General features: G+C 69.5%; 41 protein-coding genes and 1 pseudogene. 14 read left to right on the forward strand and 28 right to left on the reverse strand.

Translation table 11 applies throughout. From position 1 onward, the window contains the following. Window positions 1–121: 121 nt before the first annotated feature. A complete protein-coding gene (locus tag ACV22V_RS29900; RefSeq protein WP_059815448.1) occupies window positions 122–289 on the reverse strand; it encodes a DUF1427 family protein in 168 nt (55 codons plus the stop codon). Window positions 290–401: 112 nt separating this feature from the next. On the opposite strand from ACV22V_RS29900, the gene ACV22V_RS29905 reads away from it, so the two are divergent. After that, window positions 402–1,325, forward strand: coding sequence for a LysR substrate-binding domain-containing protein (locus ACV22V_RS29905; protein WP_448016329.1), 924 nt, complete (start codon window positions 402–404; stop codon window positions 1,323–1,325). 18 nt (window positions 1,326–1,343) lie between these two features. Here the strand turns inward: ACV22V_RS29905 and ACV22V_RS29910 are convergent, their stop codons facing one another. Continuing rightward, on the reverse strand, window positions 1,344–2,030 hold the full coding sequence (locus ACV22V_RS29910; RefSeq protein WP_059700604.1) for a hydrolase: 687 nt from the start codon (window positions 2,028–2,030) through the stop codon (window positions 1,344–1,346). Between the two features lie 283 nt (window positions 2,031–2,313). On the opposite strand from ACV22V_RS29910, the gene ACV22V_RS29915 reads away from it, so the two are divergent. The 4 genes from ACV22V_RS29915 (at window position 2,314) to ACV22V_RS29930 (ending at window position 5,528) form a co-directional block, all read left to right on the forward strand. After that, window positions 2,314–2,574, forward strand: a complete 261-nt coding sequence (locus ACV22V_RS29915) for a DUF1427 family protein (RefSeq protein WP_059523312.1) — start codon at window positions 2,314–2,316, stop codon at window positions 2,572–2,574. A gap of 10 nt (window positions 2,575–2,584) precedes the next feature. Continuing rightward, the gene (locus tag ACV22V_RS29920) at window positions 2,585–4,165 is read left to right on the forward strand and encodes a cation:proton antiporter (protein WP_059523313.1); all 1,581 of its coding nucleotides are present in this window, start codon (window positions 2,585–2,587) and stop codon (window positions 4,163–4,165) included. 61 nt (window positions 4,166–4,226) lie between these two features. Continuing rightward, window positions 4,227–4,619: an OsmC family protein gene (locus tag ACV22V_RS29925; RefSeq protein ID WP_059691217.1), complete on the forward strand. Its 393-nt coding sequence runs from the start codon at window positions 4,227–4,229 to the stop codon at window positions 4,617–4,619. A 24-nt stretch (window positions 4,620–4,643) separates the two neighbouring features. Continuing rightward, window positions 4,644–5,528: a pirin family protein gene (locus tag ACV22V_RS29930; RefSeq protein ID WP_448016330.1), complete on the forward strand. Its 885-nt coding sequence runs from the start codon at window positions 4,644–4,646 to the stop codon at window positions 5,526–5,528. A gap of 61 nt (window positions 5,529–5,589) precedes the next feature. Here ACV22V_RS29930 and ACV22V_RS29935 read toward each other — a convergent pair whose 3' ends face one another. From ACV22V_RS29935 to bcsB, 9 genes are all read right to left on the reverse strand, one after another. Further along, complete coding sequence (locus tag ACV22V_RS29935) at window positions 5,590–5,784, reverse strand: hypothetical protein (protein ID WP_059691215.1); 195 nt, start codon at window positions 5,782–5,784, stop codon at window positions 5,590–5,592. Further along, window positions 5,766–7,319 carry a cellulose biosynthesis protein BcsG gene (gene bcsG / locus ACV22V_RS29940; protein WP_448016331.1) on the reverse strand — a complete coding sequence of 518 codons (1,554 nt, stop codon included), beginning with the start codon at window positions 7,317–7,319 and terminating at the stop codon, window positions 5,766–5,768. The genes ACV22V_RS29935 and bcsG overlap by 19 nt, the downstream gene beginning before the upstream one ends. Before the next feature lie 27 nt (window positions 7,320–7,346). Beyond that, window positions 7,347–9,884, reverse strand: coding sequence for a UDP-forming cellulose synthase catalytic subunit (gene bcsA, locus ACV22V_RS29945; RefSeq protein WP_448016332.1), 2,538 nt, complete (start codon window positions 9,882–9,884; stop codon window positions 7,347–7,349). Beyond that, window positions 9,881–10,669, reverse strand: coding sequence for a cellulose biosynthesis protein BcsQ (bcsQ, locus tag ACV22V_RS29950; protein WP_448016333.1), 789 nt, complete (start codon window positions 10,667–10,669; stop codon window positions 9,881–9,883). The genes bcsA and bcsQ overlap by 4 nt, the downstream gene beginning before the upstream one ends. Continuing rightward, complete coding sequence (locus tag ACV22V_RS29955; RefSeq protein ID WP_448016334.1) at window positions 10,666–10,875, reverse strand: hypothetical protein; 210 nt, start codon at window positions 10,873–10,875, stop codon at window positions 10,666–10,668. The genes bcsQ and ACV22V_RS29955 overlap by 4 nt, the downstream gene beginning before the upstream one ends. Then, window positions 10,872–12,842 carry a cellulose biosynthesis protein BcsE gene (bcsE, locus tag ACV22V_RS29960; RefSeq protein WP_448016335.1) on the reverse strand — a complete coding sequence of 657 codons (1,971 nt, stop codon included), beginning with the start codon at window positions 12,840–12,842 and terminating at the stop codon, window positions 10,872–10,874. The genes ACV22V_RS29955 and bcsE overlap by 4 nt, the downstream gene beginning before the upstream one ends. Window positions 12,843–13,136: 294 nt before the next feature. After that, entirely contained in the window at window positions 13,137–17,066 is a 3,930-nt protein-coding gene (locus tag ACV22V_RS29965) for a cellulose synthase subunit BcsC-related outer membrane protein (RefSeq protein WP_448016336.1), read from the reverse strand. Next, window positions 17,051–18,271 (reverse strand): cellulose synthase complex periplasmic endoglucanase BcsZ, encoded by a 1,221-nt coding sequence (gene bcsZ, locus ACV22V_RS29970; protein WP_448016337.1) that lies wholly within the window; start codon window positions 18,269–18,271, stop codon window positions 17,051–17,053. Before bcsZ ends, ACV22V_RS29965 begins: the two co-directional genes overlap by 16 nt. Window positions 18,272–18,274: 3 nt before the next feature. Next, on the reverse strand, window positions 18,275–20,569 hold the full coding sequence (gene bcsB, locus ACV22V_RS29975) for a cellulose biosynthesis cyclic di-GMP-binding regulatory protein BcsB (RefSeq protein WP_448016338.1): 2,295 nt from the start codon (window positions 20,567–20,569) through the stop codon (window positions 18,275–18,277). Between the two features lie 504 nt (window positions 20,570–21,073). Here bcsB and ACV22V_RS29980 point away from each other — a divergent pair. Further along, entirely contained in the window at window positions 21,074–22,096 is a 1,023-nt protein-coding gene (locus ACV22V_RS29980; protein ID WP_059700613.1) for a sensor domain-containing diguanylate cyclase, read from the forward strand. Between the two features lie 48 nt (window positions 22,097–22,144). On the opposite strand, the gene ACV22V_RS29985 is transcribed toward ACV22V_RS29980, so the two are convergent. The 4 genes from ACV22V_RS29985 to ACV22V_RS30000 all read right to left on the reverse strand — a co-directional run bounded on the left by ACV22V_RS29985 (window position 22,145) and on the right by ACV22V_RS30000 (window position 26,446). After that, the gene (locus tag ACV22V_RS29985) at window positions 22,145–22,597 is read right to left on the reverse strand and encodes a hypothetical protein (RefSeq protein WP_448016340.1); all 453 of its coding nucleotides are present in this window, start codon (window positions 22,595–22,597) and stop codon (window positions 22,145–22,147) included. Further along, window positions 22,597–24,006 carry a phosphatase PAP2/dual specificity phosphatase family protein gene (locus ACV22V_RS29990; protein WP_448016342.1) on the reverse strand — a complete coding sequence of 470 codons (1,410 nt, stop codon included), beginning with the start codon at window positions 24,004–24,006 and terminating at the stop codon, window positions 22,597–22,599. Before ACV22V_RS29990 ends, ACV22V_RS29985 begins: the two co-directional genes overlap by 1 nt. Continuing rightward, window positions 24,003–25,772, reverse strand: coding sequence for a bifunctional alpha/beta hydrolase/class I SAM-dependent methyltransferase (locus ACV22V_RS29995; protein ID WP_448016343.1), 1,770 nt, complete (start codon window positions 25,770–25,772; stop codon window positions 24,003–24,005). Before ACV22V_RS29995 ends, ACV22V_RS29990 begins: the two co-directional genes overlap by 4 nt. A 68-nt stretch (window positions 25,773–25,840) precedes the next feature. Then, window positions 25,841–26,446, reverse strand: a complete 606-nt coding sequence (locus ACV22V_RS30000; RefSeq protein ID WP_059691206.1) for a CDP-alcohol phosphatidyltransferase family protein — start codon at window positions 26,444–26,446, stop codon at window positions 25,841–25,843. An 83-nt stretch (window positions 26,447–26,529) separates the two neighbouring features. Between ACV22V_RS30000 and ACV22V_RS30005 the strand changes: the two genes are divergently transcribed. The 3 genes from ACV22V_RS30005 (at window position 26,530) to ACV22V_RS30015 (ending at window position 28,497) form a co-directional block, all read left to right on the forward strand. Beyond that, window positions 26,530–26,667: a hypothetical protein gene (locus ACV22V_RS30005; RefSeq protein ID WP_448016344.1), complete on the forward strand. Its 138-nt coding sequence runs from the start codon at window positions 26,530–26,532 to the stop codon at window positions 26,665–26,667. 231 nt (window positions 26,668–26,898) lie between these two features. Next, on the forward strand, window positions 26,899–27,531 hold the full coding sequence (locus ACV22V_RS30010) for a lysophospholipid acyltransferase family protein (RefSeq protein WP_448016345.1): 633 nt from the start codon (window positions 26,899–26,901) through the stop codon (window positions 27,529–27,531). Window positions 27,532–27,567: 36 nt separating this feature from the next. Then, on the forward strand, window positions 27,568–28,497 hold the full coding sequence (locus tag ACV22V_RS30015; RefSeq protein WP_059691205.1) for a phosphatidate cytidylyltransferase: 930 nt from the start codon (window positions 27,568–27,570) through the stop codon (window positions 28,495–28,497). Window positions 28,498–28,624: 127 nt separating this feature from the next. Here the strand turns inward: ACV22V_RS30015 and ACV22V_RS30020 are convergent, their stop codons facing one another. From ACV22V_RS30020 to ACV22V_RS30030, 3 genes are read right to left on the reverse strand one after another with little or no spacing between them, the layout of a single operon-like run. After that, window positions 28,625–28,936 carry an AtuA-related protein gene (locus ACV22V_RS30020; RefSeq protein WP_059691236.1) on the reverse strand — a complete coding sequence of 104 codons (312 nt, stop codon included), beginning with the start codon at window positions 28,934–28,936 and terminating at the stop codon, window positions 28,625–28,627. Then, window positions 28,936–30,297 carry an acyclic terpene utilization AtuA family protein gene (locus ACV22V_RS30025; RefSeq protein WP_448016348.1) on the reverse strand — a complete coding sequence of 454 codons (1,362 nt, stop codon included), beginning with the start codon at window positions 30,295–30,297 and terminating at the stop codon, window positions 28,936–28,938. Before ACV22V_RS30025 ends, ACV22V_RS30020 begins: the two co-directional genes overlap by 1 nt. Before the next feature lie 38 nt (window positions 30,298–30,335). After that, window positions 30,336–31,634 carry a CitMHS family transporter gene (locus ACV22V_RS30030; protein ID WP_059523350.1) on the reverse strand — a complete coding sequence of 433 codons (1,299 nt, stop codon included), beginning with the start codon at window positions 31,632–31,634 and terminating at the stop codon, window positions 30,336–30,338. A 97-nt stretch (window positions 31,635–31,731) separates the two neighbouring features. On the opposite strand from ACV22V_RS30030, the gene ACV22V_RS30035 reads away from it, so the two are divergent. Continuing rightward, entirely contained in the window at window positions 31,732–32,628 is an 897-nt protein-coding gene (locus ACV22V_RS30035) for a LysR family transcriptional regulator (RefSeq protein WP_448016350.1), read from the forward strand. Window positions 32,629–32,668: 40 nt separating this feature from the next. On the opposite strand, the gene ACV22V_RS30040 is transcribed toward ACV22V_RS30035, so the two are convergent. After that, complete coding sequence (locus ACV22V_RS30040; RefSeq protein WP_448016351.1) at window positions 32,669–33,262, reverse strand: flavin reductase family protein; 594 nt, start codon at window positions 33,260–33,262, stop codon at window positions 32,669–32,671. Window positions 33,263–33,680: 418 nt separating this feature from the next. Between ACV22V_RS30040 and ACV22V_RS30045 the strand changes: the two genes are divergently transcribed. Both ACV22V_RS30045 and ACV22V_RS30050 read left to right on the forward strand, forming a co-directional pair. Next, a complete protein-coding gene (locus ACV22V_RS30045) occupies window positions 33,681–34,841 on the forward strand; it encodes a porin (RefSeq protein ID WP_059523355.1) in 1,161 nt (386 codons plus the stop codon). A 420-nt stretch (window positions 34,842–35,261) separates the two neighbouring features. Next, on the forward strand, window positions 35,262–36,494 hold the full coding sequence (locus ACV22V_RS30050) for a transglycosylase SLT domain-containing protein (RefSeq protein WP_448016353.1): 1,233 nt from the start codon (window positions 35,262–35,264) through the stop codon (window positions 36,492–36,494). Between the two features lie 21 nt (window positions 36,495–36,515). Here ACV22V_RS30050 and ACV22V_RS30055 read toward each other — a convergent pair whose 3' ends face one another. Both ACV22V_RS30055 and ACV22V_RS30060 read right to left on the reverse strand, forming a co-directional pair. Then, entirely contained in the window at window positions 36,516–36,851 is a 336-nt protein-coding gene (locus ACV22V_RS30055; protein WP_059523359.1) for a hypothetical protein, read from the reverse strand. A gap of 278 nt (window positions 36,852–37,129) precedes the next feature. Then, window positions 37,130–37,876, reverse strand: a complete 747-nt coding sequence (locus ACV22V_RS30060; protein WP_059523361.1) for a MipA/OmpV family protein — start codon at window positions 37,874–37,876, stop codon at window positions 37,130–37,132. Window positions 37,877–38,121: 245 nt separating this feature from the next. Between ACV22V_RS30060 and ACV22V_RS30065 the strand changes: the two genes are divergently transcribed. Both ACV22V_RS30065 and ACV22V_RS30070 read left to right on the forward strand, forming a co-directional pair. Further along, complete coding sequence (locus ACV22V_RS30065; RefSeq protein ID WP_059523362.1) at window positions 38,122–38,850, forward strand: response regulator; 729 nt, start codon at window positions 38,122–38,124, stop codon at window positions 38,848–38,850. Then, on the forward strand, window positions 38,851–40,221 hold the full coding sequence (locus tag ACV22V_RS30070) for an ATP-binding protein (RefSeq protein WP_448016356.1): 1,371 nt from the start codon (window positions 38,851–38,853) through the stop codon (window positions 40,219–40,221). Window positions 40,222–40,247: 26 nt separating this feature from the next. On the opposite strand, the gene ACV22V_RS30075 is transcribed toward ACV22V_RS30070, so the two are convergent. The 7 genes and pseudogenes from ACV22V_RS30075 to ACV22V_RS30105 all read right to left on the reverse strand — a co-directional run bounded on the left by ACV22V_RS30075 (window position 40,248) and on the right by ACV22V_RS30105 (window position 47,177). After that, complete coding sequence (locus tag ACV22V_RS30075) at window positions 40,248–40,691, reverse strand: nuclear transport factor 2 family protein (protein WP_179949164.1); 444 nt, start codon at window positions 40,689–40,691, stop codon at window positions 40,248–40,250. Between the two features lie 85 nt (window positions 40,692–40,776). Beyond that, entirely contained in the window at window positions 40,777–41,757 is a 981-nt protein-coding gene (locus ACV22V_RS30080; RefSeq protein ID WP_059523827.1) for an NADPH:quinone oxidoreductase family protein, read from the reverse strand. Window positions 41,758–41,869: 112 nt separating this feature from the next. Then, window positions 41,870–42,034 (reverse strand): annotated as a pseudogene (locus ACV22V_RS30085) (acyl-CoA dehydrogenase N-terminal domain-containing protein); the annotation flags it as partial. A 207-nt stretch (window positions 42,035–42,241) separates the two neighbouring features. After that, the gene (locus ACV22V_RS30090) at window positions 42,242–42,976 is read right to left on the reverse strand and encodes a winged helix-turn-helix domain-containing protein (protein WP_448016357.1); all 735 of its coding nucleotides are present in this window, start codon (window positions 42,974–42,976) and stop codon (window positions 42,242–42,244) included. Between the two features lie 117 nt (window positions 42,977–43,093). Continuing rightward, window positions 43,094–43,831, reverse strand: a complete 738-nt coding sequence (locus ACV22V_RS30095) for a TenA family transcriptional regulator (RefSeq protein WP_448016358.1) — start codon at window positions 43,829–43,831, stop codon at window positions 43,094–43,096. A 19-nt stretch (window positions 43,832–43,850) separates the two neighbouring features. Further along, the gene (locus ACV22V_RS30100) at window positions 43,851–46,250 is read right to left on the reverse strand and encodes a putative bifunctional diguanylate cyclase/phosphodiesterase (RefSeq protein ID WP_448016359.1); all 2,400 of its coding nucleotides are present in this window, start codon (window positions 46,248–46,250) and stop codon (window positions 43,851–43,853) included. Window positions 46,251–46,412: 162 nt separating this feature from the next. Continuing rightward, window positions 46,413–47,177 (reverse strand): Crp/Fnr family transcriptional regulator, encoded by a 765-nt coding sequence (locus tag ACV22V_RS30105; RefSeq protein WP_448016360.1) that lies wholly within the window; start codon window positions 47,175–47,177, stop codon window positions 46,413–46,415. Window positions 47,178–47,544: the final 367 nt, after the last annotated feature.

Raw genomic sequence — 47,544 nt, forward strand, 5'->3', positions numbered from 1 at the left:
GTCCTTGATCGCGACGGAGGTCGCGACGGGGTTCGTGCGGTCGAGGGTCGTGAATCTTCCGTTATGGAGGATCAGATCCGGTTGGGTGTCGGTCGTGCTCATCAATATGTCCTCGATGCAATCAGAAACCGAGCCAGTGACGGACCGGTGCGACGGCCGCCACGCCGATCAGCATGCCGCCCAGCCCGACCAGCGCGATCAGCGGCGGTGCGGGCGAGCGCACCTTGATCACGCTGTACACGACGCCGATCAACACGCCGGCGCCCAATGAAGCCAGATACGATTCCATACGCCCATCCCGACTGAATTAGAATGTGCCGCATTGCCGCCCGGGCGCCGTGCGTCGGCAGCCCGAATCGTTTCCGCCCGTTCGCTTCACTTCGCCGCCACGCTCTCAAGCCATGCAACATCTTCCCGATCTCGAAGCCTGGGCCATCTTCGCGCGCGTCGCCGAGACCGGTTCGTTCGCCAAGGCGGCCGACCTGCTCGGCATCTCGCAACCGACCGTGTCGAAAGCGATCGCACGCCTCGAAAAGCGCCTCGGCGCGATGCTGCTGTACCGCACGTCGCGCAAGCTGTCGCTCACGCCGACCGGCGAACTGCTGCGCGATCGCGCGATCCGCCTGCTCGCCGACGCCGAGATGATCGAGGACGAGGCCTCCGCGCACGCGCTCGAACCGCACGGCCTCGTGCGCGTGAACGCGCCGATGTCGTTCGGGCTGCACCACCTGGCGCCGGTGCTGCCCGCGTTTCTCGAACGCTACCCGCGCGTCGACATCGATCTCGTGCTGTCCGACCAGTTCATCGACATCGTGTCGGGCGGCTTCGACGTCGCGATCCGGATCGCCGAGCTGAACGATTCCTCGCTGCGGGCGCGTCGTCTGTGCGCGGTGCGCCGGCCGCTCGTCGCATCGCCTGCGTATCTCGATCGGCATGGCCGGCCGACCCATCCGAGCGAACTCGACCGGCACGTGTGCCTGACCTACACGAACATCCCGACACCCGACTACTGGCGCTTTCGCCACACCGCGTCGAACGACGAAATCGGCATCCCCGTGCGCGGCCGCATCCGCACCAACAACGCCGACGTCATCGGCCCCGCGCTTCTTGCCGGCCACGGTCTCGCGCTGCAGCCGACGTTCCTGGTGTGGGACGCACTGCAAAGCGGCGAGCTCGAGGAAGTCATGCCCGACTGGAAAATCGCCGATATCAACGTCAATCTCGTCACGCCGCCCGGCATGCTGCGTGCCGCGCGCGTGACGGCGCTGCTCGAGTTCCTCGTCGAACATCTGTCGCACGCGCCGTGGGCACTGCCGCCCGTCTGAACGGGCGGCCCGTGCCCGTTACTTCGCCGGGACGGCCGGGATCGACTCGTGCGGCGTCGCGGTGCGCTGCGCGGCCTTGTGAACCATCGTGTACGCGTAGTCGACGCCCATGCCGTACGCGCCCGAATGTTCCTTCGCGACCGCCATCACGGCGTCGTAGGTGTCGCGGCGGGCCCAGTCGCGCTGCCACTCGAGCGCGACCTGCTGCCAGGTGACGGGCACGACGCCGGCCTGGATCATCCGCTGCATCGCGAAGTCGTGCGCGTCCTTCGACGTGCCGCCCGACGCGTCGGCCACCATGTAGATTTCGTAATCGCCTTCGAGCATCGCGCTGAGCGCGAACGTCGTATTGCAGACTTCCGTCCACAGGCCCGACACGATGACCTTCCTGCGACCGTTCGCGGCCAGCGCATCGCGGACCTTCTGGTCGTCCCACGAGTTCATCGACGTGCGTTCGAGCGTCTTCTGGTTCGGGAACACGTCGAGCAGCTCGGGATAGGTGTAGCCCGAGAAGCTGTCGCTTTCGACGGTGGTGATCGTGGTGGGGATGTTGAATGCCTTCGCGGCCTTGGCCAGCCCGACGACGTTGTTCTTCAACGTCTGGCGATCGATCGACTGCACGCCGAACGCCATCTGCGGCTGCTGGTCGATGAAGATCAACTGGCTGTTCTGGGGGGTGAGGACTTCAAGCTTCGGGTTGCTCATGGCGCGAATCATCCTTTGGACAGGAAACGTTTGAGGCTTGCCTCGACCGGAAACCGGGAGGAGCCGACTGTGCGTTACCCCGGAACGGCGTCTTCCGGTTGCAGCCATTTAATCGGAAAAGTCGCGGCTCGAACATCCAAGAAATGGAATCGATCGAATTCCGAAAGAGAGGGCTCGCGAAGGGCCATCCGCCCTTTTGTTCCACACGTAAACCCGATACGCTTCCAGCACGTTGAAGGCGCGCCCTTCGCCCCCGATCAGCCTATCACGAGAGGTTTTCACCATGAAGCCGTATTTTCTGTCGCTGTTCGCAGGCATCCTCGCCGGCGTCATCTACGGCGCGCTCGGCGTGAATTCGCCGGCACCGCCGATCATCGCGCTCCTCGGCCTGCTCGGCATGCTGGCCGGCGAACAGATCCTTCCGCTCGCGCGCCGGATGCTCTCCGGCTACCGGCTGAATACCGCGTGGCGCGACGCACAATGCAGCCAGCACATGTTCGGCACGCTGCCGGGCGGCGCCGCGAACGACCGCAAGCCGTCGTGATGCACGGCTCATGAACAACGTCGAACTGTTTCATTACCTGCTGCTGTTGATCTGCGGCGCGGGCGCGCTCACGTGGCTCGCGGAGCGGATCTCGATTCCACCGGCCGTCGTGCTGCTGCTCGGCGGCTGCGTGGTGGCCGTCGCCGGCAAGCGCGTGCCCGACATGGACCCGGCGCTGCTGCTTGCGGCCGTGCTGCCGCCGCTGCTGATGTCGAGCGGTTTCTATACGGCATGGAAGGAATTCCGGCACGAGCTCGGGTCGATCGCGTCGCTCGCGCTCGGCGCCGTGGCGTTCACCACGATTGCGGTCGCGCTTGCCGTGCATGCGGTCAATCCGGCGCTGCCGTGGGCCGCGTGCTTCACGCTCGGCGCGATCGTGTCGCCGCCCGACGCGGTCGCCGCGAAGGCGATCCTGCAGCGCCATCCGCTGCCCGCCCGGCTCGTCGCGGTGCTCGAAGGCGAAAGTCTCGTCAACGATGCGTCGGGCCTGCTGCTGTATCAGATGGCCGTGTCGGCCGCGCTCGCCGTCACGATCACGACCGCGAGCGCCACCGGCCTGTTCTTCTCGCTCACGCTGATCGGCATCGCAGTCGGTCTCGCATGCGGTCATGCGATGTGCTGGGTGTTGCAGCGCCTGCGCGAGCCGATGCTCGGCATCGTCGTGACCTTCGCGATGGCGTGGGGCAGCTACGGGATCGCGGAAGCCGTGCACGGCTCGGGCGTGCTGTCGGTCGTGACGTGCGGCCTCGTGCTCGGCGTGCGCCAGCATCGCGTGTTCGACGCCGACATGCGGATCAAGGCGAAGGCGACCTGGGAAGCGATCGTGTTCGTGCTCGACGCGCTCGTGTTCATCCTGATCGGCCTCGCGCTGCACGCGATCCTCGCGCGCGTGAACCACGAAGGCGCGGTGCTGATGGCCGGCCTGCGCGTCGCGCTGCCGGCGACGGCCGCCGCGATCGCCGCGCGCGTCGTGTGGGTGTTCGTCGCGATGTGGCTGCCGGGCCGCCTGCGCGCGCCGCGCGCGGGCCACGCTCCGTGGTCGTGGCGCGAGGCCGTCGTGCTCGGCTGGTCCGGCATGCGCGGCGTCGTGAGCCTCGCGGCCGCGATCGCGCTGCCGAACGACTTCCCCGGCCGCGACCTGATCCTGTTCAGCACGTTCCTGCTGATCATCGCGACGCTGGTCGTGCAAGGCGGCACGCTCGCGCCGCTGATCCGCGTGCTGAAGCTGCGCCCGGCCGCGCGGCACACGATGTCCGAGCATGCGGTGCGCGCCTACACGTTCGGTGCGGCGCTCGCCGAACTCGATGCTCGTGAACAGCGTGGCGCGGGCCTCGAACGCGCATCGCTCGACCGGCTGCTGACCGAATACCGCAGCCGCGTCGCGTTCAACGAACGCGCGCACCGCGACGGCGCCGAACCGGCCGACGTGCGCGCGCGGATGCTGCGCGTCGAGCTGGAACTGGTCGGCGTGTCGCGCGACGCGCTGCTCGGCCTGCATCGCGACGGCCGGGTCGACGATGCGGTGTTGCACCGCATAGAATCCGAGCTGGATTTCGAGGAACTGCGGCTGCAGCGCCTGCTCGAACCGTAACATCTCGCCTGCCCGGCCATGCCCGGCCGGCCTGTCTCCCCTCTCCCCACATGGAATTGCAATGAGCGAACTGTCCGTCGAAGCGAGCATCGGCTCCGTCGATTACCTGGTCCATTTCACCGACGGCGTACATCAATGGCGCGCCGACGAACCGGCGTCGCTCGGCGGCGGCGACACCGCACCGACGCCCGTCGCGCTATTGCTGTCGAGCCTCGGCGCCTGCACCGCGATCACGCTGAAGATGTACGCGCAACGCAAGGGCTGGTCGCTCGCCGAAGTCCACGTGAAGCTCGCGCACGAATCGGGCAGCGCGGGCAGCACGATCATGCGCCGCATCACGCTCGACGGCGACCTGACCGACGAGCAGCGCGAGCGTCTGCTGCAGATCGCGAACGCGTGTCCGGTGCACAAGATCCTCACGCACCCGATCGCGATCGATACGGCCATCGCCTGACTCACCGACACCGAGAAACCCACCATGTCCGCATCGATCAAGACCCTGCTCACGCCGCGCGAGAGCGACATCGGCAACCTCGTCGTGCGCCGCGTGCTGCCCGCGCGCGCCGCGCGCCTCGTCGGGCCGTTCATCTTCTTCGACGAAATGGGGCCGGCCGTGCTGCCGGCCGGCAGCGGGATCGACGTGTTGCCGCATCCGCACATCGGCCTCGCGACCGTCACCTACCTGTTCGACGGCACGCTGATGCATCACGACAGCCTCGGCTTCCGGCAGAAGATCGTGCCCGGCGACGTGAACTGGATGACGGCCGGGCGCGGCATCGTCCATTCGGAGCGCTCGCCCGACGAGGACCGCCCGCATGAACAGCCCGTGCACGGGATCCAGACCTGGGTCGCGCTGCCGGTCGAGCACGAGGACACCGCGCCCGCGTTCGCGCATCACGCGGCCGACACGCTGCCGTCGTTCACGCGCGACGGCGCGAGCGTGCGCGTGATCGCGGGCACCGCATTCGGGCTCACGTCGCCGGTCGCCGTGTTCTCTCCGACGCTCTACGCGTATGCGGAATTCGCCGCGGGCGCGCAACTCGCGCTCGATGCGGAACACGACGAGCGCGGCGTGTATCTCGTCGACGGCGACCTCACGGTCGACGGCACGCCGCTCGCACCGGCGACGATGGCCGTGCTCGAACCCGGCGCGAACGTCGCGCTCGCCAGCGGGAACGGCGCGCGCGTGATGCTGCTCGGCGGTGCGCACCTGCCGGGCGAGCGGTTCATCGAATGGAATTTCGTGTCGAGCGAGCGCGCAAAGATCGAGGCGGCCCGCGACGCGTGGGCCGCGCAGACCTTCGGCAAGGTGCCGGGCGAGGAAAACGAGTGGACGCGCCAGCCGGCGCGCCGCGCGCAGTAAGCCGGCAGCAGTCGGCATCATCGATGGAGCGCGGCCGGCATTCACGCCGGCCGCGTTGCGTTTACCGCTTCAATCCCATCAGCTTCGCGAGCACCGGCCAGCGGTCCAGCGATTCGACGAACGCGCGCCGCGCCTGCTCGTCGACGTAGCGTGCCGGATCCAGCGCGGGCAAGTGCCGCGCGAGGCCGAGCACGTCGTTCGGTTGCGACAGGCGATCGTCGTCGCCTTCGCCGATGTTTACTGTTCGTCGATCCATACGCCGTCCGGAGTCTTGACCGCATAGCCGGCGCTCGTCTGCACCGTCACCGTGCCTTCGTTCTCGCCGACCATCCGCGTGCGCGGCAGGTCGGCCGCATATTGTGCAAGCGTCACGCCCGGCTTGAACGGGCTGTTCGACACGAGGTTCGACAGCAGCTGCGCGAGCGCGAGAAAGCTCGTCGGCTGGTCGATCACCGTCGTCGTGCCGTGATTGCCTGTGAAGCCGACGAGCCGCACGCCGACCGGCCCGTGAACGATGCGCGGCGTCGGAATCTCGCGCAGGCCCGCGACCTGGTTCTTGTCGCCGCGCAACGCGGCGCCGTGCTCGGGCACGAACACGATCACCGCGCGCCGGCCCGACTGCGCGATCAGGTCGGCGAGCCGGTCGAAGTCGTTCATCAGCTTGGTCGCGCGCTGCGGATACGAATCGATGCTGGTCAGCCCACTCCCCACCACGCGGTTGCCGTCGTGCAGGCTGATCGTGTTGTAGTACAGCGCGACCGGGCCCGGCACCGACGCGCGCTGCGCGTACCAGCTCGCGAGCGTGCCGTAATCGTCCTTGATCGCCGAGCCGTCGAACGCATGCATCGCGACCGGGGCGGCGGCGTTCGAGATCATCGGCGCGTCGGGCACGCCGATATTGTCGTGAATGACCTGGAGGAAGTTGTCGAAGTGGCCGTCGTGGTTCAGCAGCGACTGCACCGTGTAGCCGGCGGACGCGAGTTGCGAGAACAGGTGGCACTGCTGCGGCGCCGGTTTGTACAGGTCCGCATGCGCTTCCTGCCCGCAGCTCGCGCGCAGCACGCGGATCGCGGCCGGGCCGCTGTAGCTCGCGGCCGTGCTGAAGTTGTTGAACAGGTAGTCGAAGTGATTCAGCATCGGGTGGTTGCGCACCTTCGCGGCATCGAGGTCGTCCCACGACAGCGAGCAGACGTGCAGCACGATCACGTCGAACTGCGCGGCCGGGTCGTTGCCGAGATGACCGAACGCGACCTGGCGCTGCGATTCCTGCGCGCGGAACGTCGCGAGCGCCGCGTTGTGATCCTCGGGCTGGCCGGCGCGCGCGCCCGTCGCGTCGGCCTGCTGCGGCAGCGGCGCGACGACGCGCGCCATCAGCCCGTTGCCGGCCTGCCACAGCGGCATCACGATCAGCACGGCGAGCACGAAGGTCGCGACACGCACCCAGCGATTGACGACGAAATAGACGATCAGCACGCCCACGACCGTCAGCACCAGCACGGGCGGCAACAGGCGCGGCAGCAACTCCATCCAGTAATCGAGGCGGAATGTGCCGACCTCGCGCGCGGCTTCGGCGAGGCGCGCGAGCGGCGGCGCATGCATTTCGCGCGCGAGCAGCGGCACCGCGATCGCGATCGCGACGAGCTGCCGCACGATGCGCCACGCGCGGCGCCGGATCGGCGCGCTCGCCGCGAGCGCCAGCGCGAACGCGAGGTTCGCGAGCCACAGCGGCTGCAGGTGGCCGGTCGCGAACAGCGCGAACTTCAGGATGAAATACAGATTCCAGAACGTCATTTGAACCACTCCGTGATGGGCGCCGCGTCAGTCGCGCGCCCGATCGAGCTTCGGCGCCAGCATCGACTGCACGCCGCGCGCCGCGCCCTTCCACATTCGTACGTAACCGTCCAGGCCCACGCGCAGCACTTCCTTCAGCCCGCGCAGCGGCGTGTCCGCGCGCGCGCTGGCGTGCCAGTCGAGCCACGCGTCCGCGCGGCCGAACGTGCACTGCACGAGCTGGCGCTCCTGCTCGAGCGTCAGCGCGTCGAAGCTCACGCCGACGTGCGTCGGCGTCACGCGGCTCACGCGCACCGGGAACGGGAACGGCCGGTCGCCACGCGTCACGCACACCGTCAGCGTGTCGCCGACCGCGAGCGGCAGCCCCGGCACCGCTTCGAGGCCGAGGCCACCGGTCGAGTAGTCGCTGGTGAAGCAAGCGGCCGTCGACCCGTCGGCGAGCAGCAGCGTCGCCGGCACGCGCATCGCGATCCGGTGCGTGACGCGCACCTGTTTGGTCTCGCGCGCGACGGCCAGCGCGGCGCCGAGCATCGCGAGGTTGTAGACGGTCCAGCCGAGCGTGATCAGGATCGTCGACGCCTCGTCGCCCTGATCGGCCGCGAGCCGCCACACGCCGGCCGCGATCGCGAGCACGTTCAGCGCGAACAGCACGAGGTACGGCTTCGACGTCGACCAGTCGACGTAGCCTTCGTCGATCTTGCCGCCCTTGTCGGTCACGTTGAACTTGCCGTGCTTCGGGCTGAAGAACGCGACGGTGGTCGGCAGCGCGATGTACCACGCGAGCACCGATTCATAGACCTCGGCCCAGAACGAATGGCGATAACGCCCCTGCATCCGCGAGTTCGCGACGTTCGCGAGCACCAGGTACGGGATCACGTAGCTCGCGAGCGCGATCGACGACGCATTGATGAAGTACAGGTGGAAGAACAGGTAGGCGAGCGGGATCGTCAGGAACACGAGCCGCGGGATCCCGTAGAAGAAATGCAGCATCGCATTGCCGTAGCAGATCCGCTGAATGAAGCCGAGCCCGCGCCCGAGGAACGGATTGTCGATGCGGAAGATCTGCGCCATCCCGCGCGCCCAGCGCGTGCGCTGCTTCACGTGGCCCGCGAGGCTCTCGGTCGCGAGGCCGGCCGCCTGCACGGTCGGCAGATAGGCCGACGTGTAGCCGCGGCGATGCAGCTTGAGCGCGGTGTGCGCGTCCTCGGTCACGGTCTCGACGGCGACGCCGCCCACCTCCTCCAGCGCGCTGCGCTTGAGCACCGCGCACGATCCGCAGAAGAACGTCGCGTTCCACAGGTCGTTGCCCGACTGCACGAGTCCGTAGAACAGGTTGCCCTCGTTCGGGATCTCGCGGAACGTGCCGAGGTTGCGCTCGAACGGATCGGGCGAGAAGAAATGGTGCGGCGTCTGCACCAGCGCGCATTTCGGGTCGCGCAGGAACACGCCCATCGTCGTCTGCAGGAACGAGCGCGTCGGCACGTGATCGCAGTCGAAGATCGCGATGTATTCGCCGTGCGTCTTCGGCAGCGCGCGGTTGATGTTGCCGGCCTTCGCGTGGCGATTGTCGTCGCGCGTCAGGTAGCCGATCCCCGCTTCCCGCGCGAACGCCTCGAACTCGGGGCGGCGGCCGTCGTCGAGCAGATACACGCGCAGCTTGGCCGTCGGCCAGTCGATGCTCTGCGACGCGAACACGGTCGGCTTCACGACCGACAGCGGCTCGTTGTAGGTCGGGATATAGATGTCGACGCTCGGCCAGCTGTCGGGATCGTCGGGCAACGGCACGATCGGCCGGTCGAGCGGCCATGCGGTCTGTATGAAACCGAGCAGCAGGATCATCCACGTGTAGGCTTCGGCACCGTACAGCAGGTAGCCGGCGAACGCCTCGACGGGGCTGCGGAAATCGAGCGTCTGGGTCGTGCGCCACCACACGTAGCGGACCGTGGCGAGCAGCGCGAGCGACGCGAGCGCGAGCGTCGGCAGATGGCCCGGCAGGCGGCGCAGCGCCAGCGCCAGCACCGCGACGATCGCGAAGAACGCGAACTGCGCGCCGGGCATCAGCGGCGACATCCCGGCCGCGGCCCACATCAGCGCACCGGCGATCAGCAGCAGCGGAGCGAGCCAGCGGTGCCGGCCGACGCCGTGCGCACGCGCGTCGAGCCAGCCGCCCCAGCGCGCCCACGGCAGGCGCCCGAGCAGCGCGTCGAGGCGGGCGCCGAGCGCGCGCGCCGTGACGTAGACCGGCACGACGAACGTGTCGAACCATGCGAGCGGATCGCGCGCGGGCCGCTCGTCGGCCGCGCGCGGCGCGCGCACGATCGCGCGCCACAACCATTCGCGCGGGCTCAGCGGCTGCAGCACGCCCCACTCCTTCGCGAGCCACAGGAAGGCAACGCGCGCCCGGCGGCTCATGGGATCGGGCCGGCCGGGCGGCGGTGCATGGAAGAACAGCCGCACGAGCCAGTCGAGCAGCGTGCGCTGGGCCGGCAGCCCGATCCCGCGCGCGCACCAGTCGGTCGCGCGTCGGGCCGCGGCGCGCCAGCGCGACGCGAACGCGGCCTTCATCGCCGCGCTCCCGTGCGGCCGGCCGCGGCCGCCGCGAGCCACGCGTCGACCCAGTTCGCGACGCCGTTCAGGTCGTGCGACGCCTGCGAATACGGCGCGTCGTCGAAGATCCAGGTGCCGCGCGCGAGCGTCTCGGGCACGGCCGCATCGACGTGAATCCGCTGTTCGAGCATCGACGCCGGCCCCGCGACCGCGCGCAGCATCGCGAGCGCATCGCGCTGCATGTCGCGCGCCGGGTTCAGCCGGTTCACGACGATCTGCAGGTCGCCGCCGCCGGCCCGCAGCGCGTCGAGGCGCGCGGCGACCGTCGCGCACGCGGCCGGTTCGGGCGGCACGACGACGAGCGTCAGGTCGGCGCGGCGAATCGCCTGCTCGGCCTGCGGCGACGGGTAGCGCGCGGTGTCGACCAGCACGACGCCGTCCGCCGGCAGCGCGATCTCGTCGAGCGCGCGCGACAGCCAGGCCGGATCGGCCGCGAGCCGCGCATCGCAGGCGGCGGCGCCCGCTGCGTCGACCTGGCCATACGGCACGAACAGCACGCCGTCGGCATTGCGCCACGTATGCGCGTGCCATGGCGCGGCGTCGCCGGCGTCATCGAGCAGGCTGTGCGCGAGCCCGTGCTCGGCCAGCGTGTCGAGACCGAGCGTCGCGCCCATCAGGTTCTGCGCGTCGAACTCGACCGCGACGACCGGCCGGCCGCGGCGCGCGAGCAGCACCGCGAGCGCACCGGCGAGCGTCGTGCGGCCCGCGCCGCCGGTGGTCGACGTGACGGCGATCGTCTTCATGGCGTGGCCTCGTCGGTACGGCCGGCCTCGGGCAGCAGGCGCCCGCGCAGCGCGACCGGCACGAGTTCGCACGGCACCGCGTCGCGCCGGTGCAGCCCGCGCGGCGCATGAAAACCGCGGCCGAGGCCCAGGTGCTGCGCGACGATCCACACCGGCACCGCGATCGCGATGCCGACGACGAATCCGATGACGAGTTCGGCGATCATGCGCCCTCCGGCTTGCGCAGCGGCATCGCGCTGCGGATGGCGCCGCGCGTGCGCGCGACGGGAAATTCGGCGGATGGTGGCGGCGTATCTGCGGCCGGCGTATCTGCGGCCGGCGTGGCGTCGCCGGCGTGCGGCGCCGCATCGGCATGCGCGTCGACCGTCCCGGCCGTGACGACGTCGGCGTCCGGTTCGGCGCGCGGCGCGACATCCTCCGCGCGTTCGATCGGCGCGCGCGCCGCGCCGGCCGGCTTCGCCGTCGCGAACAGGTCGCTGTAGTCGGCGATCGGCGCGCGCCGGTTCTCGGTCTTCAGCGCATCGAGCTCGGTGTCGATGCTGCCCTGTCCGAGACACACGACGCGATCGGACAGCGTGTCGACCGGCACGTCGAAGATCCGCGTCAGCGCGTCGTCGGCATCGGCCGGCTCGCACGCGAACAGGAACACGTACAGGTGTCCGGCATCGGCGGTCACGACGTCGCCCGCGCGGCGCGGCCGGCAGTGCCGCAGCGCATCGACGTGCGACACGCCGGGCAGCAGCGCGATCTTCGCGAGCGTATGCGGCAACGCGAGCACGGCGCCGCGATCGAGCACCGCGCGAATCCGCAGGCAGAAGGCGCCGACCGGCAGATAGCCCAGCACCGAATCGCCGAGCGCGGCCGCGAGCGCCGCACGATAGTCGGCCGCGACGGGCCGCGCATAGAGCTGCCCGCGCAGTGCGTTCACGGCCGCGTGCACCCGCGACACCGGCAGGTCGCGCGCGACGACGCGATTCGCGCCGACGCTCAGCACCAGCATCTCGAACTGCTGGCGCAGCACCTCGCCGCGCTCGACGACGGCGATCTTCAGTGCGCCGCCGGATTGCCGGCGCAGCGTGTGAACGGCCGCGCACAGCGCCTCGAGCTGCGCGTGCGTGCGGAACGCCAGAACCGCGGTCGCGGCCTGCGCATGCGCACAGGCGGCGACGACCGCCGCGTTGTCGTCGACGATTTCCCAGCCGGCGGGTACGCGGCTCGTTTCGTCGAGCACCGCGCGGCTGACGACGACGCGATCCTCATCGGTCGCGAGCTTCATCCGGCGCGACGGCTCGGCGGCGGCGCCGTCGACGATCGCGGCGAGCCGGCCGCTCGGCGCGAACCGCAGCGGCCGCACTTCACCGGCCGCGAGCGTGTCGCCGGCACGCCAGAAATCGACGACCCACAGCAGCTCGCCGTGCGTGCGCTGCAATTGCGCGACGCCCGAGCACACCCCGTGAAAGCCGCTGCGCGGCGCGCGATTCGCGTCGCGCACGAGCGGCGGGTCGTCGGTATCGAGGTCGGCGCCGGTGCGCACGATCTCCGGATCGACCAGCAGCACCAGCGCGATCCGGTGCGTGCGGCACCAGTCGGCGAGCGCGTGTGCCTCTTCCGCGAGTGCCGCCGGATCGCCCCAGCTGAACCAGCGCTGCGCGCCTTCGATGAAATACAGCGAGCGTGCGCGAAAGCCGTAGCGCTTCATCGCGCGCAAGCCACCCGTGAGCCGTGCGAACGGACCGGGCGCCGCACGGCGCGGCGCAGCGGGTTCGCGCGCGGCATCGCCGTCGGCCGGCTCGTGCGCGGGCGGCATCGCCAGCACGTTCAGGTTGCGCGGCCAGCCGGCCGGCTGCGCGCCGCCCGCGAAACCGCGCGACGCCATCTGCGCGGCGACGCGCGCCGCGTCGCGCGCCAGCACGACCGTCACGTCGCGCGTGCGCGACTGCCGCGCGCTTTCCCACACCAGCGCGTCGCACGCCGGCGTGCCGGCAGCGGCATAGACCGCGTACAGGCCGCCCGCTTCCAGCTGCGTCCACGTATCGGGCAGGCCGTCGATCGCGAGCCGGCTCAGCGGGCCGGCGCGGCCACCGGCCGGCCCGGTGCGCAGCAGCGCGCGCAGGCGGCCCAGCAGGCCGGCGGCGCCGAGCGCGGGACGGGTTGCATCGATTTCCGTATTCACGCGCTTCCCCCAGGGTCTGCTTGCATATGGAACGCACACGCGTTGCCACGAGAACGGCCGCTCGCGAGGCGTGGGACGCCGCGAATACTGGCCGTATTCGCAAGGAGCGCAACGCGGCGAGCGGCCGTTCTCGTGGCAACCCCAAACCAAAAAGTCGTTCCAGGGGAACGCCCGAAATCGCCCGCATGGCGGCGTCGCTCGTCGCTTGTTTGGCTCGGCCAAACGGCGCTCCTCACTTCTTGCCCTGCAGGCGATTTCGGGCATTCGCATGTACGTTCCATATGCAAGCAGCCCCTAGTAATCCGAATAAAGCCGCACCGGCGTCGGCGTGACGAGCCAGCTGCGCTCCGCGCGTGCGTCGAACGCATAGCGCAGGTACACGAGCGCCGAACTCGGCGCATAGTCGTGCGACCGGTCGACGTGCAGTTGCGCGCCGACGCTCAGGTGCGGATTCACGCGATATTCGACGATGCCGTTCACGCCGTACGAGAACGACACGCCGCGCGTCGAACTGCCGGCGTAGACGAGCCCCGCCGCCTCCTGCGCGGCGCGCTGGTTCGCGAAGGTCGGGTAGAACAGCGAATCCTTTTCGTAGCTGTTCGAGATCCCGGCCGTGACGGTCAGGTCCCACGACAGCGCGTCGCGCCGCCCGGCCCACTCGATCGGCACGCCGAGCGACAGGTAGCGCTGCGGGCTGTAGTAACCGCCCTGCCCGTACGTGTAGTAACGCAGGTTCTGCGCGTAGTGCCACGCGTTGCCGACGAGCCCCGTGCTCACCTTCATCGTCGCGCGTTCGTACACGGGCACCGTGAAGCCGGAGCGCAGCGTGACTTCCGCGTTGCGCTCGACGTTGCGGCCGGACAGCACGCCCGCGCCGAGTTCGGCGAACAGGTTCACGCGCCCGACGTCGACCGCCGCGCGCAGGTTCACGCCATCGCGACGCACACCGCCCCATACGGCCCCGGTCCACGGATCGCGCATCCCCGCATACGACAGCACGCTGCTCGTCTCCGGCCGGCGCGACGCGTTCACGGTGAAGCTCGCCGGCCCCGCGTCGAAGCGGTAGCGTACGCCGCCGACCAGGTAATGCACCGGGAAGCCGAGCGGCGACGTGCCGAGGTCGACGCGCCATGCGTCCGTGCGATAGCCGGCGCCGAGCGCGACGCCCGTCATCGGCTGATGCAGGTCGCCGGGCGGATGCGCGATCGACGCGGCGGCCGACGGATTCGCGGCGAACGGCGCGGGCAGCCCGATCGGCGTGTTGAGCGCCGCGTAGGTCCCGAACGTCTTCAGCGAATACGCGTTCGGGTCGCTCGTATCGAGCGTGCCGGCGTCCAGATGCACGGTGTCGAGCTGCAGGAACGCATGCCCGTCGTAGCGCACCGGCATCTGCACGTAGATCGGCACCTGCTGCGCGCGGTACGCGGAAATCCCTTCGTCGCCGGACTTGTACGCGGGCAGCCAGCCGATCTCGATCTCGGGATCGCGCCGCTGCGCGAGATCCGCGAACGCGGCCTGCGCGGGCGTGCGACCGTCGCGGCCGGGGCTCACGCCGCTCGTGCGCTCCTGCGACAGCGACAGCCGGTACAGCGATGCGGCATCGTCGTAGCGGCCCTGCGCCTCGGCCACGCGCCCCGCCGCGACCGTCACGTCGGCACGCGCCGGGTACGCGGCCTGCAGCGGGTCGATCACCTGCGCGGCTTCGTCGGGGCGGCGCAGCGCGTTCAGCCGGCGCACGACCGACAGCCGCGTATCGACGTCGTCGTCCGGCGTGCGCGCGAGCACGGCCTGCACGCGTGCGAGCGCGGCCGCGCGGTGGCCGCTGTCCTCGTCGATGCGCGCGAGCGCGAGCTGCGTATCGGCATCGTCCGGCGTGCGCGCGACGACCGGCGCGAGCGCGTCGCGTGCCGCGTCGTAACGGCCCTGCGCGCGTTCGAGGTCGGCCAGTTCGAGTGCGTAGCGCTTGTCCGCGCGGCCGGCCGGGCTCGCCCGGTCGAGCAGCGTGCGGGCGCGCGCATAGTCCCGTTGCGCGATCGCGTCGTCCGTCTGCCGCAGCACGAGCCGCAGCGACTGGTCCTCGATCCGCGCGGTCTGTGCCGGCGTCAGCGCCGGCTCGCGGCGCAGCGCGTCGAGCCACGCGGCGAGCGCGTCGTCGCGCCCCGCGCTGCCGAGCAGGTCGCCGTAGCGCAGCCGCACGTCGGGATCGGCCTCGCGCGGATGCGCGGCGATCCAGTCGCGCAACGGCGCAAGGCCGCGCTCGGGCTCGCCCGCGTCGATCCACTGCGCGCCGATCGCGGCCAGCATGTCGGGATCGTCCGGCGCGCTCGCCTGCGCATGGGCGAGCGACGCGGCGAAGGCCGCACGATCGCCACGGCCGAGCGCGCCGCGCGCGCCGGCCAGCGAACCTTCCGCGTCGAGCTTGCGTGCGAGCGCACGCATGCCGTCCGAACGTTGCGCATCGTCGACGCCCGCGAGCGCGGCCTGCGCGCCCGCGATGTCGTCGAGCGAGTTGCGATACAGCGCGGTCGCATAGCGCATCTCGGGCGTGTCGCTTTGCGCAAGCCCGTCGTCCATCACCGTGCGGCCGAGCTGCGGCAGCCCCATGTCGCGATACAGCCGCGCAAGCGCGAAGCGCGTCCACGGCGCATCGGGCGCGGCGCGCACCGCCGCTTCGTAGCGTTGTGCGGCCGGCCCGCGTTCGCCCTTGTCCGCCAGCGCGCGCGCCTCGCTCGCGAGCAGGTCGGCGCGCAGCCCGTCGAGCGCGTGGCGATCGTCGCGGCCCGTCACGCGGCTCTGCAGCGCGTCGAGCAGCGGGCCGATGCGATCCGCGCGGCCGGTGTTCTCGTACAGCGTCGCCGTGCCGCGCACCGCCGACAGGTTCGGCGAACGTGCGGCCAGCAGTTCGCGCAGCAACGGCTCCGCGCGCGCCCAGTCGCGCTGCGCGAGCAGCGCATCGGCAAGCTGAAGCTTCGCGTCCGGGCTGTCGGGCTGCATCGCGAGCGCGGCGCGCGCCGCGCGCTCGGCATCCTGCGGCCGTCCGGCCGACGCCGCCGCGCGCCCTTGCGCGATCAGCCCCCAGAACTGCGCGGTGCGCGCGAGGCTCTGCCACTTGCCGCGCTGGTCGGTCGACAGCGCCGCGGCGCGCGTGAACAGCGCGCGCGCTTCGTCGTGCCGGCCTTCGCGCAGGCGCAGCAGGCCGAGCCCGCCGACCGCATCGGCATCACCCGCGCGCGCCTGCGCGGCGCGCGCAAGCAGCGGATCGGCGCCGCTCAGATCGCCGCGCGCGAGCGCCTGCAAGCCACGCTGCTGCGCGATGTAGCCCGGATCGCGCTCGAGCAGCCGCTGCGCGTCGCGCTGCCGCTCGAGTGCGGCGGCGCGATCACGGAATTCGGTGTCGTCCGGCACGAGCGCGAGATAGGCACGCAACGCGTCGAGATAGGCGGGATCGGTGCCGGCGGACTGCAGCACGCGCCGCCACACGGCCATCGCTTCCGTATGGTCGGCGTCGGGCCGCTTCGCGAGCGACCACGCGATGCGGTTCGCCTCCGCACGCGTGTCGTCGCGCTGGTTCAGGAGCCGCGCGAGCGCCAGCGCCGCGTTCGAATCCTGCGGGTCGGCCGCGACCGCGCGGCGCAGCGCGGCGACCGCCGGTTCGCGGCCGCCCGGCGCGTTCGCGACGATCTGGTAATACTCGGCGCCCAGCGCACCGGACGGCGCGCCGTTCGGAAACAGCGCGACGATCCGGCGGGCCGCCTCGTCGGCGCGGCCGCTGCGCGCGAGCAGCCGGATCTGCGCCATCTCGCCGCGGCCGCTCGTCGCGACGCGGTATTCGTCGGCCGCGCGGCGCGTGTCGGGCGCCGCGGGCGTGCGTGCCTGCAGGCGCGCCAGCGTGGCCTGCGCGCCTTGCGCGTCGCCGAGCCGCAGCAGCACGCGCACCTGCTCCGCGAGCAGTTCGGAATCGTCCGGCGCGATCAGGAGCCCCTTGCGCAGTGCGTCGCGCGCGAGGTCGTCGCGATGCTTGGCGCCCCACATGCGGGCGGTCGCGAGCTGACGCCGCGCGTCGGGCGACGTGGCCGAGGCCGAGGCCGGCGCCGACACGGCATTCGGCGCGACGGGTTTCGTCGCCGCGACGGCGACGGTGGCCGGCGCCGCCGCGGAGACCGACGACGCGAGCCACGCAAGCCCCGCGACACGCCGCGCGCTTTGCTTCATCGGGCCGCGCATGAACGGCCCTCCCAGCGCGCATCGAGCGACCCGTCCGCGCCGAACCGGTAACGGCCCTCGCGCCAGCCGAGGCCGAACAGCGTCAGCACGCTCGTGTAATAGCCGGGCGCCGACTGGCGCGCGAGCGCGTCGACACGGGCCGCCTGCGCATCGGCGAGCGCATGCTGGCCGCGCGCGTCGAGGAACGGCACGGCCGCCGCCGAGAAGCCGCCGTTGCCGTCGTTCGGCCCCGCGACGCCGGTCGTCGTATCGACCTTCTCCGGCGGCGCGCCATGCGCGGCGATGTAATCGGCGAACGGCGCGAAGCGCGCGAGCAGCGGCGCGGCGAGCGGATCGGCGCGATCGAGCATGCCGGCCCACAAATACACGCGTATCGCGTTGTACGCGCTTTCCGCGTGGGTCTGCGGATCGGGCGCGAAGCCGGCGCCGGCGCGATACAACGCCCAGTCCGGCGCAAACCCCTTGGGCGCGGTGTCGAGCAGCACGCGGCCGGTGCTGGCCGCGAGCGCGGCCCAGCGGCGATCGTCCGGCAGCCGCGCGGCGAGCCCGCGGATCACCTGCGGCGGCGAATAGCTCGGGTTCACGCGCCATCGACCGTCGGCCAGCTTGAATCCGGTCGGTCCGGGCAGCAGCGTGAGGCCGAGGCCCGGCACGCTGGCCGTCTCGTCGTCGAGCACGCGCTTCGCGAGCAGCGCGCCGCGCGCCGTATAGCTGCGCTCGCGCCACAGCCGTCCGGCTTCGACGAGCGTGTACGCGATCCACAAGTCGGCATCGGACGCCGCGTTCGCGTCGAGCACGCGCCACGCGCCGTCCGGCGCGCGGCCCCACAGCCACGCCGGCAGACGGGCGCTCAGGTCGCCCTGCGCGAGGTTGTTCTCGGTCCATGCGAGGATCGTGTCGAACGTGCGCCGGTCGTTCGCGACGAGCGCGAAGAACAGTCCATACGCCTGCCCCTCCGATACCGTGCGCGAATCCGTCGAGCCGACGTCGATCACCCGGCCGTCGGCCGACACGAAATCGCGCTTGAACGCGTCCCAGCGCGGCCACGCCGCGCCGCACCGCGCGTCGGCCGCGCCGCCTTGCGCGGCCTGCGCGCGCCCGGCGGCGCCGGCCGCCGCGCACACGGCCGCGACGGCCAGCACGAGCGTCGTGCCGACCCGCCGCGCCGGCTGCGCTGCCCGTCGCCTTGCGAATGCCCACGCCATCCGTTACATCCCCCGTCGGCGCGCGGCGATTCTCTGCAGCACGCTGAACACGCCGAGCGCGAGCAGCAGCCCCGCGACGACGCCGACCACGCCGAGCACCACCGGGTGCCGCGCCGCTTGCGTCCAGACGCGCGCGTACCACGGCACGAAGCCGACCACGTACGGCTCGCCGACGCGCAGGCTGTCGACCTGCCCCGGCCGCACCAGCGCGAGGTCGCCCTGCAGCTGCGACACGAGGCCCGGCTTCTCGAACACGTCGAGCAGATCGGCCAGACGCGCCTGGTCGGTCGCCGTCAGCGCCACGACGCTGCGGCCATGGCTGCCCGGCAGCTCGAACCCGGCCAGCGCCGCGAGCGAGCCCGTCTGTTCGATATGCGCGCCGCCGTCGGCCATGCCGACGCCGTTGCGCCAACGCTCCTTCACCGAGAACGCGACACGCGTCGCGCCCGTGCCGGCCTGCTGGTCGATCGACAGCGGCAACGCCGCGCGCCAGTGCGACAGCAGCGGCGACGCGGGCGAGCCGTCGATCACGAGCAGGTCCTTGCGGCCCGCGAGCCCGGCGACGTCGCCGGGCCGCGCGACCTGCACGCGCAGCGCCGGGAAGCCGGTCCACTGCCCCATGTGGCCGAGCATCGTCAGGTAGGCTTCCAGCTCCTGCGGCGACGGCCGGTCCGGCATCACGACCGCCGTCTGCGACAGGTCGGCGAAGCGCGTGAACGGGAAACCGCTGTTCGCGAAGAACGCGAGGTTCGGCAATTGCGCGTAATGGACGAAGTGCGAGAAGTCGATCGTCGAATCCGGATCGATCGCCGCGCGCTGCGGCTCGGTCGCGGTGCTCGAGCAGAGCCCCGTCTTCTGCGAATCGAGCGTGAAGCGGAACTGCAGCTGGTTGCCGCTGCCGACGCGGAACGCCGGAATGTCGACATCGCTCGTCACGCGCCCTTCCGGCACCGACAGCAGCGGCAGCTGCATGCGCCCGCGCGCGTCTTCCGCATGGGTCGGCCCGAGCCGGTACGACTTCACGAGCTGTTCGTTGATCTCGACGGCGAGCGTCGAGTTGTCCTGCACGGTCGGCGCGGTGTAGCGATAGCGCAGCGTGATCGGCACGCCCGAGCCGTTCCACGAATGCAGATCGGCCGGCACGCGCAGGTTCAGCCGGATCGCGTCGGGCGACGTGCCGCGCACTTCGAGTTCGCGCGGATCCGACACCAATTCGCGGAACGTGATCGGCCGGTTCACCGGCAGCCAGCGCGGTGCGTCGTACGGCTTGCGCGGCGCGCCGAGATCCACGTGCGCGACCGTCGCGGCCGGGCCCGACAGCGCCGCGCGGCCGAGCACGAGCGCCGCGACCGCGTCGTCGACCTCGGCAGCCGTGCGGCCCGTCACGACCAGCAGCTTGCGGCCCGGCGCGGCCGGGTTGTCGGCGACGGCGAGCAGCGGGCCATTGACCGACGGCAGCGCGAGGCCGGCCGGCAAGGTCGCGGCCGTGCCGACCACCACCGCCTGGTCGTCGGCCGGGAGCGTCGCCGCCACCGGGAAGCGCGCCTGCCGGTAGTCGGCCAGCGCGCCGAACCACGACGCGAGCACGCCGGCGCTGCGCAGCGTCGCCGAGTCGGGCGACGCCGGCAGCACGAACGGCAGCCGCAGGAGCCCGTTGTCGCGCCGGTCGAAGAACGGCGCGGGCAGCAGCGCGAGATCGTTCGGCAGGCGCACCGGCGACTCGTCGAGGATCAGTTCGCTCGTCGGGCTCACGTCGGCCCACAGCGCCGAGCTCGACGGGTCCTCGCAGTGGTCGAGCGTGTAATGCGCGATCAGGCGCAGGCCGATCTGGTTGAAATCGGAGAAGTAGCGCGGATCGATCGGGATGTCCTGCGTGACCGTGCGGCCCGCGCGCGTCGCGTCGAACGGGACGGTCGCGACCACCTCGCCGTTCATCGAGACCTTCAGGTGCGACATCGGGAAGACCAGCGCCGGCGAATACGCGTAGGTCAGGCGCAGCCGCGCGCCGGTGACCACGCGGTCGAGCCGCACGCCCGCATTGATCGTGCGCGCGTCGTCGGCGCCGCGCAGGTGGACCGGATCGAACGCGCCGAGCGACGCGAACGGCAGGTGCACGGTCGTCGCGGGCTGGCCGGCGGCGCTCGGCACGGCCGCGCCGCTGGCGGACGCCGTCACGGCCGGGCTGCCGGCGGACGCCGAAGCGGCCGCGGCCGGCATCGGCGCGGCCGACAACGCGGCCGCGTGGAACGCGCCGAACGTGGCGAGCGACAGGACGAACAGCGACGCGGCCGGCTTCATGCGCGGCCCCGCTTCGTCAAGATCGTCCGGTCATCAAGCGCGCCACAACCGACGCGCGCAAAGCAGCTATGCCCGTGAGTGCACATCCCCACTGCTTCCCCTCAAAGTCTGGCCTGAATGCATTTATCGAAACGACGCGGCGAATCATTTTGCTGCCGATTCGTCGGACAGCGCGCACCGGGCACCGGCGCTCGCACATTCGTCACACTATCTCAAAATCAAGACAAAACTCGCCCTGATTCGTGCTGACGAAGCGAAAAACAACTCAATCCGGTCGGAAATGCTGCGCGTCGCGATGGAATGGCAAGAGTTACACCGTTGCTGCCGGCCGGACCGCCCGGCATACTGCCGGCGCTGCCGAACCGGCGGTCCGGCGCCCCGGGAAACCGGCCGGATGCCGGCGGCGGCCCGTTGCGGGCCGCCCGGAACGCGCTGCCGCGTGAGCGGCGCGTATGCTACCGCAAGCCCGGGCCGCGTGCTTGGCTTTCTTCATGAAAAACTGACTTGGATCAAATCGTCGACACCGCTACCCCGTCCTCCGACACGCTGCTGCGCATCATCGCCGCGCAGACCGAGATCGCGAAACTCGGCCTCGACCTCGGCAGCGTGATGGCTTACGTGACCGAGCAGGTGCCGCAGCTCACGGGCGCGAGCGGCGCGGCGGTCGAATTCGCAGAAGGCGACGACATGGTGTACCGCGCCGCGTCGGGCTCCGCCGCCGGGATGCTCGGGCTGCGGCTGCGCCGCTCGGGCAGCCTGTCCGGCCTGTGCGTGACGCGCGGCGAGCTGCTGCACTGCAAGGATTCGGAATCCGACCCGCGCGTCGACCGAGATGCGTGCCGCCGGGTCGGGCTGCGCTCGATGCTGGTGATGCCGCTCACCCACGCGGACACGACGGTCGGCGTGCTGAAGGTGATGTCGCCGGACATCGACGGTTTTTCAGCCGCCGATGCCGGGACGCTGCGGCTCACGGCCGACCTGATCGCCGCCGCGATGTTCCACGCGGCGCGCAACGAGGCCAACGAGTTGTACCTGCGCGCGACGCACGACGCGCTCACCGGCCTGCCGAACCGCGCGCTGTTCTACGACCGCCTGCGCCAGTCGATGCATACGGCGCTGCGCGCGAACGGCCGGCTCGGCATCCTCAACATCGACATGGACGGGCTCAAGCCGATCAACGACGGCTACGGCCACCGCGCGGGCGACGCCGCGCTGCGCGAGATCGCCGCGCGGATGCAGCGCGCCGTGCGGCGCTCGGATACGGTCGCGCGCGTGGGCGGCGACGAGTTCGCAGTGATCCTGCCGAACATCGGCAGCCGCGACGACGTCGATGCGCAACGCGCACGGCTCGCCCGGCAGGTCGGCGAGCCGTTCGAATTCGAAGGACATCCGCTGCGGCTCGGCGTCAGTGTCGGCGTCGCGATGCTGCCTGACGACGGCACCGACATGAACGCGCTGATCGAACGTGCGGACCAGGCGATGTACGCGGTGAAGCGCACGCGGACGCAGCGGGCGGCGCACGCGTAACCCGCTTGACCGGCCAGGGCCCCGGCCGTCCGGGCCGGTTACGGATGGTTAGCCGATCCGCGCCACCGCGATTGCAAAACCGACCACGATCCACTGCACGATCGCGACCAGCATACCGGCACGGCACAACCCGACCGCACCGCGCACACGCGCGTCGAGCGCGCGTCCGGCCTTGCCTGCGTCGATCCAGCCGAGGTCGGCAAGCGCGCGATCGAGTGCGGCCAGCCCGTCGTCGGCCGACGCCTCGCCCGATGCCGCGCGCGCGAGCGCGGCGAACAGCCGCCGGTCGATCTCGATGCGCACCGCGTACCACAGCGCGGCAATCCCCGACCCGGTGCTGATCACGGCCAGCAACACACGCGCGATCGTCGCCGGCGGCCAGCCCGCCGCGATCCACCAGCCCGCGCCGGCCGCAGCCAGCGCGGCCGCGATCGCCCACGCGCCGGCGTCGAGCGCCCCGCGCGCGGCGGCGATCCGGAACGGTGCGGACGGGTCGCGCATCACGCCGCTCCCGTCACGCGGCGACGGTCGATCCAGTCCTGCAGCACGGCCGCGCCGTCGTCCGACCATACCGCGCGCGGCCGCATCGCCCGTACCGCGGCAAGCGCGTCGCGCGCGTCGCCGAGCCCCCGCCGCGCGGCGAGCCAGGCAGCCGCGCACAGCACGCTGCGCCCGTAGCCGAGCGCACAGCAGATCAGCACGTCGCGCCCGTCGGCGTGCAGGCGTTCGAGCGCCGCAACGGCCGCCGCGAGCTGCGCCGCGGTGGGCGCGACGAGGTCGAGCTGCGGCACCGACGCATACGCGAGCGACGCGTCGGCCGCGGCCCAGCGCGGCATCTCGGCCGTCAGGTCGACGAGCGCGGTGAAGCCGTGGCGTCGCAGCTCGCGCGTGGTCGGTGTGCGGCCGATCGACACGCGCTCGTCGATCCGCGCCGGCGCCGGATGCCGGAACGTCCACACCCGCGAGTTGACGAACGCGCCGGCGATCGTCGGTGCGAGCAGCCAGCGGATGAACACCGGGAAACGGCCCGCGTCGTCCTTCTGGAACGCACCGGGCGCGCCGCGCCGGTAGATCCACGCGACGCACGCCAGCGCCAACGCGGCCCACCCGGCCGCCAACGCCCAGCCCGGTGCGCGCGACACGCAGCCAAGCGCCACCAGCGCGACCAGCGCCGCGCCGAGCGCATAGCGGCGGGCGAGCACGCGGCCGCCGGCGGACGGCGAGCCGGTCGCGCCCGGCAGTCGCCCCGCGGCGTCACGCAATGGAAACAGGAACAGCGCCAGGCAGCCGACGGCCGCACCGGTCGGCACGTCGATCGCGTGATGCTGGTAGGTCGTCAACACCGATACGCCGATCGCTGCGAACCATGGATGCAGCACGAGCCGAGCGACCGTGCCGCGCAACTGCTTCGCATAGACGGCCCACAGCACGACGAGCAGGCCGATGTGCAGCGACGGCGCCTGGTTGAACGGCTTGTCGAACCCCATCAGCAGCGTGAACAGCGCGCCGGCCACGCCGCCCGCGTCGGGCCGCTCGAAGCCGAAGCGCAGCGGCCACGCGACGAAGCACGCGACCGACACCAGTTGCACGGTCAACAGCCGCCTCACGTGATCGAGCAGATCGTCGCGGCGGGTCCAGAAGAAGAACGACAGCGCGTACAGCAGGTCGATCGACCAGTACGGCACGATGGTCCATGGCACGAACGGAATCGCATGTTCCCAGCCGAACGCGAAGGTCGGCACCACGGCCCGGCGCGCGGCGAGCCAGTTCGCGAAGCCGTACGAGGAAAAGAACACCGCGCCCATCGCCGCGAGCCAGCCGACGCGCAGCGCGAACGACGCGTCGTGCGCGCCGGCCGCCGACTCGGCGAGACCGTCTCCCGCGCCCGCGCCGCCGCCGAGCGCGCTCATGACGCGTCGACCCGCTGCGCGAGGCTGACCGTGAAGATGCCCATCTCGTCGATGCGCTGGTCGAGCTTGCGAAAGCCCGCGCGCGCGACGAGCTCGTCCATCTCGGCCTGCGAGCGGCGGCGCATCACCCAGGTCGCGTCGCCGCGATGATTGTTCAGCGCGCGTGCGATGAATTCGAGCTGCGGATGCCACGGTTGCCCGGTATAGACGAGATAGCCGCCCGGCGGCACCGCCTGCGCGAGCCCGCGCAGCGAGCGTTCGATCAGCGCGTTCTCGCCGAACAGTTCATACAGCCCCGACACGATCGCCAGCGTCGGACGCGGCTCGAGCGTCGCGAGCGACGCCTCGTCGAACGCGTCGCCGCGCTCGAAGCGCGCGATCGGCTCGAGACCGCGCTGCGCGATCAGCACGCGCCCGGCCTCGACGTTCGGCGGACTGTAGTCGCGCAGCGTGATGTCGTCGGGCGCCGCGCCGTCGCGTTCGGCGGCCGTTGCAATCGCGTCGAGCACGTAGCGGCCGTGCCCGGCCGCGATGTCGACGATCCGCACCGGTTCGCCGTGGCCGCGCAGCCGGCCGATCGCCGCACCGATCAGTTCCTGCAGATGCACCTTGCGCTGACGGATGCCGACCCAACCCGGCGAATCGAGATAGGTGCGGTCGATCAGCGCGCCGACGCCGAGCCGGCCCTGCGCGCGGTTGCGGTACACATAGTCGAGCGTCGAACCCGAATCGAAGCCGAGCCGCAGCCCGAGCGCGATGCCGTCCGACAGCGCGCCGCCGGCCTTCAGACCCGCCCGCGTGATCGCCCAGTACGCCCGTGCGAACGGGTTCGCGGGCGGGCGGCCGAGCGCCGCGTATTCGTCGTGGAATGCGCCGCGCCGGTCGGCGTCGGCCAGCGACACGCGCGGGCTCGGCGTATCGAACTCGCGCAGCACGAACGCGCGCAGCGGTGCGAGCGCCTGCGCGCGGTCGCGCTCGCCGAGCGTGTCGTGATAGAAGCCGGGCAGCACGATGCGCTCCTTGCGCGCGGCGCCGAGCCGCTCGAAGAAGCGGTCCTGCGGGCCGCGATGCACGACCCAGTCGGCGCCCGAGATCAGCAGCTGCGTCGGCACGGTGATCGCGGCCGCATCGGCGACGATCCGCTTCGCGGTGTCGTGCAGGTCGAGCAGCATGTTCACGGCGATCGGCCGCGTGATCAGCGGATCGGCCGCATAGCTGGCGATCCGTTCGGGATCGTGCGTGAGGAATTTCGGTTTCACGTAGCTGTTCACGTAGAACAGCCCGCGCAGCTTGTGCATCAGCCGCAGCCCCGGCCGTGCGAACGGTACGTAAAGCTTGATGTGGAACGCCGGCGACGCGACCACGAGGCAGCGGATCGACGGCGCGTAGTCGTGTACCCAGGTGGCGGCGAGCACCGCGCCAACGCTCTGGCCGACCACGGCCATGTCCTCGATCGCGATGCCGTGCATGTCGCGGATATGCTCGACGAAGGTCTGCAAGTCGCGCACCGACGCGGCCGCGCTCGGGCTGTAGCCGCGCGCGCCGGGTGAGCGGCCGTGGCCGCGCGCATCCCATGCGAAGAACGCGAAGTCCGGCAGGTCGAGCTCGTCGACGAGGTGCGCGACACGCGCCGAATGTTCGTGGCCGCGATGCAGCAGCACGATCGCGCCGCGGCAGCGCGGGCCCGTCGCGGGCCAGTGGCGATAGAACAGCGTTTCGCCGTCGTGCGTGATGAAGTCGGCCTCGCGGGCCGTGCGTGCGTTCATGCGATCTCTCTCGTTTCGTTATTCGAATCATGCGGCACCGCCCTCCGGCGCCGGTCCCACTACCGCCGTCAGCCGCCCGCTTCGGCGATCCCGGCCTGCACGCGCCGCACCACCGTCACGATCGACAGCACGATCAGCACGCGCCACAGCCATGCGGCGACGCTGCCGACCGGCAGACCGAAGCCGATCCACAGCGCGAACGCACCGAGCGCGAGCGCGCGGTCGCTCTTGCCGAACGGGCCGTCGTAGCGGCGCGTCGCGCCGGCGAGCGGGCCGATCAGCCCCGCGCATTCGACGATGACCGCCGTCAGCGCGAACAGCCAGACGTCCGCCGCGGCGAACGCCGAAATCGCGAGGAACGGCAGCACGAGCGCGACGTCGGACACGACGTCGCCAAGCTCGTTCAGGTACGCGCCGAGCGTGCTCTTCTGCCCGTGCTCGCGGGCGAGCATGCCGTCGATCGCGTTGAGCGCCATCCGCACGAACAGCCAGATCGGAATCAGCAGGAACAGCACGCGGGCGAACACGCCAAGCCCCGCGAGCGCGCCGACGACGATCGAACCGCCGGCCGCGAACAGCGTGACCTGGTTGGCGGTGACGCCGCGTTCGGCAAGCGAATCCGCGAACGGACGCAGACGATTCTGGAATTTCGGTTTGAGTGCGTAGAGGCTCATCGTTTTATTGATTCTTCACGTTCGGACACGTTTGCCGCTGCCCTGCCCCGGGCAGCACGCCCGTCGGCGTCGGCTTTCGACAGGTGGTCGTCATCGTCGCCGAGCGGCCCCGACGCGTCAAGCCGCGCGCCGCACCGGCCGCGCCGGGCAATCTGGTGTTTTCGACGGAAACTCGCGATAATCCGCTGGCCCACGAGCGCAGCAATTCATTCGAACTGTGACCGGGCGCTCGTGCAACAGCCGATTATCACGCCGTCGAACGGCGAATTCGCCGCGACGCAACACCCGCCGGCGCATCGTCCGATTATCGCGGCCCTGCGACAGGCAGCCACGAATTTGAAAAAACTTGAACAATGGCCGTCCGGCGCGCATCCTGCCGCGCCGGCATTCCGGGATTCCGCCCGCCGCCCATGCGCGGCCGCGCGGGCATGCATGCAGGAGGCGCCGCGCCGATGAACATCCTGAACATCTGGCAGCGCGATTTCCTGCTGTCGATCGTGCGGCTCGTCGCCGGTGCGTATCCGGTCTGGCATCAGGCGCCGCCTTCCCCGACGCAGAAGATCTACTTCTCGAACCATACGAGCCACATCGACACGCTCGCGATCCTCGCCGCGCTGCCGCGCGACGTGCGCGCGGTCGTGCGGCCCGTCGCCGCGCGCGACTACTGGGACAGCAGCAACGTGAAGCGTCACATCGCGCAGAAGCTGCTGAACGTCGTGCTGATCGACCGCCACCGCGAAAGCGGCGGCGACCCGTTGGACCCGGTGCGCGATGCACTGCGGCAAGGCCACTCGATCATCATCTTTCCGGAAGGCACGCGCGGCGCCGAAGTCTTGCCGCAGCCGTTCAGGAGCGGCCTGTTCCACCTCGCGACCGAGTTTCCGGAGGTCGCGCTCGCGCCAGTCTATCTCGAGAACCTGCAGCGCATCATGCCGAAGGGCGCGATCTGGCCCGTGCCGCTGATCTGCAAGGTGCACTTCGGCGCGAACGATGCGCTCGGTGCCGGCGAAGACAAACCGACCTTCCTCGCCCGCATGCGCGACGCGATCGTCGCGCTCGCGCCGCCGCAGCGGCCGGCCGGCTGAACGCGGCGCCCTCCTCTTCCTTTTCCGGACTTCTCCATGCGAACTCTCTTCTGGGAACTGGTCGCCGGCGTCACCGGCGTGCTGGTGCTCGCGACCGTGATCGGCGCGATCCTCGGCGCGCGCAGCGGCGGCACCAGCGCGACCATCGTCAACCTGAACCAGCGCATCCGCGCGTGGTGGGCGATGATCGCGATCATGGTCATCGCGATCGGCCTCGGCAACAACGTCACGTATCTGGTGTTCGCGCTGCTGTCGTACCTGACGCTGCGCGAATTCATCACGCTCACGCCGACGACCCCAAGCGACCACACGACGCTCTTCATCGCGTTCTTCGTCGCGATTCCGGTGCAGTACCTGCTGCTCGGGATCAACTGGTACGGGATGTATTCGATCTTCGTGCCGGTGCACCTGTTCTTCGCGATGTCGCTGGTGTCGGCGCTCACGCAGGACACGCGCGAATTCCTGAGCCGCAACGCGAAGATCAACTGGGCGCTGATGGTCTGCGTGTACGGGTTGAGCCATGCGCCGGCCGTGCTGATCCTCGACATCCCGCGCTACGCCGGGCAGAACGCGCTGCTGCTGTTCTTCTTCCTGTTCGTCGTGCAGATCAGCGACGTGCTGCAGTACGTGGTCGGCAAGCTGTGCGGGCGCCGCAAGATCGCGCCGCGCCTGTCGCCGTCGAAGACGGTCGAGGGCTTCGTCGGCGGCGGTCTGCTCGCGACGCTGTGCGGCGCATCGCTGTATCGCGTGACGCCGTTCAGCTTCGGCGCGGCGTTCGGGATCTCGCTCGCGATCGTGATCGCGGGCTTCGTCGGCGGCCTGGTGCTGTCGGCCGTGAAGCGCTCGCTCGGCACCAAGGACTGGGGCTCGATGATCGCGGGCCACGGCGGGATGCTCGATCGCGTCGACTCGATCTGCTTCGCGGCGCCGGTGTTCTTTCACCTCGTGCGCTACGTGTACGTGTGATACCGGGACGGCGGGACAGCGCGACGCCGTCCGGTCCCGATTACCGCACGCTCGATCTCACGCACAGCGCCGTCGACGACGGCGGCTCGACAGATCCAGGTTGTCGATTCGCCGAACCCGCGAATCGTCACGCCGGGTCGGGCAAGTCGATCGCCAGCAACGCCGAGCTGACCGACTTGCCGTGCGCGTCGAGCGCGAGCGAGCGCGTGACGCCCCCGCCGAGCGCATCGCGCAGCACGAAGTTGAACGCAGAAAGCGCCGGCAGTTCGTAGCGCACCACATCGCCGTGCACGATGCCTGCGAGCCATGCCTTCACCGCCGGCGCATCGAGATGCGCGCGCAGGTGTTCGTAGTGACGCGGATCGCGGCAGATGACCGACACGTTCAGCGTATTGCCCTTGTCGCCGGTGCGCGCATGCGCCAGTTCACGCAGTTGCATCATGCCTCCACGAATGAAAACGACGGCGTTACGTCCGTGCGCGGCAGCAGCACCGACTGCACCGCGATCACCTCGCGCGTCGACTTGAACGCGCCACCGCCGCCGGCCGGGCCGTTCGTATAAAGCGTCTCGACTTCGTTGCCGATCCGCGCGGCCTCGGCGGCGCTCGCCGCACGGCCGGCCACCCGCACGCGGACTTCGGCCGGCTCGCCGCGCACGGCAGGCGTCGCGTCGCCGTACAGCGAATCCACGCCGATCAGGTCGAAGCGCAGTTCGGTCGCGGCCACGCCGGTCAGCGCGAGCCGCTCGCGGACGATGTCGAGCGCGAGCCGCGCGCGCGCCAGCGCGCCCGGCCCACCGTACGAGATCTGCCCTTCGCCGATATGGCCGTCGACGTACGCGACCGACACCTTCAGCGTGTCGGTGCGCGCGCTGCCGCGCCCGCCCGTCACGCGCACGCGGTCCGGCGCCTCCTCCGCGACGGCCACGCGCGTGAAATCCGCGACGACGTCGGGCTGCAGGTAGCGCGCCGGATCGTGAATCTCGTACAGCAGCTGTTCCTTGCAGGTCGCCACGCTCACGCGGCCACCCGCGTGCGGCACCTTGGTGATCACGACCGAGCCGTCGGCCGCGACCTCGCCGATCGGGAATCCGAGCCGCGCGAGATTCGGCACGTCCTTGTAGCCGGGGTCGGCGAAATAGCCGCCCGTCACCTGCCCCGCGCATTCAAGCAGATGGCCGACGACCGTCGCGGCCCCGAGCGTGTCCCAGTCGTCCATTCGCCAGCCGAACGCGTGGATCAGCGGCGCGGCGAACAGCGACGGATCGGCGACGCGCCCGGTCAGCACGACGTCCGCGCCGGCCGCGAGCGCGTCGACGATCGGCGCGGCGCCGAGATACGCGTTCGCGGACACGATGCGATCGCGATACGCGGCGACCTCGTCGCCCGACTCCTCGAAACGGAACGCGCCGCGCAGCACGACGTCGAGCACGTCGTCGCCTTCGACCGCCGCGACCTTCAGCCCCGCGAGGCCGAGCGACTGCGCGATCCGCGCGGTGCGCCGCGCGGCCGCGCGCGGGTTCGCCGCGCCCATGTTCGACACGATCCGCACGCCCCTGGCCGCGGCCACCGGCAGCACGGCATGCATGCGCGCGTCGAGCAGCGGATCGTAGCCGAGCGACGGATCCTTGCGCCGCGCCTGCTGCGCGATCGCGATCGTGCGCTCGGCCAGGCATTCGAAGACGAAATAGTCGAGCTGCCCGTGCTCGGCCAGTTCGATCGCGGGTTCGATCCGGTCGCCCGAATAGCCGGCGCCCGCGCCGATGCGTACGCGCCGTTCGTGTGATGGCTTTGCTGTCATGTCGATACCGTGGTCCGGCGCTCGCGCGCCGGGAAAAATCAGAAAACGCCCAGCACGACGCACGCGATCGTCATCACGATCGAGGCGCCGAACAGCAGCGGGAACGTGAATTTCTGGTGCTCGGCCAGCTCGATCCCGCACAGGCCGACGACGAGGAACGTCGCGGGCGTCAGGGGGCTGACCGGAAACCCGGTCGTCATCTGGCCGAGCAGCGCGGCCTGCCCCACGTGCACGGCCGGCACGCCGAGCTGGCCGGCCACTTCCGCGATCACCGGCAGCACGCCGAAGTAGAACGAATCGGGATCGAACAGCATGCTGAGCGGCATCGACGCGAGGCCGAGCGCGACCGGGATGTGGCCGGCCATCGACGGCGGCACGAAGCCGACCGCCGCCTGCGCCATCGCCTTCAGCATCCCGCTGCCCTGCATGATGCCGGTGAACACGCCGGCCGCGAGCAGGATGCCGGCCATCATCAGCGCCGCGCGCGCATGCGCGTCGATGCGCTTTCTCTGCATGTCCACGTCCGGGTAGTTCACCATCAGCGCGACGCACAGGCCCACCATGAACATGATCGCCGGCGGGATCTTCTCGCCCATCACGACCATCGTGCCGAGCACGACGAGCGTCAGCACCAGGTTGAACCAGAACAGATGCGGCCGGCGCAGCGCCTGCTCGTCGGGCGTCAGCTCGCGTGTCGGCAGCGGAATCGACGCATCGTCGCGCGACAGGCCGAGCCGCTTCTCCTCGCGCCGCCCGAGCCAGTACGCGACGCCGAACACGAACACCAGCCCGATCGCCTGCACCGGAATCAGCGGATTGAACAGCGCCGACACCGGCAGGTGCAGCGACGCCGACGCGCGGATCATCGGCCCCGTCCACGGCAGGAAATTGATCCCCGCCGCCATCGACACGGCGGCGGCCAGCACGCGCCGGTCCATCTTCAGGCGGTCGTACAGCGGCAGCACCGCGGGAATCGTCACGAGAAAGCAGACCGCGCCCGAGCCGTCGAGATGGATCAGCAGCGCGAGCAGCGTCGTGCCCATCACGATCCGCGTGGGCCGCGTGCCGACCGCGCGCAGGATGCGGTCGATGATCGGGTCGAGCATGCCGGCATCGGTGATCGTCCCGAAATAGAGGATCGCGAACACGAACATCCCGACCACGGGCGCGAGGCCCTTCAGCCCGTCGATCACGAATTTGCTGGTATGCAGCCCGAAGCCGCCGATGAGCGACGCCGCGATCGGCACGATGATCAGCGCCACGAGCGGCGACATGCGTCTGGACAGAATCGCGGCCAGCAGCACGACGATCGTGCCCAGCCCGAGTAACGGCAGCATCGGTGTCTCCTACCTTGTCTTTTGTTGGAGACGAGCGTAAGGTCGGCGCAGCGATAGCACAATTGAAATGATCTGATCGCAGCAATCACGAACCGTTATGGATCTGAACCTTCGCGACATTCGCGCGTTCGTCACCGTCGCGCACGCCGGCAACTTCACGCGCGCCGCCGCGCGGCTGCATCTGTCGCAGCCGGCGCTGACCGTGCAGATCCGGCGGCTCGAGGAAATCGTCGGCGCGCGGCTGTTCGACCGCAACAGCCGCAGCGTCGCGCTCACGCAGACCGGGCGCGAACTGCTGCCGCTGCTGCAGCGCTCGCTCGACGACATGGAGCGCGTGCTGCGCGATGCGCGTGCGCTCGGCGAAGGCGCGAGCGGCACGGTGCGGCTCGCGTGCCTGCCGACGTTTGCGTCGAGCATGCTGCCGGAGCTGATTCAGTCGTTCCGGCGCGACGTGCCGCGCGCGGCCTTCGACATTCGCGACGGCGTCGCGAGCCTCGTCACCGCGCTGGTGCGCAACGGGGAAGCCGATCTCGGGCTGACCGGCGGCGATGCGTTCGACGCGTCGCTGGACGTGCTGTACGCGGGCGCCGACCGGCTCGTCGCCGTGTGCCCGAAGGATCATCCGCTCGCGCGCAAGCGGCGTGTGCGCACCGCGGATGTCGCCGCCGTGCCGCTCGTGCTGACCGCGCAGGGCACGAGCGTGCGCAGCGTCGTCGATGCCGCGCTGGAGGCAGCCGGCTGCACGCCCGACATCGCGTGCGAACCGACCTACATGATGACGGCCGTCGCGATGGTGCGCGGCGGCCTCGGCGTGACGATCCTGCCGGCGACCGCGCGCGAGGTGCGCGCCGAACCCGACCTCGTCGCGAAGCCGATCGACGACCCCGCGTTCGTGCGGCCGATCGCGCTCGTCGCGAAGCGCGGGCGCACGCTGTCGCGCGTTGCGCAGGCGTTCGCCGACGCGATGCTGGCGGAATTGAAAAAGCGCGCGTGAGCCGCGCGCCCTCGACGACGGCCGGCCGCCGGCCGAACGCTTATTGCGGGTCCGGCTGGCCCGGATCGACGTGCAGTGATTCGCCGATCGCATAGAAGTTGCCGCCCGCGATGTAGTGCAGGCTGCGCAGCGCCGGATCGGCCGATTCGAAATACCAGTGGCCGTCGCGGAACACGCGCGTGTCGGACCACGCGCCGACCACCTCGCCGATGAACAGGTCGTAGGTCTGCTGGTTGTGCGGCTCGGGAATCAGCCTGCATGCGAGCCAGCCCGAACAGCCGGCGACGAACGGCAGGTCGTGGCCTTCGACGTCGAACAGCGCGACGCCCGCCTCGCGCAGCTTGTCCGGCCGCTCCGCGAGACTGTGGCTGCCGACCGCATGCGTGAGCTGCAACTGCGCGGCGGTCGGCACCTGGATGACGAAGGTGCCGCTGCGCTCGACGAGCTCGCGCGTCTTGGCCGACTTGTCGAGCACGACCGTCAGCTTCGGCGGCAGGAAGTCGAGCGCGCAGGCCCACGCGGCGGCCATCACGTTGTCGACGCCGTCGTGACGGGCCGACACGAGCACGGTCGGGCCGTGGTTGAGAAGACGGTAGGCTTTCTTCAGCTCCACCGGAGCGATGTGACTGTCCATGCGGGTTCCCTGATGAGCGGCACGGCGCGTGCCGGCCGAAGGCCGCATTCTCGCACCCTGAGCCAATCGCCGCAGACGGCGAACGCGAGCGTCCGATAACACACCGTGCCCGCATCGCGCGCTTCAATTCATTAAATAATCAATTGATGAATCGACGACGAATGCGTCGCCATCGAAATTCGCCTGGAAATCGTGCGGAATTATCACGAATCCGGCAATACGCCGATTGCTCCATCCTGAAATTCAAATCGATTGATGCACGATTCTCAATAATGCGAATCTCTCAATGGACCTTGCCGCAGCATGCACCTGTCTGCTTTAGGTCACATCGGAGAATTTCGTTTTTGCCGTTCGTCGGCGGCTCGGTAGTCTCCTGCCAATCCGCTTCAAGAAAGCAAGTCAATCGCCAGGAGATGAAATGAAACGCACGACCCTCTCGCTGATTTCGCTCGCATCGTTCGCGGCAATGCCCGCCGCGCATGCGCAGTCGAGCGTCACGCTGTATGGCGTGATCGACACGTCGATCACGTACGTGAATCACGCGCAGGGCAAGGACAATGCCTGGATGCTCGGCAACAGCAGCGCGGGCAATCTCGCCGGCAGCCGCTGGGGCGTGAAGGGCACCGAGGATCTCGGCGGCGGGCTGAAGGCGCTGTTCCAGCTCGAGAACGGCTTCGACCCGAGCAGCGGCCGGCAGGGCCAGGGTGGCCGCCTGTTCGGCCGGCAGGCGTTCGTCGGCCTGACGAGCGACCGCTACGGCACGCTCACGTTCGGCCGCCAGTACGATCCGCTCGTCGACCTCGTGCAGGGCATCACCGCCGACAACTATCTCGGCAGCGTGTTCGCGACGCCGGGCGACGTCGACAACTACGACAACAGCTTCCGCGTCGACAACGCGGTGAAGTACACGTCGGCCGTGTATTCGGGCCTGCAGTTCTCGGCGATGTACTCGTTCGGCGGCATCGCCGGCAGCACCGGCGCCGCGCAGTCGTATTCGGCCGCCGTGTCGTACAACAACGGGCCGTTCAGCGTCGCGGGCGGCTATTTCCACGCGACCAACAGCCCCGCGTCGAACGGGCTGCGCAACGGCTGGACCAGCTCGTCGGACGGCACCTTCGACGGCCCGATCAACACCGGCTATGCGAGCGCGCACTCGATCGGCATCGCCCGCATCGCGGGCCAGTACGTCGCCGGCCCGTTCACGTTCGGCCTCGGCTACAGCAACGCGCAGTACCGCCGCGACGCAAGCTCGGTGTTCAACTCGAACGAGCACTACAACACCGGTCAGGGCTTCGTGAACTACCAGGCGACCAATGCGCTGCTCGTCGGCGTCGGCTACAGCTATACGCGCTCGGGCGGCGATACGTCGGCGACCTATCACCAGGTGTCGGCCGGCGCGGACTACAACCTGTCGAAGCGCACCGACGTGTACCTGACCGCCGCGTATCAGCACGCGAGCGGCCGGACGGGCGACGGCAACGGCGGGTCGATGGCCGCGCAGGCGTCGATCGGTTCGTACGGCTATGCCGGCACGAGCTCGCAGACGATGGTCAACCTCGGCCTGCGTCACCGCTTCTGATCGACGACGGCCGGCCGCGCGCGGCATGGCGCGGCCGGACGCTCGGTACCGGATTCGGGAATCGGGGATTCATCGACACGGCGGCTGCGGCCGCCGTCGTCGTTTCCACGGCCCGCGCACCGCCGGATGCGCCGCGCGTCATTCCGCTTCGCCGTGCCAATCGCGGCCGCCTTCGCGGCGCATCTGACGCGCTACGTCAGTATTGCGACCGTACCCGCCTGCCGGCATGCGGGCGATTGAGTCTTTTTTACCGATTCCGTCCCGTCGCGCGCCGATGCCGGCGACAACGACAATGCGCGACACATGCGCCGGCAAATGCAAAGGAAAGTTTGACGCGAGCCATTTGACTGCGCGCTATGGCACACTTCGCGTCTGCGTAATTTCCTTGCACCGGGCGGCCGGATTCCGCCCCATCCTGCCATGCCGCGTCAGACTGCCCGTTCGATGAACCACGCCACGCCGAAGATCGCCGCGACGATCGCGCTGTCGTGCGCGCTGCACGGATTCGCGCGGGCCGACTGCCTCGACGACGCGGCCACGTTCCAGAAGGTGAGCGTGAGCCTGCTGCGCGGCATCGCGCAAGTCGAATCGGGAATGAACCCGAACGCCGTCAACACCAACACGAACGGCACCGTCGACATCGGGCTGATGCAGATCAACAGCACCTGGCTGCCGACGCTCGCGCGCGAAGGCATCTCGCGGGAAAGCCTGTTCGACGCGTGCACCAACGCGTACGTCGGCGCGTGGATCCTGTCGCAGAACATCCGCCAGCTCGGCGCCAACTGGAACGCGATCGGCGCGTACAACTCCGCGTCGCCCGACAAGCGCCTCGCGTATGCGCGCAAGGTCTATGATGCAATCCGGACCATGCCGGATTCGCCGGATACTCCCATGCCCATCCTGCCCCCCTCTTTCACGCCGCCGCAGCAGGTGCAGGCGTACAACCCGTTCGCAAGCCTGAGCGTGTCGGCGCCGCCGGCCGCGCGTGCCCGCACGCTGGCGCCGGCCGCCCCGCCGCCGCCGCAAGGCGGGCCCGCCGGCCCGGCCGGCACGTACAACTTCGGCTGGACGGTCACGGGTGCCGACCAGGCCAAGCCGACCCAGGTGTTCGACGATGGCGCGCGAATCTACGTGCAATTCAGCGACATGAAGCACGTGCCGGCGATCTTCACCGAGACGTCGTCGGGCCGCGTGCTGATGTCGTGGGAGCTGCAGTTCCCGTATGCCGTTCTGACGCGTCCCGCGCAAACGTTAATCTTCCAGCTCGGGCCGTTCGAGGCGCGCGCGCAGCGCGGCGCGGCGGGAGCGACCGCGCAGGCAGGCACAGGGACGGCAGCGGGCACGCAGCGTTCGGGCGCGGCGGCAACGGCCGCCACGGCGCCGACGGCGAAGCACACCGCCGATGCGTCGGCCAAGCGCACCGCATCGTCCGATGCGCTCTGGTATATCGATACGGCATCGACGTCGGGTTCGGCAGCGACCTCGAGTACGGCAAATACCTCGACGACATCGACCACGTCGCAGACGCCCGCGACCTGGCCCACTGCAGTGACGTCGAACACGCCGCCCCCCGTCGCGACACCTCAGGCGCCGGCCGCGACGAAGCCGGCTGCGCGCGTCAGCACCGACGCGCTCTGGTATCTCTCAAAGTAGCGCACGCGCCGGCCTGGCGCGTCACCCGCGCCGCACCCAGATCACCTTGCCGTCGCGAATGCCGAGGTCGCGGCGCTCCTGGCGATAGTCCATCGTGCCCGGCAACGACTGGCCGTCGCGCTCGAGCACGCGCCACAGGCAGCCGTCGAGCAGCGCGGCCGCCTCGGTCTCGGTCTTGCCGATCAGCGCATCGTCCGGTGCGGCGTCGGCCTTGCATGCGTTCACGGCGCCCGACGGAGCCGGGTTCATCACCGCGCCGCCGGCGGTGGCGTTGGGGTGTTTCGTGTTCATGTCCGCACATCCTGCAAAGGTTGCGCTCGCAACGAGTGCCACGAGCATCGCGATCGATTTCTTCATCGGTTTCTCCCTGAAGTGCCCCGGCCGTTCATGCGACGCATGACGTGAGCCGCCGGGCATTGCGTGCGTCATCGACTCCGCGCGCGGCACGAGCCGCATCCCGGCGGATGCGGGCCGGCGACCGGCGGCACTGCGCGACGCGGTCAAGCCACTTCGCCTTGCCTGTGTCGCGGGCCCGGCGTCGCGCCGGACCCGCGTGCATGTTACCGCACGCGATCCGCAGCAACCGTGACCGCGACACCGGCATCCCGCATGCGCGACGCGGGCCGGCGTCCCGTTCAGAACTTGTACGTCGCGCCGGCCATCCCGTAGTAATTGCTGCGCGTCTGCACGATCGGGCTGTCGCCATAACGCCCGAGCAGGCGCGTGAAGCCGCCGGTCGCACGCACCGACCAGTGCCGCGACACGTCCCAGTTCCACGCGAGCGACAGCGTCGCGCTGTCGACCCCGCCGCTCGTCGAATACGGCCTGAACCCGCTCGCCAGCGACTGCGCGTCGGTCACGCCGTAGAACGTCTGCATGTAGCGTCCCGTGCCGGCGTGCACGCTGCCCGTCGCGACGAACGAATGCCGTCCGGTCTCGAACAGGGGCACCGCGAGATCGACGTGGCCGGACAAGCCGCGCGACGTATGCGTGACAGGCGCGTCGACCGCGATACTCAGTTCGCCGCCATCCAGCAGCTTCACGCCGGCGCGCAAGCCGACGAGCACCGATCCCGGAACCCGGCCCATACCCTTCAGGTGGTCCGAGCCCGGCAGGCCGAAGCGGTTTTCGTCGGCACGGCCCGCGTCGTAGCCCACCGCCGCCGACACGAACGCGCCGTGCGGCAGGTTCAGGCGATAGCCGGCGCCGGCGCTGGTGTCGATGAAGAAGCCATTGCCGAACATCGCGGAAAACGACGGGCCGACGACCGCGCGATACTGGTTACTCCCCTGGTAGCGCGGTGCGAAGCCGCCACCGAGCGATATCGCGTACTGGTTTTCGGCGTGAGCCATGGCGGCAAGCGTGAGACCGGCAAGCGGCATGCAATAGCGCAAGGAGCGGAGGGATGGGCGCACGATATCTGGACAAGAGTGAAGGAGCTCGAAGTCTAGGTTCGGCCGTTCGGCACGACTGTCCGGAATCTGCGGAAAATGTGTGCTCAATTGTGTTCGAGTGTTCCCGATTGTCGTGCGTCGCACCGAGCCTTCGGAACGGCGGATAGAATTCGCGTGGCGCGCGCCGTGCCGCCTGCAGCGCGACGGACGACGCGTGCATTTCGAGGAGACCCATGAACGACAATCCGCTCAAACATCGCGTGCTGCTGATCGAGGATGACGACCGCCTCGCGCGTCTCGTGCGCGAATACCTCGACGGCTACGAGTTCGAGGTGACGGTCGTGCGCCGAGGCGATCTCGCGGTCGCCGCGGTACGCGAACACCGGCCCGCGCTCGTGATACTCGACCTGATGCTGCCGCATCTCGACGGGATGGAAGTCTGCCGGCGCATGCGCGCGTTCACCAACGTTCCCGTGCTGATCCTCACCGCGCGCGCCGACGTCTACGATCAGGTCGCCGGTCTCGAAATCGGCGCCGACGACTACGTGACGAAGCCGATCGAGCCGCGTGTGCTCGTGGCGCGTGCCCGCGCACTGTTGCGTCGCGCGCAGCCCGCGGCATCGGCCCCGCACGCCGACATGCCGGCGCACGAGCTCGTGTTCGGCGAACTGGCGATTTCACCGCCGAACCGCACCGTCACGTGGCGCGGCGAACTCGTCGACCTGAAAACCACCGAGTTCAATCTGCTGCTGATCCTCGCCCGCTCGGCCGGCACGGTGCTCAGTCGCGACGCGATCCTGAAGCAGCTGCGCGGGATCGAATTCGACGGAATCGACCGCTCGGTCGACTCGGGCATCTCGAAGCTGCGTCGACGCTTCGAGGACGCTTCGTCGGAGCCGCAACGGATCAAGACGATCTGGGGCCGCGGCTACCTCTTCAGCCCTTCTGCGTGGGATGACTGAATGCTGCGCTCGTTGATCAAGCTCTACCTCATCGTGATCCTGTGCTGTGCCGCAGCGATCGTATTCATTCAATGGTCGTTCAACCGAATTTTCTACGAACGGGTTGCACAGGCGCAGCGCAACGCGCTGACCACTTACGCGTTCGTGCTGAATGACTACCTCGAACGTCATCCGGGCGGGAAGCGCTCCCTCGCGCTGCGTGAACTCGCGCAGCACGGCAACGAGCGATTCGGTTTCGTGACGATGGCCTACGCCCGTGCCCAACTGAGCGGCGCGCCGCTGCGCGATCTGGACGCCGGCCGGATTGCGATCAGTTACGACCGCAGGAACTACTACATGCCGCTCGCGGACGGCTCGGTCCTGCACGCCCGCCCCATCGCACCGGCCGACCTCGACATCCAGATCTACGCATACGGGATGACCGCACTCGCCGCGCTGTTCGCCGTCGCGCTGTGGATCTCGTATCACTGGCGCGACCTGCGCAAGCTGCAGGCCGCCGCGCATGCGTTCGGCGCGGGCAACCTGTCGACGCGCGTGAAGCTGTCCGGGCGATCGAACATCTACGAGCTGTCGCAGCAGTTCAACGACATGGCCGAGCGGATCGAGGCGTCGATCAAGCAGCAGCGCGAAATGATGCACGGCATCTCGCACGAGCTGAAAACGCCGCTCGCCCGCCTCGAATTCGGCCTCGCGCTGCTCGCCGACTCCGACGACAGCGGCCGGATGCGCGAACGCCGCGACGAACTGCGACGCGACGTGCGCGAACTCGACGATCTCGTGACCGAACTGCTGACGATCGGGCGGCTCGAACAAGGCGCAAGCGAGCTCGCGCCGATGGAGGTCGTCGTCGATGCGCTGATCGACAGCGTGGCCGGCAACGTCGCGAACGACGTCGCCGACCGCGGCCTCACGCTCGGCGTGTCGACGACCGGCGCCCCTGCCACGCACGTGTGCGATCCGAAGCTCGTCGCGCGCGCGCTGCTGAACCTGATCCGCAACGGCGCACGTTACGCGTCGCGCACGGTCCTGCTGTCCGCGACGCACGATGCGACCGGCGCGCTGGTGCTGAGCGTCGACGACGACGGCCCCGGCATTCCGGTCGCCGAACGCGCGCGCGTGTTCGAACCGTTCCAGCGGCTCGACTCGAGCCGCGACCGGCAGACCGGCGGGTTCGGGCTCGGGCTCGCGATCGTGCGACGCGTCGCGCTCGTGCACGGCGGCGACGTGCGGCTCGAGGATTCGCCGCTCGGCGGCGCACGCTTCGTGATTTCGCTGCCGCCGCGGGCGTTGCCGGACTTCCTCGGCGACGCACCGGAGAGCACGGCACGCGGCCGGGCCCACCCCGCATCGCCGAGTTCACTGCGTCAATGAATGCAGGCGGGGCGTCGCCGCCCCCCTCACCCGCCGGTCCTGAACGCCGGCAGCTGCTGCCCGAGCCGTGCGCCCATTTCCGCGCCGAGCGCCTGCAGGGCATTGAACGGACGGATCATCACTTCGAATTCGACGATCCGTCCGTCGGCGTCGAAGCGGATCATGTCGATCCCCTTCAGCCGCTTGTCGCCGACCGTCGCACTGAATTCCAGCACGACGCTCGTGCCGTCGTCGTCGGCGAACGCGCGGTGATATTCGAAGTTCTCGAGAATCGTGAGCACCGTGCGCAGCGCGAGCAACAGCGCGGGCGCCGGCCCGTACGGCTTGAACGCCATCGGCGAACGGAACACGGCGTCCGGATGGACGATCGTGTCGAGCTCGCTGAAATCCTTGCGGGCGAGCATCGCGTGCCACGCAGCAAGCGAGGTCGCGACGGCGGGTTGCAGATTCGACAGGGGTTGCATGGTCAGCGACTCCGGTAACGTCACACGAAAGAACCTTGATCGAAGGCGGCGCCCGGTCGGGCCGCCGCCGCGTGAATCGGCACCGGCGTAATCACGCGTCCGGCAGGATCACGACCTTGCCCTTGACCTGCCGGTTCGCCATGCGCGCAATTGCGTCGGCCGCACCCGCGAGCGGCACGCGCTCGGTGATCGCGGGCCGCACCTTGCCGGCCGCGAACCATTGCGCGAGCTGGCGCATGTTCGCCGCGTGCTGCGCGGGGTCGCGCCGCACCGCGTCGCCCCAGAACACGCCCAGGATGTCGCGCTCCTTGAGCAGTGCAAGGTTCAGCGCGATCTTCGGAATTTCGCCGGCGGCGAAACCGACCACGAGGAACCGGCCGCGCCACGCGGTCGCGCGCAGCGCGGCCTCGCTGTACGCGCCGCCGACCGGATCGTAGACGACGTCCGCGCCACGTCCGCCGGTCAGTTCGTCGACGCGGCGCCGCAGGTCCTCGGTCGCATAGTCGATCGTATCGTCGGCGCCTGCTTCGCGGCACAGCGCCAGTTTGTCCGCGCTCGACGCGGCCGCGATCACGCGCGCGCCCAGCGCCTTCGCGATCTCGATCGCGGCGAGTCCGACACCGCCGGCCGCGCCCAGCACCAGCAGCGTCTCGCCCTGCTGCAGGCGCGCGCGCTGCTGCAGCGCATGCAGCGACGTGCCGTAGGCCAGCACGAGCGCGGCGCCCTGCTCGAACGTCATCCCCGGCGGCAGCGCGGCGATCTGGTGCACGTCGGCCACGCACTGCTCGGCGAAGCCGCCGTGGCCGGTGAACGCGACCACCTCGTCGCCCGGCCGCCAGGCGCTCACGCCGTCGCCGACCGCGTCGATCACGCCGGCGAATTCGGCGCCGGGCGAGAACGGCACTGCCGGCTTCACCTGATACAGGCCCTGGACGATCAGCGCATCGGGGAAATTGAGCGACGCCGCCTTCACGCGGATCCGCACCTGACCGGCTGCCGGTTCGGGAATCGCGACGTCCTCGATACGCAAGCGGTCGATCGGGCCGAATGCGGTACACAACAGGGCTTTCATGCTCTCCATTCTCCTCGCGCGACATCGCCGCGCATCGATACGGCAGCGGGACGCGCCCGCGCAAGCGGCGCGCGGCGCAGGCCAGGCGGCCCGCACCGCGACACCATCATCCGTGCGGCGCGAACAGGTCGGCCGCGATCCGCTCGCTGGTGTCGAGCACCGCATCGAACGTCTCGCGGCTGTGCTCCGCATAGCGCGGCAGCGCGGTGAGCGCAGTCGCATCGAGCCAGTCGTACAGCAAAAATGCGAGATCGCGTCGCGACATCAGCAGGCGCATCGCGCCGCGCCGGCGCGCCCGTTGGCGCCGGATGCCGGAACCGGCGGATTGGGTCGGTGACTGCCAATGCTGGCGGGAAATTTAGCACGGTCGTTCGGAAGCGACAATGGCGAGTCACCCCGACGGCGAACCGGGGCGATGGCGGCAGGCGAAGGTGAAGATGGGTCGATACCGGCACACGACGCGCCCGGCTCACGCGTGCGGCGGCTAACCCGCGTCGTCGTCGGCCAGCGTGCCGAGCGGCACGAAAACGTAACCCTTCCCGCGCACGGTGCGGATATAGCGATAATCGCCGACCGCCTGCTCGACCAGGCTGCGCAGCCGGAAGATCAGCACGTCGAGCCCGCGCTCGGAGCGTCCGGCCACGCTCAGTCCCAGCAGCGCGAGAATCTCCGCGCGCGACAGGACGCGCATCGGCTGCGAGATGAACAGTTCGAGCAGCGCGAATTCACTCGCTCGCAACCCGAGGTCGGCTCCCGCGCGCGTCGCGCGCCGCGTGACGAAATTCACCTCGATGTCGCCGAATGCATAGGATTCGGGTTTCCCGCGCCCGCGTCCCGGCTCCGGGCGGTTCGACGCGTACCGACGGATCGCGCTGCGCACGCGTGCGATCAGTTCCATCGGCTCGAACGGCTCGACGACATAGTCGTCCGCGCCGAGCTCGAGCGCGACGACCTTGTCGACCACTTGCGCATTGCGGCTGATCACGATCACCGGCATGTCGTGACCGGCGCGCCGCAGCGCACCGAGCGCCATGTGGGACGTCGTGGCCGGCCGTTCGACCCGCAACACGATCAAGGTGGGCGGTGCCGCCGTCACCTGCCCCGGCAGCAGCGACACGTCGTCGAGCGCCGACGTCTCGATCTGGCAGCCGCGCAGGAGCGCGCGAATCATGTCGCGCATCCGCGGATCGGGCTCTACGACGAGAACTTGGGTGGTCATCGACAATCGTCCGGCACGACGGCCCGCTTGGCGCATCGCGACATCACGTCGACCTGCCGTCCGACCGGAACGACCCGACACGGTTCGTTCGAACCCGCGAGTGTATGGCGCCGGCGACTACACATGCATGCAGCAATCGAGACTCGTCAGGAAATAGCTCAGGCTCTTGCGGATCGACGTCTCGACGTCCCGCACGTCGCGAGCGGCGGGCGACTGCCCGAGCAGCGTCGCGACGATGTCCAGCGCTTCCCACGGATGCCGGTCGTCGTAATCGGCATGCAGCTTGAGCCAGCGCATCGCGCGATGCCGCACGGCCGGATCGAACTGCTGTTCGTACGGCGATGCGCACAGCAACGCACACCACTCGCCGGTCACGCCTTCGATCGCATAGTTGGTCGCGGCGATGCTCGGCGCGAGCGCGTCGGTGCTGCCGCTCTTCCAGCACCAGTGGCTCAGCGCGAATCCGGCGAGCGGCGCGTCGCCGCGCAGCAGCATGTCGATCGTGACCCCCGATTCCGCGGCCCAGTTGGCCCAGTGATCGACGTGATTCTGCTCGACGCGGATATTGCGGATCAGATAGCGCCGCGCCTTCTCGTCGCCGCGCGACCGAAAGGCGGCGGTCTTCAGCAGGTTCATCGCCATGTATTCCGGAAACTGGCTGACCACCGCCCAGCCGGTCACGAAGAACGCGCGCAGTTGCGACGCGCGCAGCGTCCCGCCGCTCATCGCCGCGAACACCGGATGCGCGCGGACGCGCGCCTTCAGCTCGTCGGTCGCGCCGACCACGTCACGCAGCCAGGCCGGATAGCTCGCAAGGTCCATCAGGTCGCCGGTCAGTTCAAATGGAGCACTCATGCGTTCGTTCCTCGCTTATTCAATGGAATCCCCCTTCCTGCCAGGGCGCGGGGCGGCTGAAGTAATAGCCTTGGCAATAGTCGACGCCCAGCGCGCGAAGCATCTCGGCCGTCGCCGTGTCCTCGACATGCTCGGCGACGGTGCGGTACTGCATCACGTGCGCGATGTCGTTGATCGCGGACGCGATGCCGCGCTTGATGCTGTCGGACGTCATGGTCGACACGAGGCCGCCGTCGATCTTCAGGTAATCGACCGGCAACTGGCGCAGATACGAAAACGACGACATGCCGGCGCCGAAGTCGTCGAGCGCGAAGCGGCAGCCGAGGTCGCGCAGCTCGTACATGAAACGCGACGCGACCTCCAGGTTGCGAACCGCGCTCGTCTCCGTGATTTCGAAACACAGCAGCGACGGATCGAGCCCCGACGCCGACAGCTCGGCGATCACGAACTCCACGAAGCGCTCGTCGGTGATCGACATCGCCGACAGGTTCACGTTGTATTCGACGTACTGGCGCTGTTCGAGCCGCGCGAGGCGCCGGATCACGGTGCGCACGACCCAGCGGTCGATCATCGTCATGTGGCCGTAGCGCTCGGCGGCCGGCAGGAAGACCGGCGAGATCAGCTTGCCGTCGGCGTCCGGGATGCGCAGCAGGATCTCCGCGCGCTCCTGCGCGCCGAGCGCCGGCTGGATCGGCACGATACGTTGCGCATACAACTGGAACGAATTCGTCTCGAGCGCCGTCTTCACGCGCCGGCTCCACTGCATGTGATACGCCTGGCGGCCCGAGTTCATGTCGCGCGCATCCGCGACGTGCACGCGGTTGCGGCCGCGATCCTTCGCGACGTAGCACGCGATGTCGGCCATCTGCATCGCCTTTTCGACGCTCTCGGGCCGGCAGGCGAGATCGAGCACGCCGATGCTCACGCTGATCTTGAACGGCTCGCCTTCCCACTGGAACGTGAAGTCCTCGAGACATGCCCGGATACGCTCCGCCTTGCCGCCGTCCGGCGGGCCGTTGCGGGCGGCCGGCAGCAGGATGCCGAATTCGTCGCCGCCCAGCCGGCCGAACACGTCGTCGTCGTCGAGACAGCGCGCGAACACCGCCGTCGCGTCGCGCAGCAGCGCATCGCCGGCCGCGTGCCCGCACACGTCGTTGACTTCCTTGAAGCCGTCGAGGTCGAGCACCAGCAACATCCCGCCACCGCGCTGCGCCAGCGCGTCGCCCAGGCGCCGCTCGAACGCCGTGCGGTTGATGAGGCCGGTCAGCGCATCGTGCGACGCCTGCCAGGTCAGCTTCTCGATCAACTGGTATTCGCGCGTCATGTCGCGCAGGATCAGCACGTAGCCGACGCAGCGGCCTGCGGCGTTGTCCATCTTCGACAGCGACGCGCGCACCGAGACCGCCGAGCCGCACACGCGGATCAGGTCGAGATCGCGGGTGAAAGTCTGGTCGCCGCTGTTGCTGAGCGACGCGAGCAGCTTGATCGACATGCCGGTCGACGTGTCGATCAGGTCGAGCACGTCGTTGATCGGCTTGCCGACGCACAGCCGCGACGACGCGCCGAGCAGCTGCTCGGCCGCCGGATTGACGGTCTCGATGCTGCGCGTGAGGCCGATCGTGACGATCGCATCGGCGACCGAGCGCAGCGCGGCTTCCGCGAACGCCTGGCTCCGGTCGAGTTCTGTCTGCATCGACACCTGCTGGCGTTGCGTGCGGCTCGCCCATCGCACCGACAGCAGGATGATCAGCAGCGAGGCCGCGACGTACGACAGGAACAGCTGGATGACGGCCGAGCGGAATTCGGCGCTCAACTCGGCGGAGAAGCGCTTCGGCAGCGGTTCGATGTGCGAGTTGAGGTCCCAGATCGCGCGATTCAGGCGGCTCGTGCGCCGGACGTCGTCCGCGCGCACGGACTCGCGCAACGCGCTGGCGATCGCGCGCAGGTCGACCAGCTTCCGGTCCGCGTCTTCCCAGTATTGCAACGCGGCGTTCAGGCGCGCGAAGCTACTCAGGATCGGATAGAACCACACCACCGCCGCGGCATCGACGGGATTGATGCCCGCTTCGATCAGCGCGTGGCGTGCCACCCTGTGATCCGGTGGCACGCCGGTCATCGCGCGGCGCGCGACGCCGAGGAACGTGAGGGTCCGGTCGACTGCCAGGTAATCGTCGAACAGCTTTTCGTCGCCGGTCTGTCCATAGCGGCTCAGCAGCATGACCTCATCCTTCTGCGCCTTCGACCAGTTGCTTTCGCCGCCGACGTATACGCGCAACGACATGATCACGATCAGGCTGACGGCGACGAACCCGGCCAGCGCGACGATCACGACGACGATCGGCAGGATGCCGAGCGCCGGACTCCATGGCCACACGTGAAACGAGCTGCGCTGACTCTGGAGCTTCGAAATGTTTTCCATACCTGATTGACTGTTTTTCTGATTCTTCTCGATGCCGCCGGCCTGCCGCGTCGCTGCCCGCCCCGTGTTCAGGCCTCTCCTCCTTCCATGCTCGCGACGCGCCGGCGCTCATGCAGGCGCGGCGGCACGCCGGTGTCGCCGCGCGGCAGGACGCGCCGGCGACTAGGTCGTCCGGACGCGTCGCAACAACCCCGCACCCGCATCCGTACCGGGATCGATCGCGAGAATGCGGCGCGTTTCGTCGCGGATGACCCGATGGCAGTCGCAGCCCTGCCGTTCGAGACCGTCGAGATCCGTCAGTACGACGGCACCGCGATGCTGATGGATCAGGCCGAGCTCGTGGAGCTGCCGCGTGGTATCGGTGACGGTCTCGCGACGCACGCCCAGCATGCCGTGCGTGACCGGAATCTCGATGCTGCGCAAGCGCTCGTAGGCGATCAGCAGCCAGCGGCTCAGTTGATGCCGCATCACGTGATGGCGGCTGCAGAACATGACCTGCGACGCCTGGGACAGCACCAGCTGCATCCGCACGAAGACCTGCCGCCGGATCGCCGCCGATGCGTCGCACGCGTCGGCGAAACGGTGCGCATACAGCCGATACGCGAATCCGCCGCGATAGACGACGACGCGGCGCTGCATCGCGCTGCCGATGACGTCGTCGCACACGAGGCCTTCGCGGCCGATTTCCGTCACGCCGAGCGTCGTCTTGCCGCCCGCCGTGTATTGCAGGGAAATTCCCGCGGTCACCGGAAAATAGACGGCCTCCAGATCGTCGCCGGCATCGCACAGCACCTGACCGGTCTTGAGATTCGCAAGCATCAGATGAGGCGCCAGTTCCGAACGGCTGATTCCGTCGAGCGCGGACAGGAAATGATTGGCACCAAGTGCATGCGGCAACTCGATGACGTTGTTGGCCTGATGTATCACGGTGCACCTCGTACGTTGTATCCCTGCCCCTCGGCCACCGAACCTTCCTGCTGTTTTCACCGCACCGGTCTACGGCGTTTCCGCCTTATCATCGCGGTGATATTGAGCAAAAAGGTATCACGCAGCCCAACCGTTCGCGACACTCCGCTTTCGTTACATGAAGTAATTTGACAGTTCGATTCGCCATCCGAAGATACTTGCACCGTCAATCAAAAATCTACGATTTAAACTCGTTTCAAATAAAGCGGATTGCTCAATGAATCATCGTGAATGACGGGGGAATGCCAATACTTGGTAATGCGATTTACACGCAAAGTCAAAATCATTCCCGACTCCACAGGAATGCGGGAAGTGTGGGCTATCGCAC

It is taken from the genome of Burkholderia sp. AW33-5, assembly GCF_053427615.1.

Excerpts from the sequence above, each read along its gene's own strand:
- ACV22V_RS29935 (WP_059691215.1), bottom strand. The coding sequence starts at position 5,784 with ATGGATCGACGAACAGTAAACATCGGCGAAGGCGACGACGATCGCCTG.
- ACV22V_RS30100 (WP_448016359.1), bottom strand. The coding sequence starts at position 46,250 with ATGGAAAACATTTCGAAGCTCCAGAGTCAGCGCAGCTCGTTTCACGTG.
- ACV22V_RS30045 (WP_059523355.1), top strand. The coding sequence starts at position 33,681 with ATGAAACGCACGACCCTCTCGCTGATTTCGCTCGCATCGTTCGCGGCA.
- ACV22V_RS29910 (WP_059700604.1), bottom strand. The coding sequence starts at position 2,030 with ATGAGCAACCCGAAGCTTGAAGTCCTCACCCCCCAGAACAGCCAGTTG.
- ACV22V_RS29930 (WP_448016330.1), top strand. The coding sequence starts at position 4,644 with ATGTCCGCATCGATCAAGACCCTGCTCACGCCGCGCGAGAGCGACATC.
- bcsB (WP_448016338.1), bottom strand. The coding sequence starts at position 20,569 with ATGAAGCCGGCCGCGTCGCTGTTCGTCCTGTCGCTCGCCACGTTCGGC.
- ACV22V_RS29900 (WP_059815448.1), bottom strand. The coding sequence starts at position 289 with ATGGAATCGTATCTGGCTTCATTGGGCGCCGGCGTGTTGATCGGCGTC.
- bcsQ (WP_448016333.1), bottom strand. The coding sequence starts at position 10,669 with ATGAAGACGATCGCCGTCACGTCGACCACCGGCGGCGCGGGCCGCACG.
- ACV22V_RS30050 (WP_448016353.1), top strand. The coding sequence starts at position 35,262 with ATGCCGCGTCAGACTGCCCGTTCGATGAACCACGCCACGCCGAAGATC.
- ACV22V_RS29925 (WP_059691217.1), top strand. The coding sequence starts at position 4,227 with ATGAGCGAACTGTCCGTCGAAGCGAGCATCGGCTCCGTCGATTACCTG.
- ACV22V_RS29985 (WP_448016340.1), bottom strand. The coding sequence starts at position 22,597 with ATGCGCGACCCGTCCGCACCGTTCCGGATCGCCGCCGCGCGCGGGGCG.
- bcsZ (WP_448016337.1), bottom strand. The coding sequence starts at position 18,271 with ATGGCGTGGGCATTCGCAAGGCGACGGGCAGCGCAGCCGGCGCGGCGG.
- bcsA (WP_448016332.1), bottom strand. The coding sequence starts at position 9,884 with ATGAAGGCCGCGTTCGCGTCGCGCTGGCGCGCCGCGGCCCGACGCGCG.
- ACV22V_RS30035 (WP_448016350.1), top strand. The coding sequence starts at position 31,732 with ATGGATCTGAACCTTCGCGACATTCGCGCGTTCGTCACCGTCGCGCAC.
- ACV22V_RS30015 (WP_059691205.1), top strand. The coding sequence starts at position 27,568 with ATGCGAACTCTCTTCTGGGAACTGGTCGCCGGCGTCACCGGCGTGCTG.
- ACV22V_RS30055 (WP_059523359.1), bottom strand. The coding sequence starts at position 36,851 with ATGAAGAAATCGATCGCGATGCTCGTGGCACTCGTTGCGAGCGCAACC.
- ACV22V_RS30040 (WP_448016351.1), bottom strand. The coding sequence starts at position 33,262 with ATGGACAGTCACATCGCTCCGGTGGAGCTGAAGAAAGCCTACCGTCTT.
- ACV22V_RS30060 (WP_059523361.1), bottom strand. The coding sequence starts at position 37,876 with ATGCCGCTTGCCGGTCTCACGCTTGCCGCCATGGCTCACGCCGAAAAC.
- ACV22V_RS29955 (WP_448016334.1), bottom strand. The coding sequence starts at position 10,875 with ATGATCGCCGAACTCGTCATCGGATTCGTCGTCGGCATCGCGATCGCG.
- ACV22V_RS30010 (WP_448016345.1), top strand. The coding sequence starts at position 26,899 with ATGAACATCCTGAACATCTGGCAGCGCGATTTCCTGCTGTCGATCGTG.
- ACV22V_RS30070 (WP_448016356.1), top strand. The coding sequence starts at position 38,851 with ATGCTGCGCTCGTTGATCAAGCTCTACCTCATCGTGATCCTGTGCTGT.
- ACV22V_RS29915 (WP_059523312.1), top strand. The coding sequence starts at position 2,314 with ATGAAGCCGTATTTTCTGTCGCTGTTCGCAGGCATCCTCGCCGGCGTC.
- ACV22V_RS29905 (WP_448016329.1), top strand. The coding sequence starts at position 402 with ATGCAACATCTTCCCGATCTCGAAGCCTGGGCCATCTTCGCGCGCGTC.
- ACV22V_RS30080 (WP_059523827.1), bottom strand. The coding sequence starts at position 41,757 with ATGAAAGCCCTGTTGTGTACCGCATTCGGCCCGATCGACCGCTTGCGT.
- ACV22V_RS30020 (WP_059691236.1), bottom strand. The coding sequence starts at position 28,936 with ATGCAACTGCGTGAACTGGCGCATGCGCGCACCGGCGACAAGGGCAAT.
- ACV22V_RS30095 (WP_448016358.1), bottom strand. The coding sequence starts at position 43,831 with ATGAGTGCTCCATTTGAACTGACCGGCGACCTGATGGACCTTGCGAGC.
- bcsG (WP_448016331.1), bottom strand. The coding sequence starts at position 7,319 with ATGACGTTCTGGAATCTGTATTTCATCCTGAAGTTCGCGCTGTTCGCG.
- ACV22V_RS30000 (WP_059691206.1), bottom strand. The coding sequence starts at position 26,446 with ATGAGCCTCTACGCACTCAAACCGAAATTCCAGAATCGTCTGCGTCCG.
- ACV22V_RS30025 (WP_448016348.1), bottom strand. The coding sequence starts at position 30,297 with ATGACAGCAAAGCCATCACACGAACGGCGCGTACGCATCGGCGCGGGC.
- ACV22V_RS30065 (WP_059523362.1), top strand. The coding sequence starts at position 38,122 with ATGAACGACAATCCGCTCAAACATCGCGTGCTGCTGATCGAGGATGAC.
- ACV22V_RS30030 (WP_059523350.1), bottom strand. The coding sequence starts at position 31,634 with ATGCTGCCGTTACTCGGGCTGGGCACGATCGTCGTGCTGCTGGCCGCG.
- ACV22V_RS29965 (WP_448016336.1), bottom strand. The coding sequence starts at position 17,066 with ATGCGCGGCCCGATGAAGCAAAGCGCGCGGCGTGTCGCGGGGCTTGCG.
- ACV22V_RS29990 (WP_448016342.1), bottom strand. The coding sequence starts at position 24,006 with ATGAGCGCGCTCGGCGGCGGCGCGGGCGCGGGAGACGGTCTCGCCGAG.
- ACV22V_RS29920 (WP_059523313.1), top strand. The coding sequence starts at position 2,585 with ATGAACAACGTCGAACTGTTTCATTACCTGCTGCTGTTGATCTGCGGC.
- ACV22V_RS29995 (WP_448016343.1), bottom strand. The coding sequence starts at position 25,772 with ATGAACGCACGCACGGCCCGCGAGGCCGACTTCATCACGCACGACGGC.
- ACV22V_RS30090 (WP_448016357.1), bottom strand. The coding sequence starts at position 42,976 with ATGACCACCCAAGTTCTCGTCGTAGAGCCCGATCCGCGGATGCGCGAC.